The sequence below is a fragment of the Leucobacter sp. genome (assembly GCF_053528595.1).
In genome coordinates, this window is the sequence record NZ_JAIVPF010000025.1 from 1 (window position 1) to 54162 (window position 54162).

A 54162-nucleotide genomic window follows, 5' to 3' on the forward strand; every position below is an offset into this window, starting at 1 on the left:
CGTGCCGAGCGCGCCGGCGCGCGACACCCCGCTCGCGAGCGCCCCGCCGGCCACCCCGCCCAGCGGCGCGCACGCCACCGGCGCCGCGAGCCCCAGTCCGGCGGCCCAGTCCGTCCGTGATCCGTCCATCCTCGTTCCCTCCGTCGTCGTTCCCCGCGCCGCACGCGATCCCGCGATCCCGTCGGCGCCGCACGATCCTCCGCCGCGCGATCCCGGCCCGGGTCAGCCCTGCGCCGCCAGCCGCACCCGCGCCCACCGCACCTCGCGGGGGTCGTTCAACACGAGCATCTCCACCACCTCGCCGCCGTCGCAGCGCAGCAGCTCGACCGTGGCCGCGGCGTCGCCGACGCGTGCGACGCGCACGGCGCCGCCGGACAGCTCCCACCGCTCCACCGCCGCGGGTGGTGCGACCGACGAGCTGTGGCCGGCCCGCGCCGCCTCAGCGCCCTGGTCGGTGGCCGCGGGATCCTCGCTCATGCTCCCACCGTACTCCTGGCCGCGCCGTCCGGGGCTCCCCGGCGACCCGTTCGCGGCCGAGCCGGGTTCAGCGGCGACGGCGCCCGGCCGTCACACTCGCCGGTAGGCGAGATCCCGGATCGCGCGCCCCTTGTCGGCGCCCTTCTTCTCGAAGGCGGTGAGCACGCGCCCCTCGAAGCGCTCGGCCCACTCCCCCGTGAAGTCGCGCTCGAACGCCGGTGCGGCGTCGAGCACCTCACGCATCTGCTCGGCGTAGTCCTCCCAGTCGGTGGCGAGGCGCAGCACGCCGCCGGGACGCAGCGCGAGCGCGGCGATGCGCGCGAAATCGGCGCTGACGAGGCGGCGCTTGTGATGGCGGGCCTTCGCCCACGGGTCGGGGAAGAACACCCAGACCTCGTCGACCGACCCCGCCGGCAGGTACTTCTCGAGCAGCTCGGGGGCGTTCACCTCGGCGAGCCGCAGGTTCTCGAGGCCCGCGAGCTCGGCCCGGATGATGGTGCGCGCGAGCCCGGCGCGGAACACCTCGACACCGAGGAAGTTCGTCTCGGGGTGCATCTCGGCCGCGTGCAGGATCGCGTGCCCCTGCCCGGTGCCCACCTCGACCACGAGCGGGGCGGTGCGGCCGAAGACGCGCTCCGGGTCGCCGACGACGCCGTCGGCGACGCTCGTCGCGGCGCGGCCGTGCGGGATGTCGAGCACGTAGTCGGCGTGATGCGCTTCCCAGGCGCGCTCCTGCGAGGGGGTCATGCGGCCGCTGCGGCGCACGAACGACACCGGCTTGTCGCGGAAGGTGCTGGGGTCGAAGCTCTTGTGCGGGAGGGGCTGCTGCTCGGTCACCCGTCTACGGTAGCCGATCCCGCGTCGCTTCTCCCCGGCCGGGCCCCTCCGTCCCCTCGCCCCGTCATCCTCCGATCGCAACCGCGCCGCGCCGTCCTCCTCCTGCTCCCCTCAACCGGAACCCGCATTCCCGAACGGCTCCTCCGGGAGACGGGAAGCAGCCGTTCGGGACTCCGCGCGATCGGCGCCCAGTAGCATGGGGGTACGGTTTCGACGCGGAGGGAACGCACCATGACCAGACGGATCCTGCTGGTGAACGGCCCCAATCTCAACCTGCTGGGCACGCGCGAACCCGAGATCTACGGCGACGACACGCTCGCCGACGTCGAGGCGCTCGTCGCGCGTGTGGCGGGAGACTTCGGCCTCGACGTGCGCGCCGTGCAGAGCAACCACGAGGGCGCGCTGATCGACGCGATCCACGCCGCGCGCGAGGACTGCGCCGCCATCGTCATCAACCCGGGCGCCTTCACGCACACCTCGATCGCGCTGCGCGACGCGCTCACGGGCGTCGCGCTGCCGGTCGCCGAGGTGCACATCTCCAACGTGCACGCGCGCGAGGCCTTCCGCCACCACTCCTACATCTCGGACATCGCGGACTGCGTGGTCGTGGGCTGCGGCGTGCAGGGCTACGAGTTCGCCGTGCGCCGCCTCGCCGCCATCATCGCGGGGTAGGGGCCGACTCGGCCCCGCCCCGACCTGTCCGCTCGAGCGGAGGCATGGGACGCGCACCGAATCCCGCCGCCCGCGCCCTACGGCACCGTGATGAAGATGTCGAACAAGTGGGGGTTGTGGGCGTGGACCAATACCGCGAACACCACCGCGTCGAACAGCAGGTGCACCGTCACCACGTAGGCCAGCGAGTGGGTGCGCAGGTAGATGTACCCCTGCATCAGGGCGAACGGGATCGTGAGCAGCGGCCCCCAGGAGCGGTAGCCGAGCTCCCACAGGAACGAGACGAACACGATCGTCTGCAGCGCGTTCGCCGCCCAGGGCGGGAAGTGCCGCAGCAGCACGGTGAAGACGGTGCAGATGAAGAAGAGCTCGTCCCAGATCCCGACGGCGCCGACGCCGACGAACAGCCGCGCGATGAGGTCGGGGCTGTCGACGACGGGCCAGTTGCGGTACACCCCCGATGAGATGAAGTACCAGGGCAGGATCAGCCAGCCCAGCACGAGCACCGCGATCAGCCAGCCCCAGTGCAGTCGTCCCCAGCGGCCGGATCCGAACCACGGGAAGGCCGTGGCCCGGTCGCGGTAGAGGAAGCGCGACACGAGGTAGGGCACCGCGACCGCTCCGCCCAGCGCGAGCGTGAAGGCGATCATCGACCAGTTGTCGAGATGGGCGGCGAGCGGGATCGAGCGCACGATCGCCAGGCCGATCGCGATGAGGGACAGGTCGCGCAGCAGCGAGGGGGTGCGGGGGATCTCCCGGCCCCCGCTGTGCTCGGCGCCCCACGCGAGGATGAGGCCCGCGATGAGCAGCTCGAAACCGAGCACCGGCTGCTCGAGCACGAAGAAGGCGGGAGCCGCCAGGCAGACGATCAGCGCCGCGGTCAGGTGCAGCGGCCGCACGTGCCCGGGTTCCTCCCTCATGCCCCCAGCGTAGCGATGGGCGGGCGTCGGACGTGCACGGCGAGGCGCGCGTTTCCGCGCTCGACGTGCACGCCGCGCCGACCTCAGTCGAAGTACTCGGTGGTGGCGGGCCAGTCGCGTCCGATGAAGGGCGCGGCCCGGCGTTCGAATTCGTCGCGCTCCGCGGCGCGCACCGTGGCGATGCCGTAGCCGATCTCGACTCCGGAGATGAGCCAGCCGTATTCCTCGGCCTCGGCGAGCGCATCGGCGTCGAGGCGGGCGTCGGTGACCGAGACGTCGAGGAACTCGCTGCCCCGCAGAAAGGTGCGCCCGGTGATCGTCGCGCTCCCCTCCCACGCGTCCTCGGGCCCGGCCTCGAGCCCCGCGGCCTCGGCGATCTCGGCGACGCGGTCGAGCAGCCCGGGCCAGTCGGATCGCGGGATCGTGGCCTCTCCCCGCCAGACGGGAGAATTGTAGAGCCGGAGCATCGACTCCCCGCCGTAGCCGTTCGCGGTCTCGGGCATCCACTCGTTCGGGTCGCCGGCGGTGCTGCGATGCTCGGCTGCGGGATCCCGGATCTCGACCGTCTCGCCGTCACCCGTCCGCAGCTCCCAGGGGGCCACGCCGTACTCGGCCTCGAGCATGGACCGGATGCTGCCGATGAGTTGCACCTCACGCCGGGGCACGTCCTCGACCACCGGGCCGGCGAGCACCGCCTCGACGTCGGTGAACGCGTAGGCGGGGAACCCGCCCCAGTCGAGGGTCACGTACTCCCCGTCGGCATCGACGTAGGTGGTGCTCGGGGGCTGAGGAGCGCACGCCCCGAGGCCCAGGACGATCCCGGCTGCCAGGCCCGCGGCCGCGCAGCGGCGGGCGCGGGCGGCGAACGGACGCATCATCGGGAGCCCTCCCCGGCGCCGACCCCGCGCCCCGCGCCGCCGACACCCGTATGCTCTGCTCCCTCGCCCGCGGCGTCCGCGCCGCCGGAACCCCCGGCACCGGTCTCGGCGCCCCGGCCTCTCCGAATCGTGCTCGCGGCGATCCCCGTGCTCCCCACGACGAGCAGCATGCCGCCCGCCCACCACGCGGCCAGGAACAGCATGCCCGCGTCGACCAGGGCGAGCACGAGCAAGGCGAGGCCCGCCGCGGCGGTCGCGGAGTAGGCCCAGCGGAGCCCGCATGCGAACAGCACGGCGAGCAGCAGGAACAGCGCGATCGCGGCGGCGGCCGGCCAGCCGAGCGCGACGGAGCCGCTCATGACGCCGGCTACGGCGAGCAGCGCGGGCAGTGCGATGAGCACCCCGGCGAAGATGCGCCACAGCGGGGCGCGCACGAGGTCGAGGCCGTGCTCCACGCGCCAGGGCACCACCGTCGCCGCCCACATCGTCACGACGAGCGGCACGAGGAAGAGCCCGCGGCCCTCCCCCGCCAGCGCCGCCAGCGCCGTCATCACGACCGTGACGGTGACCGCCGCGATGAGCCGCGTGCGCCTCGGCACGAGAAGCGGGAGCAGGCTCAGGATCACGGCCGCGCCGCAGAGCACAGCCGTGCCGGCGACCGCGCCGTCGGCGGGTCCCCCGCTCCACGGATCGGCTACCGGAGCGAGCATCGCGATCGCGTACGAGGTCAGGAGCGCGACGATGACGGAGGTCCACCCCAGCAGCACGAAGGCCCGGTTCGCGCGGGCGCGATCCTGCGCGGCCGGGCCGGTGCGATCCGATGCCGCCGAGCCCGCACGATCCGGCGGGACCGGTGCGACGAGGTCGAGCTCGGTGCGGAACTGCTCCGCCACCTGCTCGACGGGTCCGAGCGCGGCCAGAGCCTCATCGGCGCTCCGGCCCGCCTCGAGCGCGTCGTCGAGGTGCGCGCTGACGTCCTCCAGGATCGCCGTGCGCGGCCCGGCGGGCACCTGCTCCAGCCGGGTCTCGAGCTGCCGCAGGTACGCAGTGATCCGCGTGTCGCGGTGTTCGGTGGTCATCTCTTCTCCTGCTCGTCGGCTGCGGTTTCGATGAGCGCCTCGACCTCGTGGGCGAGGGATCCCCACACCGCGGCGAACCGCTCGAGCTGCGCCCGCCCGTACTCGGTGATCGCGTAGTAGCGGCGGGGCCGCGATCCCCCGGAGTCACCGGCGCCCTCCCAGCGAGTGTCGACGGTGCCGGACTCCCGCATGCGGGCGAGCAGCGGGTAAAGGCTGCCCTCGCTCGCGCTGAGGGCGCGCTCCATGAGTTCGTTCGCGAGTTCGAGGCCGTACATATCGCGCTGGGAGAGCAGCGCGAGCACGCAGTACTCGAGCACCCCCTTGCGGAGGTTGGTCGCGATCTTCTCGCTCTGCGTGTCCACAGGCCCAGGTTATCTTGCGTAGCAAGTATTGTCACGCAAGATCAGAACCTCGGCGGAGCCGGCCGTGGGAGTCAGACGCGTGCTGCGACGCGGGCCTTCCTGCGCTCGACGATCTTGCCGCGCACCGCGAACGCCACGACGAGCAGCAGCAGGGCGTAGAGGGTGATCGGGATCGGCCCCTGCACGAGCACCGAGAAGTCGCCGTTCGCGCTCATCGCGGCGTCGCGCAGGCTCGTCTCCGCGAGCGGGCCGAGCACCATGCCGATGATGAGGGGCGCGAGCGGGTAGTCGACGGCGCGCATCACGAATCCGACGAGCCCGATGGCGAGCAGGAGCAGCAGGTCGAAGGTCTTGCCGGAGGTCGCGTAGATGCCGAGGGCGCAGACCATGGTGATCCCCGCGTACAGATAGGGCCGCGGGATCAGCAGCAGCTTCGCCCACACCATCGCGAAGGGCAGGTTGAGGATGAGCAGCACGATCATCGCGATGAAGAAGCTCGCCAGCAGGGCCCACACGAGGTCGGAGGAGCGCTCGAAGAGCAGCGGTCCGGGCTGCAGGCCGTACTGGCGGAAGGCGGCGAGCATGATCGCGGCGGTGGCCGAGATCGGCAGGCCGAGCGCGAGGAGCGCGCCCATCGCCATGCCCGTGGTCGAGTTGCCCGCGGCCTCGGGCGCGGCCAGGCCGCGGATCGCGCCCCTGCCGAACTGCGGGTGCTTGCGGCGCGCATCGAGCCGCTTCTCGAGGCCGAAGGCCAGGAAGGTCGGGATCTCCGATCCGCCGGCCGGCACGACGCCGAAGGGCATGCCGATCGCGGTGCCGCGCAGCCAGGCCGGCAGCGCCTCGCGGAACTCGCGGCCCGAGAGCCAGGGGCGGCCCTTCGGGCGGATCAGCCTGCCGCCGCCGATGTGCCGGTCGAGGCAGGCCACGTAGATGACCTCGCCGAGTGCGAGGATCGCGACCGTGACGGTGACGAGCGAGACGCCGTCGAAGAGGTTCGGCGAGTCGAGCGTGAACCGGGGTGCGCCCGAGATCCCGTCGACGCCGATGACGGCGATCCCGAGCCCGATGAACAGCGATGCGAGACCCTTCACGGGGTTGTCGGTGACCACCGACGAGGTGGCGACGAAGGCGAAGAGCGCGAGCGCGAAGAACTCCGCCGGCCCGAACTGGGTGGAGAAGTCGGCGAGGGCCGGTGCCATGAAGACCACCACGATCGAGGCGATGAAGCCGCCCGTGAACGCGCCGATGGCCGCGGTGGCGAGCGCCTGGGCGGCGCGGCCGTCGAGCGCCATCTTGTGGCCCTCGAACGTCGATGCGATGGCCGACGCCTGGCCCGGCATGTTCATGAGGATGCTCATCGTGGAGTCGCCGAAGAGGCCTCCGAAGTACACGCCGGAGAACATGATGAACGCGGCCGTGGGCTCGAGCGCGAAGGTGACCGGCAGCAGCAGCGCGACCGCCATCGACGATCCGAGCCCCGGCATCACGCCGACGGCGGTGCCGAGCAGGCACCCGATGACCACCCAGAGCAGGTTCTGCCAGGTGAGCGCTCCCGCGAATCCCTCCGCGAGCAGTTGCAGCGTATCCATGTCAGAACCCCCATCCGAGCACGCCCGACGGCAGCGTCAGGCCGAGCAGCATGTCGAACACGATGTAGGCGATCGAGCTCGCGGTCAGGCCCACGAAGAGGTTGTAGACCACCCGCTTCGACCCGAACGCGCGCGCCACGCACCAGAAGAGCAGCATCGCCGCCACGATCCACCCGAGCACGGGCAGCAGCAGCGCGAAGCCGATGAACGATCCGACGATCCAGGCGAGCGAGCCCCAGTCCACCCCGACGCGCTTGACCGCGCGCACCGGGGCGGCCTCGATCTCCTCGTCGGCGAGAAGTTCGATCTCCTCGGTCGGCTGGCCCGCTCGCGCGCGGGCCTCCGCACGGTCCCGCAGCGCTCGCACGATCAGCAGCACCGCGAACAGCAGGAGCCCGGCGGCGATGACCGCGGGGAAGAACCGTGGCCCCGGGAAGACGACGCCCTCGGGCACGCGCATGGTCGCGATGCCGAGCAGCAGATAGCCGGCGAACGCGACGAGCAGCGCCGGCATGATGAGATGCTTCACGAGTGCGGCGCCGGGGTTCGCCCGGCCGATCTCGAGTTCCTCGCCCACGACCGCCGAGACGGCGGTGGGATTGTTCGACGGCGTCATTGGCCCATCTCCTCGTACAGCTGCGCGATGCGGTCGTGCTCGTCGGCGAGGAAGGCGTCGAGCTCCTCGCCGGTGATCACCTTCTCGGTCCAGTGGTAGCGGCGCATCGCGTCCTCCCACTCGGGGGTGGCGAGCGTCTCGAGCACCAGCTCGACCAGAGCGTCGGCGTCCTCCTCGTCGAGCCCGGAGGGGGCCGAGAGGGAGCGCCAGTTGGTCAGGGTGATGTCGAAGCCCTGCTCCCGGGCCGTCGGGATGTCGATCCCCTCGACCGGCTCGGGTGCGACGAGCGCGAGCGCCCGCAGCCGGCCCGACTCGATCTGGTCGATGTTGTCGGGGTAGCCTCCGGCCGCGGCCGCCACCGTGCCGTTGAGCATCGCCTGGATCGCCTCGCCGCCGCCGTCGGATGGGATGTAGGTGACGTCGACCGGGTCGACGCCCGCGGCGAGCGCGAGGTCGGTGACGACGAGCTGGTCGAAGGATCCGCCTCCCGACCAGGGCAGCGCCTTCGGGTCGGCGCGCCAGGCCTCGACCAGGTCGTCGAGGGTGCCGTAGGGCGAATCCGCGGGGACGACGATGACGTCGTACTCCTCGACGACGGTCGCCAGGGGCGTGACGTCGTCGAGGGTGGCCGCGGAGTCGAACTGGATGGTCGCCGCGAGCAGCCCGGTGCCGCCCACGAGCAGGTTGTTCGGCTGCCCGGAGAGCACCGAGACGTTGCCGAGCGCGATCGTGCCGCCGGCGCCGGGCATGTTGACCACCTGCACGTTGTTGACGATGCCGTTCGCCTTCATGGCCTGCTGCATCTCGCGCGCCACGCCGTCCCAGCCGCCGCCGGCCGCGGCGGGGGCGATGACGGTCATCGAGTTGCGGATGTCGGATCCGAGGGCCGCGGAGCTGACCGAGCCGTACGACGCGATGCCGATCGCGGCCGCGGCCACGAGGCCGCCGATCACGCGCGCCGCCGTTCTCCCGGCCCGGTTGCGGGGAGGAGGCGGCTCCTGAGCGGACTCCACCGATGCTGCCCTCATTGCTCACTCCTCCGTGCGACTCCGTTGTCATCTGAACGCGGTTACTAGAATGACAACAGGGACGGCGAACGGCCCGCTCGCACGCATTTGTGCTCTTTGATGCTCACAGCTCGGCGGCGGGCCCACGAGGAGGTGGATCGGTGTCGATTCGGACCAGGCCGCTCGCGATGCGCCTGGCGATCCTGCTGCTCCCGAGCCTCATCGTGCTCGTCTGCGTCGGGCTCACCGCGGCGATCGCCGTCGCCGTGCAGGAGCGCAGCATCCGCACCGCGACCGGCGAACGGGTGCAGGAGGTCGCGACGACGCTGGCGCGGCTGAGTCAGGTCCGCGAGGCGCTGCAGCGCGCCGAGGACGACGGCACCGGTGCCGGGCGCGAGCGGTCGACGGCCGAGCTGCAGCCGCTCGCAGAGGTCGTCGAGCACGCGGCCGGCGTGGACTTCGTGGTCATCACGGACGCGGCAGGGCTCCGGATCACCCACCCCACGGCGTCGGAGCGCGGGAGGCCGGTGTCCACCGACAACGCGGCGGTGCTGGCCGGGGAGGAGTTCCTCGGCACGGAGATCGGCACGCTCGGCCCGACGCTGCGGGCCAAGGTGCCCGTGCGCGACGCGGACGGCGGGGTGATCGGCACCCTCTCCGTCGGCATCCTCGAGTCGCACATCTCGGCCGAGCACGACGAGGCGCTGGCGCAGCTGCTGCCGTGGGCGCTCGGCGCGCTCCTGCTGGGGACCCTCTCGAGCTCGCTGCTCGCGACCGCCTTCGAGCGGCGCTTCCGCCGGCTCGACGAGGCGTCCCGGGAGCACGAGCGGCTGCGGCGCACCGCCTCGGCGCTGCGCGAGCAGTCGCACGAGTTCAGCACCCGGCTGCACGTGATCCACGGCCTCGTCTCGCACGGCGACACCCGGGAGGCGCTCGCGTACATCGACGGCGTGGCCCCCGTGCTCACCGGCGAGCCGGACGAGACGCTGGAGGGGCAGCCGCTGCTGCGGGCCACGGTGGAGGCGCTGCGGGCCGAGCTCGGCGCCCTCGGCGCGCGACTCGAGACCGTGATCGACGTGACGGACGAGATCGACGAGGAGGTGCTGCTCGTGGTCTCCAATCTCTGCCGCAATGCCGGCGAGGCCGGCTCGGGCCTGGTGCGGTGCGCGCTGCGGCAGGAGGGATCGCGGCTGCGGGGCGCCGTGGAGGACGACGGGCCCGGCATCGATCCGCGGGAGGCCGAGCGGATCTTCGCGTCCGGCTACTCCTCGAAGCCCGATCCGACGGGCACCGGCCGGGGGCTCGGGCTCGATCTCGTGCGCCGCGCGGTGACCGCCCGCGGCGGCACGATCGAGCTCGGGGGATCCGAGCTGGGCGGGGCTCGCTTCGCGTTCGAGATGGCGGTCGCACGGTGAGCGATGAGCCGATCCGCGTGCTCGTCGTCGACGACGACCCGGGGGCCCGCGCGCTCCACGGCCGCTTCGTCTCGGGCGCACCCGGCTTCTCCCTCGTCGGCACGGCCGGTACCGGGGAGGCCGCCGTGCTGCGGGGCCACCGCGGAGGCGTCGACCTGATCCTGCTCGACATGCGGCTCCCCGATATCAGCGGCGTCGAGGTCCTCCACCGCCTGCGCACCCTCGGCGCCCGCTCCCCCGACGTGCTCGTCATCAGCTCCTCCCGGGACCAGGTGACGGTGCGGCAGGCCCTCGCGGCCCACGTCGTGGGATACCTCGTGAAGCCGTTCACGCAGGAGGCGCTGCGCGAGCGCCTCCGCGTCTACCGGGCCGAGCGCCGGGCGCGGGAGCGGAACGAGCGGGATCGCCCCCTCGCCCAGGGCGAGATCGACCGGCTGCTCTCCACGGGCCGGATCCGCATCCCGGGATCCGCCGCGAGCGGACCGTCGCGCCCGGCCGGCGCCGCTCCGGCTCCGGCGACGGCCGCAGCCGCCTCCGCACGGCCTCGCGCGCGGCTGCCGAAGGGCCTCTCCGAGGTGACGCTCGCGCGGGTCGTCGAGGCCCTCGACCCGGTCTCGCCCGTCTCCGCCGCCGAGCTCTCGGAGCGATGCGAGATCTCTCGGGCGACCGCCCGGAGGTATCTCGACTACCTCGTCTCGGAGGGCGCCATCGATCTCGCGCACCGCTACGGCAGGCGGGGCCGGCCGGAGGTGCTCTACCGCCTGGCGCCGTCGCACCTCGGCGGCGGCGATCAGGAATGAGGAAGCCCGGTGTCCGCGGCCCGCGCTACCCTGGCTCCATGACCGACGCACACGCCGCCGACGCCGCCGCACACCCCGCCGACCGTCACGACCGCATCCGGGTGCAGGGCGCCCGCGAGCACAACCTCAAGGACATCAGCGTCGACCTGCCGAAGCGCCGGCTCACCGCGTTCACGGGGGTCTCGGGCTCGGGCAAGAGCTCGCTCGTGTTCAGCACCATCGCCGCGGAGTCGCAGCGCCTCATCAACGAGACCTACAGCGCGTTCGTGCAGGGCTTCATGCCGTCGCAGTCGCGGCCCGACGTCGACGTGCTGGAGGGGCTGACGACCGCCATCATCGTCGACCAGGAGCGCATGGGCGCCAACCCGCGCTCCACCGTGGGCACGGCGACCGACGTCAACGCGATGCTGCGGATCGTCTTCTCCCGGCTCGGGCAGCCGCGCATCGGTTCGCCCAACGCCTTCTCCTTCAACATCGCGTCGATCAGCGGCGCCGGAGCCGTGACGATCGAGAAGGGCGGCAAGCAGGTCAAGGAGCGCCGCAGCTTCGAGATCCTGGGCGGCATGTGCCCGAAGTGCGAGGGCCGCGGCAGCGTGAGCGACTTCGATCTCGGGGAGCTCTACGAAGCCGAGCAGACGCTGAGCGGGGGCGCGCTGAAGGTGCCCGGCTACAGCATGGACGGCTGGTACGGGCGCCTGTTCTCGGCGCTGCTGCCGATGGACACGCCGATCCGGGACTTCACCGAGCAGCAACTCGACGACCTGCTGTACAAGGAACCGACGAAGATCAAGATCGAGGGCACCAACCTCACCTACGAGGGGCTGATCCCGCGCATCCAGAAGTCCATCCTGTCGAAGGATCGCGAGGCCATGCAGCCCCACATCCGCGCCTTCGTGGATCGCGCGATCGTCTTCCACTCCTGCTCCGACTGCGGCGGCACGCGGCTCAACGAGACGGCGCGATCCTCCAAGATCGACGGCCGCTCCATCGCCGACGTCTGCGCCATGCAGATCACCGACCTCGCCGAGTGGGTGCGCGGCATCGAGGATCCGGGCATGGCGCCGCTCATCGGGAAGCTCGTCGACACGCTCGACTCGTTCGTGCAGATCGGCCTCGGCTACCTCTCGCTCGACCGGCCGACTGGCACGCTCTCGGGCGGCGAGTCGCAGCGCACCAAGATGATCCGGCACCTCGGATCCGCCATCACCGACGCGACCTACGTGTTCGACGAGCCCTCGATCGGGCTGCACCCCCACGACATCCAGCGCATGAACCAGCTGCTGCTCCGACTGCGCGACAAGGGCAACACGGTGCTGGTGGTCGAGCACAAGCCCGAGATGATCGCGATCGCCGACCACGTGGTCGACCTCGGGCCGCGAGCGGGCTCGGACGGGGGCGAGATCTGCTTCGAGGGCACCGTGGCGGGGCTGCGCGCCTCGGGCACCCTCACGGGCAGGCACCTCGACGATCGCGCCCGGCTCAAGGACTCCGTGCGCAGCGCCACGGGGGCCATCGAGGTGCGGGGCGCGGATCTGCACAACCTGCGCGGCGTCGACGTCGACGTGCCGCTCGGCGTGCTGTGCGCGATCACCGGCGTGGCGGGCTCGGGCAAGAGCTCGCTGATCCACGGCTACGTCTCGAAGCGCGAGGGCGTCGTCGCGGTGGACCAGGGCGCGATCAAGGGATCGCGCCGATCCAACCCCGCCACCTACACCGGACTGCTCGACCCGGTGCGCACGGCCTTCGCGAAGGCCAACGGCGTGAAGCCCGCGCTGTTCAGCGCGAACTCGGAGGGCGCGTGCCCGGAGTGCAAGGGCGCCGGCATCATCTACACCGACCTGGGCATGATGGCCACCATGGAGAGCGTGTGCCAGGTGTGCGAGGGCAAGCGATTCGACGCCGCCGTGCTCGAGTACACGCTCGGGGGCAGGAGCATCGCCGAGGTGCTCGACCTGTCGATGTCGGAGGCGCTCGAGTTCTTCTCGGCGCCCGAGTCGAAGATCCCGAAGGCGGTGAAGATCCTCGAGCGCCTCGTCGACGTGGGCATCGGCTACATCAAGCTCGGGCAGGCGCTCTCCACGCTCTCGGGCGGCGAGCGCCAGCGTCTCAAGCTGGCCATCCACATGATCGAGGACGCCGACGTCTACGTGCTCGACGAGCCCACGACCGGCCTGCACCTGGCCGACGTGGAGCAGCTGCTCGGGGTGCTCGACCGGCTGGTCGACGCCGGCAGGAGCGTGATCGTGATCGAGCACCACCAGGCCGTGATGGCGCACGCCGACTGGATCATCGACATCGGGCCGGGCGCCGGTGCGCAGGGCGGCACGATCGCCTTCGAGGGCACCCCTCGCGAGCTGGTCGACGCCGGTGCGACGCTCACCGGGCAGCACCTCGCCGAGTACGTCGCGGCGGAGCGCACGACGGCTCGGCCCTGAGCGCGCTCCGGCGAAGGCGCGGTGCGAAGGAGAGCAGGCGATGTCGGATCCACGATTCACGCTGACCCAGCTGCGGTACTTCAGCGAGGCGGCCCGCGCGGGCAGCATGACCGAGGCCGCCCGCCGCCTGCACGTCTCGCAGCCCGCGCTCTCGTCGGCGATCAACCAGCTCGAGCGCGATCTCGACGTGCAGCTCTTCGAGCGCGTGCCGCGCAGGGGGATCCGGCTGACCCCGGCCGGCCGGCAGTTCCACCTCGACGCCGAAGGCCTGCTGTCGCACGCGGAGGGGGTGCTGGAGCGGACGGGGAGCTTCTCGCGCGCGCTCAGCGGCACCCTGCGCGTCGGCATGTACCTTCCGCTGGCTCCGTTCCGCGCTCCGGCGCTGCTCCAGGCCTTCGCCCGGCGCCACCCGAGCATCGCGGTGCAACTGTTCGAGGCCGACCACGACCGGCTCGTCGAACTGCTCGACAACCGGGAGATCGATGTCGCGATCGCGTACGACATGGCTCCGTTCGAGGGGCACCACACCGAAGCCCTCGAGGTCATCCCCCCGCACATGATCGTGGCGCCGGAGCACCCGCTCGCCGGATCGGAGGCCCCGGTCAGCCTCACGAAGTTCGCCGGCGACCCGCTCGTGCTGCTCGACCTGCCGCACACCGCCCACTACTACCTGAATCTCTACCGCTCCCTGGGTCTCACACCCGAGGTGCGCTACCGCATCCAGGGTTTCGAGACCGTCCGCGGCCTCGTCGGCCGCGGATTCGGCGTCGCGCTCCTGAACCAGCGCATGGGCCACGACCTCACCTACGGGGGCGCGCAGGTCCGGTCCGTCGAACTCGAGGAGGACCTGCCGGGCCTCACACTGCCCCTCGTGCGCCGCAGCGAAGAGGAGTCCCAACGGGTCGGGGCGTTCACCGAGGTCTGCCGTCGCCTCTTCTCCAGTTCCGGCCCCACCCCCGAAGCGGGCACCGCAGCAGGGGAAAAAGCTACGCTTTCGCATAACTGATTTCTATGCGAACGAAACACTGCCGCACCGAGAGCAGCCCGGGCAGAGCGCCGAGTTCCGCTCCACGACGGGGATCCTGGCCCATCGAATGCTTGAGAACACCGGGCACGAGTCGCCCTCACGAGGCCGGATCGCGCCCAGCACCCGATCACACCGACCCGAGGCAAGAATTTCTCGCATTGACAGAAACTATGAGAACTCCCTAGATTCTGGGTCCATGACTCCTCGTAGCAATGAAGCTCAGTCTCCGCCCCGACCCGTCGACGCGCTCGATCGTCCCCGTCCCGGTATCACCCCGATGCAGCGCCGCGTCCTCGCCGGCGCGAGCGTCGGCCAGTTCATCGAGTTCTACGACTTCGCCCTCTACGGCGTCTCGGCGGTGGTGCTGGCGCAGCTCTTCTTCCCCTCGGACAACCCGCTCACCGGCCTGCTCGTGCTGTTCGCCACCTTCGGCGTCGCGTTCTTCATCCGCCCGCTGGGCGGGCTCTTCTTCGGCTCGCTCGCCGACCGGGTCGGACGCCGCAACGTGCTCGTCATCACGCTGCTCACCATCGGTGTCGCGACCACCGGCATCGGCCTCCTGCCGACCTTCGAGACCATCGGCGTCGCGGCGCCGATCCTGCTGGTGCTGCTCCGCCTGCTGCAGGGGCTCTCGGCCGGCGGCGAGTCGGCCGGCGCCCCGTCGTTCGTGTTCGAGCACGCGCCCGTCCACCGCCGGGGCCTCTTCGTCAACATCACGCTCGCCGCGACTGCGCTGCCCTCGGTCTGCGCCGCGTTCTTCGTCCTCTTCCTCTCCTCCTCGATGAGCGACGAGGCCTTCATGTCCTGGGGGTGGCGGATCCCGTTCGTCATCGCCCTCCCGCTCGCGCTCATCGGGCTGTGGATCCGCGCGAAGACCGAGGAGTCGCCGGCGTTCAAGGAGATGATGCGCGAGCAGGCGGCGCGCGACGGGGACGCCGAGCGGGGGTCGCACACCACCATCCGCGAGGCCTTCCGGAAGAACTGGCTGCAGATGATCCAGGTCGTGTTCGTGATGGGCCTGACCGCGATGGGCTTCTACTTCCTCTCCGGCTACTTCATCTCCTACGTCTCGACCACCGGGAACCTGAGCCGCGACCAGTCGCTGCTGCTCAACGGCGCGGCGATGCTCGCGTACACCGTCCTGCTGCCGATCGCCGGCGCCATCGGGGACCGGATCGGCCGCAGACCGATGCTCATCGGCGGTGCGCTCGCCATCGCGGTCCTCGCGATCCCCGCGTTCTCGCTCGTGACCAGCGGCAGCGTGGGCCTCGCCCTCGTCGGCCAGCTGATCTTCGTCGTCGCGATCTGCTTCTATGGCGGCGGCTGCTACACCTTCTTCATCGAGGTGTTCGACACCAGGAACCGCTTCACCTCGGCGGCCTTCAGCTACAACCTCGGCTACGCGATCCTCGGCGGCACCGCACCCTTCATCGGCACGGCGCTGGTCGAGGCCACGGCGGTGCCGTACTCCCCGGCCTTCTACGTCATCGGCGTCGCCCTGCTCACGCTCATCGTGATGGCCGTCACCCGGGTGCCCGAGACGCGCGGCTGGACCAAGTAGCCCCGGGCTCCCCGCCGGCGCAGGCCCCCGACCCCACCCGACACCCCACCGGAGAAGACGCAGAACATGAAGGAACAGACCATGCCCATCCATCAGGCCGCCGCAGACGCGTTTCTGCAGGACTTCCACGACGTCGCCGCGATCGGCGCCACCGAACACGGCGGCGTGGAGCGCCAGGCGGCCACGGAGGAGGACCGCAGGACCCGCGACTGGTTCTCGGAGTTCGCCCGCTCACGCGGCTGGTCGGTCGATGTCGACGGCATCGGCAACGTGTTCGCCACGGTGGAGCTCGTGCCCGGCGCTCCGGCGATCCTCAGCGGCTCGCATCTCGACTCCCAGCCGCGCGGAGGCCGCTTCGACGGGGCCTACGGGGTGATCGCATCCCTGCACGCCGCGGCCGAGATCCAGCGCCGCGTCGAGGCCGGCGAGCTCGACCCCGAGTACAACCTCGTCGTGGTCGACTGGTTCAACGAGGAGGGCAGCCGGTTCGCCCCCTCGATCATGGGCAGCTCGGTGTTCTCGGGGCTGATGGACCGGGAGCAGATCCTCGCGGTGCGCGATCTCGACGGCTGCACGGTGCGCGAGGCGCTCGCGGGGATCGGGTACCTCGGCACGTCGCAGGGACCGCGCGAGCTCGCGGGCTACGCGGAGGTGCACATCGAGCAGGGGCGCATCCTCGAGCGGGAGGGGGTCGCGCTCGGGGCGGTCGACTCGAGCTGGTACACGCAGAAGCTCGACATCGAGATCATCGGCGAGCAGTCCCACACCGGAGCCACGGCGATGGCGGATCGTCGAGACGCCCTCGTGGGCGCCGCGCGCGTGACGCTGCTGGTGCGCGACATCTGCGCCGAGTACCCCGACGAGTCGCTCGTCTCCTCCGTGGGCCAGATCACGGTGGAGCCGAACTCCCCGATCGTGGTCAACAGTCACGTGCACCTCGTCGCCGATCTGCGCGCGAACGATCCCGGCATCGTCCGCGGCGCGCGGGACGCGCTCATCGAGCGGTTCCGCCGGGTCGCCGAGGAGGAGCGCCTCGAGATCGTCGCGAAGGACTTCGACATCCGGCCGAATCGGTATTACCCGCAGGAGGGCGTCGAGCTGCAGGAGCGCGTCGCCGACTCCCTGGGTCTCGGCATCCGCCGTATGCAGACGATGGCCGGACACGACTCGGTGGCCCTGAACACGGTCACTCCGTCGGTGATGATGTTCGTACCGTCGGTCGACGGCGTCTCCCACTGCGAGCGCGAGCTCACGCGGGACGAGGACCTGGTGAACGGCCTCGCAGCGATCACCGGCGTGATCGCGGAGATGCTGACCGGGGCGCTCGACGGGGTGGCCTATCCGGGCAGCCCCGCCGTCGCCGAGGCGGTGGGGCGGTGACCGGGCGGCAGCTGCACGCGCTCGGGGCGATCGACGCGCTGCGCGCCTTCCGTTCCGGCGCCCTCTCCCCGGTCGATCTGATCGATGCGGTCGCGGAGCGGATCGAGGCGGTGGATCGCAGCGACCCGGACGGGTCGGGATCCGTCAACGCCGTCGTGCAGACCCTGGACGGGGCGCGCGAGGCCGCCATCCGCGCCGAGCGCCGCTACCGCTCCGGGGTCGACGAGCCGCTCGGCGCCGGCTCGACCGCGCTGCTCGGCCTGCCGATCGCGACGAAGGAGAAGCACGGGATCGCGGGCGAGCCGCTCAGCCAGGGCCTCGTGGCGCTGCGCGACGAGCGCGCCGAGGCCGACCACCCGCTGATCGAGCGGATCACCGCCGCGGGCGGTATCGTGCACGCCCGCACCGCCTCGCCCGAGTTCAGCTGCGCGACGGTCACCCACTCCCGGCTCTGGGGCGTGACGCGGAACCCGTGGAATCGCGCGCTCTCCCCCGGCGGCTCCTCCGGGGGCGCGGGCGCCGCCCTCGCCGCCGGCTACGCGCCGCTGGCGACCGCCTCGGACATCGCGGGCTCCACACGGATCCCCGCGGGCTTCTGCGGGGTGGTCGGCTACAAGGCCCCGTACGGCAGGATCCCGGGGCTGCCCCCGCTGTCGGCCGACTGGTACCGCGGCGACGGCCCGATGGCCCGCTCGGTCGCCGACACGGCGCTCCTGACGAACGTGCTCACGGGGATCCACCCCGTCGATCACGGGACGGTGCCCGGAGAGGGGCGCATCCCGCTCGAGTACCCCGATGCGGCGGAGCGGCTCGCCGGTCGGCGCGTGGCCCTGTCGGTGCGACTCGGGGACTATCCCGTGCACCCGGATGTGCGCGACGCGATCCTGCGCCTGGCGGAGCTCCTCGCCGACGCGGGAGCGATCGTCGAGGAGGTCGAGCTCCCGTGGACGAGCTCGGAGATCCGCGAGATCACCATGGGCCACTTCGGGCACATCCTGGGCCCGGCCATGGCCCGGCTGACGGAGGGGATGCCGAGCCTCGCGGACTACACCGCCCGCTTCATCGCCGACGCCCGCGCGGCGGGCGAGCGGATGAGCCTCGTCGAGACGCTCGCGGGAGAGAGCCGGATGCAGGCGGAGCTCGCCCGTGCCATGGACGGCTTCGACGTGCTGCTCACCCCGGTCAGCGCGGTCGACGGCCTCGTCGCCGACGCCGACTACCTCGACGGGATCGACGTCCCGGATCCGGACGCCTCGGAGAGCGGCGGGGAGCTGCACCTCGAGCACTACTGGCAGGCCCACATGACCGTGCCCTTCAACGTCGGCAACCGCTGCCCGGTGCTCGCGGTGCCCGCCGGGATGGCGGGCAACGGCGTGCCGATCGGCGTGCAGATCGTCGGACACCCCTACGCGGAGGAATCGGTGTTCCGCGTCGGAGCCGCCGTCGAGCAGCTCCAGCCCTGGCCGCTCCTGGCGCCGCTCGCGTGAGAGGCGGAAAACGCGGCCGATTCCCCGAGAACACCCGTGTTTTCCGCCACTCGCCGGCGCCGGGGCCCCCGGGCGCCGGCAGCGCGGCTACGGAGCGCTCGGCAGCTCGTTGATGGCGCGGATCAGGCGGTAGAGGTCGCCCACGGCGCGCTGCCGCGGAGTGAGCACGATCCGCGGCAGCTCGGGGCGGTCCTGCTCGGCGATCTCGGCACGGCGGGTCTCCGCCCGCTCGATGCGGCCGCGGAGGCACAGTCCGGAGAAGCGCTCGTTGAGCTCCGCGATCTCCGCGTCGCTCGGCTCGGCCCGCAGCCGCAGCACGAGCTCCTCGTCGAACCACCGCAGCGAGTCGTAGTTGCGCCAGAAGCCGGCGATCTCGGCGATCGCCTCGTCGACCGAGTCCGTGACGAGCACGCGGTCGAGGTCGTTCACGGCGATGAGACCGGATCCCGCGAGCTCCTCGGTCACGAACCGGGCGAACCCGCGCCAGAAGGTGCCGCCGCGGCGGTCGAGCAGCACGATCGGCATCGGCACCATCTTGCCCGTCTGCTGCAGCGTGAGCAGTTCGAAGGTCTCGTCCATCGTGCCGAAACCGCCGGGCAGGCAGATGAAACCGCTCGACTCCTTCACGAGCATGAGCTTCCTGGTGAAGAAGTACTTCATCGCCACGCGGCGGTCGTCGTCGGCCACGACCGCGTTCGGCCGCTCCTCGAACGGCAGGCGGATCGAGACCCCGAGCGATCGCTCCGGCCCGGCCCCGGTCGCCGCCGCCTCCATGATCCCCGGACCGGCGCCCGTCACGACCATCCAGCCCTGCTCGGCGAGCCCGCGCGCCGCGGCCTCGGCCGCGCGCCACAGCGGATCCCCCGCGCTCGTGCGCGCCGAACCGAAGATCGAGACCTTGGGCGTGTCGACGTACGGCGCGAAGAGCCGGAACGCCGTGCGCATCTCCTCGACGGCCGCCGCCGTGATCTTGAGGTTGAGGCGGCTCGTCCCGTCCATTCCGAGCCCGATCCCGGTCGAGAGGATGCGCCGGATCAGGCCGCGCTGCCCCTTCACGCCGGCCTCGATGACGAGCTCCGCGATCCTCGCGTCGAGTTCCTCGGCCGACAGCGGCTCCTCGGCCGACAACGGCGCCGCGGACGGTTCGCCGGCCGGCGCTTCGAGCAGGTCGGTGTTCGGCTGTTCGGTGTTCGGCAGGGGCTTCACATCCCCCAGTCTAGGCGTGGCGCCCGAGTGTCCCGGGCGCGTCGCGATCGCGGCTCAGCGCTCGAGGTGCGCCGCCAGGTTCTGGAGGGACGATGCGAGCCCGACGGCGTGCTCGGCCGCCGAGATGCCCGACGGAACGTCCTCCGCGCGGATCTCGACCCGGCTCCCGGCGGCACTCGGCGCCACGCTCCACGTCATCCGCATGGTGCCGCGGAACGCCGGGTCGTCCGAGATGAAGTCGACCTCCTGCACCACGCGCTCTCCGGGCACGAGCTCGACGAAGCGGGCCTCCACCACGTCCGAGCCGTCGCCGGACTTCCCGGGCGACGAGACCGGATCGTCGTACCGCAGCACCATCCGGTAGGACCCGCCGGGGCGCGCGTCGAAGCGGTCGAGGTTCGCGCGCATCCCGCTCGGCGGGAGCCAGGCGAGCAGCTGCTCGGCCTCGACGAAGGCGGCGTAGACCCGCTCGGGAGGGGCGGCGATCTCGCGCACGGCGGTGTCGGTTCTCGGCATCCCCGCACGGTAGCACGGCGCCGTCGGGATCGCCGGTGCCGCCCTCCGCGCCACCGGTAGGCTGGGGCCATGCCCGCCAGGCACACGCATCTCTCCCCGCGCTCCGCCCACGGGCAGCTCGCGGCTGCCCTCGCCGCCCTGCGCACGGAGTTCTCCGTTCCCGACGGCTTCGCCGACCCGGTGCTCGCCGAGGCGTCGGAGGCATCGCCCTCGATGCCCGAACGCGATCTGCGCGACATCGGCTTCGTGACGCTCGATCCGCGAGGATCGAGAGATCTCGACCAGGCCTTCCACCTCGAACGCCGGGGCGAGGGCCTGCTCGTGCGCTACGCGATCGCGGACCTGCCCGGATTCGTGGGCCCGGGCGGTGCACTGGACCTCGAGGCGCGCCGCCGCGGCCAGACGCTCTACCTGCCGGACGGCTCGGTGCCCCTGCACCCGCGGCTGCTCAGCGAAGGCCGCGCCTCGCTGCTGGCGGGCGAGGATCGCGCGGCGTTCGTGTGGACCGTGCAGCTCGACGGCTCGGGCGCCGCCGGCGAGGCGCGGGTGGAGCGGGCGCTGGTGCGCTCGCGGGCTCAGCTCGACTACGCCGGCGCGCAGCTGCGCATCGACGGCGGCGAGGCCGACGGCCCGCTCGCGCTGCTGCCCGAGCTCGGCGCCCTGCGTGTCGCCCGGGAACGCGCACGCGGCGGCGCGAGCCTGAACCTCCCGGACGAGGAGATCGTGCGCGAGCCCGACGGATACCGCATCGAGCGCCGCTTCCCCCTGCCCGTGGAGGAGTGGAACTCCCAGCTCTCCCTGCTCGTCGGCATCGCCGCTGGAGAGCTGATGCTCGACGGCGGCATCGGCGTGCTGCGCACGATGCCGGAGCCGACCCACGACGCGCTGCGGGAGTTCCGCCGCCGCGTCGCGGCGCTCGGGCAGCCCTGGCCTGAGGGAGTCGTGTACGGCGAGTACCTGCGCGGGCTCGACCGCTCCGCCGCGCAGACGCCGGCGGTGCTGCAGGCCGCCGCCTCGCTCTTCCGCGGCGCCGACTACGCCGCGTTCGACGGGACCGCCCCCGAGCAGCCCCGGCAGGCGGCGATCGCCGCGCCGTACGCGCACGTCACGGCGCCACTGCGCCGTCTCGTCGACCGCTGGGGACTGGTGGTGTGCGAGGCCCTCTGCGCGGGACGCGCCGTGCCCGAGTGGGTGCGGGAGAGCCTCCCCGAGCTCCCGTCCCTCATGCGCTCCTCGAATCAGCGCGCCGGGCAGCTCACCGCCGCCGCGCTCGACCGGGTCGAGGCGGCACTGCTGCGCGATCGCGTCGGAGAGGTGCTCCCGGCGACGGTGGTCGAGGTGCGTAGCGCGGTCGCCCGCGTGCAGCTGGAGGATCCGCCGGTCACCGCCCAGTGCCCCGCCGACGGCCTCGTGGCGGGAACGGCGGCGCTGCTGCGCGTCGTCGCGGCGGACGTTCCGACGGGCGTCGTCGAGCTGGTCCCCGACGGGGTCCGCGCCGCGGGGGCGCCCGCTACGCCGTGACGACCTCGGGTGCGCCGGTGCCCGCCGACGCCGGCATCTCGGCGGCGATCCGGTTCGCCTCCGCGATGAGCGTGGCAACGATCTCGCTCTCGGGCACCGTCTTGACGACCTCGCCCTTCACGAAGATCTGGCCCTTGCCGTTGCCCGAGGCGACCCCGAGGTCGGCCTCGCGCGCCTCGCCCGGGCCGTTCACCACGCATCCCATCACGGCGACGCGCAGCGGCACGCTCATGCCCTCGAGGCCCGCGGTCACCTGGTCGGCGAGCGTGTAGACGTCGACCTGCGCGCGGCCGCACGAGGGGCACGAGACGATCTCGAGCTTGCGCTCGCGCAGGTTGAGCGACTGCAGGATCTGCAGGCCCACCTTCACCTCCTCGACGGGAGGGGCCGAGAGCGAGACCCGGATCGTGTCGCCGATGCCCTCCGAGAGCAGGATGCCGAACGCGGTCGCGCTCTTGATGGTGCCCTGGAACGCCGGTCCCGCCTCGGTGACGCCGAGGTGCAGCGGCCAGTCGCCGCGCTCGGCCAGCAGGCGGTACGCCTTGACCATGACGATGGGGTCGTTGTGCTTGACCGAGATCTTGAAGTCGTGGAAGCCGTGCTCCTCGAAGAGGGAGGCCTCCCACACCGCGCTCTCGACGAGCGCCTCCGGGGTGGCCTTGCCGTACTTCTCGAGGAGGCGGCGGTCGAGCGATCCCGCGTTCACGCCGATGCGCAGCGAGACGCCCGCAGCCTGCGCGCGCCGGGCGATCTCGCCCACCTGGTCGTCGAACTTGCGGATGTTGCCGGGGTTGACGCGCACCGCGGCGCAGCCGGCGTCGATCGCGGCGAACACGTAGTTCGGCTGGAAGTGGATGTCGGCGATGACCGGGATCTGGCTCTTCATCGCGATGATCGGCAGCGCCTCGGCGTCGTCCCGGCTCGGGCACGCGACACGCACGATGTCGCAGCCGGCGGCGGTGAGCTCGGCGATCTGCTGCAGCGTCGCGTTGATATCGGTGGTGGGCGTGGTGGTCATCGACTGCACCGAGATCGGGGCGCTGCCGCCCACCCGCACCGATCCGACCGAGATCTCGCGGGTCTTGCGCCTCGGGGCGAGCACCTCGGGCACCGTCGGCATTCCTAGATTGACTGCAGCCACGTGCACGAGTCTACCGCCGGTCCGAGATCCGGACCCTCTCGGAGGCCCGCCGGCCCGCGTCCGTGCGTCAGTAGTTGTCACCAAACCTGAGGTTTGGTGACAACTACTGACGCACGTGGAGGCGTTGTCGGACCGGTAGAGCGAGCGGGGCGGGCCGAGCGGGACGCGGGGCGGGCCGAGCGGCGTCAGCCGAAGAGCTGCACGGGCTTCACGATGTCGGCGTACATCAGCAGCGCGCTCATCCCCCCGAGCACCACGATCACGACGAAGGTGACCGGCACCATCCTCGCGGTGTCGATGGGACCGGGATCCGGCTTGCGGCGCAGCCGGGCGATCCCGCGCTTGGCCCCCTCGTAGAGCGCACCGGCGATGTGCCCGCCGTCGAGCGGCATGAGCGGCACGAGGTTGAACACGAAGAGCGCGACGTTGAGGGATCCCAGCAGCCCGAACATCGTCTGCGCGCGAGCGGCGACGGGGGCCTCGTCGAGGCTGACGATCTCGCCCGCGAGCCGGCCGACCCCCACCACGCTGATGGGCCCGTCGGGGTCGCGCTCCTCCGCGCCGAAGGCGGCGTGCCAGATGTCGACCATGCGCTCCGGCAGCCGCACGATCACCCCGGCGACCTGCGCCACGTTCTCCCCCACGAAGGCGGGCACCTCCGTGATCGGCCGCGAGACCGTCTCCGATGCCGGTGTCGCACCGATCATCCCGACCGTCTCGGTGAGCGCCTCGCCGCTCGCATCGGTGACGGCCCGCCCGTCGGCGTCGGCCACCGCGCGCTCGTTCGGGACCGGGGTGAGCCGCAGCGTCTGCGGCGCTCCGTCGCGCTCGATCTCCACGTCCAGGGTGCGGCCGGGCGACTCGCCCACGATTCCGCGGAACTGGTCCCAGGTCTCGATGGCGGTGCCGTCGACCGCGGTCACCCGGTCGCCCGGACGCAGGCCGGCATCGGCGGCCGGTGCCGCGGGATCGTCGCTGCTGCAGGAGGTGGCGGTGCTCGACGCGGGCAGCAGGCACTCGCTCACGCTGCCGATCGTCGTGCTGCTCTGCGGCAGGCCGAAGCCGACCAGCACGATCGCGAAGAACACGAAGGCGAGCACCAGGTTCATGAACGGCCCGCCGAGCATGATGAGGATCTTCTTCCACATCGGCAGCCGGTAGAAGGTGCGGTGGTCCTCGCCCGCCTCGATCGTCTCCGCGCTCGCCTGCCGCGCGTCCTCCACCATCCCGGCGATGCCGCGGCGCGGCTCGTCGATCCCCCCGCTCGCGGAGCCCGCGGCGCCCCCGGCACCGATCTCCGCGTCCGAGGGCGAATCGGGATCGCCGATGCGCTCCAGTTCGGCGACCACGTCGCCGCGGGCGGCCCGCTTGGCGGATCCCGACCCCTCCTCGACCACCGAGTTGAGGAAACCGGTGGTGGATGCGCGCGGGGCCTCCCCCGGCTTGCTCGGCGGGTACATGCCGGTCATCGCCACGTAGCCGCCGAGCGGGATCGCCTTGATGCCGTACTCGGTCTCGCCCTTCTTTCGCGACCACAGCGTTCGGCCGAAGCCGACCATGTACTGCGTCACCTTCACGCCGAAGAGCTTGGCGGGGACGAGATGGCCGATCTCGTGCAGCGCGATGGACAGCGCGAGACCCGCCAGGATGATCACGATCCCCAGCAGATAGAGCAGCACCTCAGTCACGCACTCAGGCTAGTGCGCCGCGCTGTGGAGTTTCGGGGAGCCCGGGACCCGGGACCCGGGATGGATCCTGCGACTGCGCGCAGGATGACGGAGGGGTCTGCGCGCAGGATGAGGGGGGTCTGCGCGCAACCGGCGGAGCGCGCCGCGATCACCGGGCGGAGGGCGCCGCGATCACCCGGCGGAGGGCGCCGCGATCACCGGGCGGAGGGCGCCGCGATCACCGGGCGGAGGGCGCCGCGCCCGACCGACGGGGACGGTGTCAACGTGCGGAGCGCGCGACGATCACCCGCTGCGCCCGCTCCCGCGACCAGCGCTCGGCCTCGGCGAGGGACTCCAGCGTGAGCTTCTCGGGCGCGGAGTGCGCCTCGAGCACCTCGCGCACGATGTCGACGATGTCGAGGAAGCCGATCCGGCCGTCGTGGAACGCCTCGACCGCCTCCTCGTTCACCGCGTTGTACACCGCGGGGTAGGTGCGCCGCGCGCGCCCCACCTCCTTGGCCAGGTCGACCGCGGGGAAGGCGGCGGTGTCGAGCGGCTCGAAATCCCAGCTCGACGCCGTCGTCCAGTCGAGCGGCGCGCCGACGTTCGCGAGCCGATCGGGCCAGTTGAGGCCGAGCGAGATGGGCAGCCGCATATCGGGCGGCGACGCCTGCGCGATCGTCGACCCGTCGACGAACTCGACCATGGAGTGCACGATCGACTGCGGGTGCACCACCACGTCGATGTCGCTGTAGGAGACGCCGAACAGCAGGTGCGCCTCGATGACCTCGAGCCCCTTGTTCACAAGCGTCGCCGAGTTCGTGCTGACCACCCGTCCCATGTTCCAGGTGGGATGGGCGAGCGCCTGCTCGGGCGTGACATCGCGCAGCGATTCCCGGCTGCGGCCGCGGAACGGGCCGCCAGACGCGGTGAGCACGATCCGGCGCACCTCGTCGCCGCTGCCCGAGCGGAGCGCCTGCGCGATCGCCGAGTGCTCGGAGTCGACCGGCACGATCTGCCCCGGCGAGGCCATCCCCGTGACGAGGTCGCCGCCCACGATCAGCGATTCCTTGTTCGCGAGCGCGAGGGTGCGGCCGGCCTCGAGAGCCGCGATCGTCGGGCCGAGCCCGATCGATCCCGTGATGCCGTTCAGCACGACGTCGGCGGGCACCTCCCGGATCAGCCGCGCAGCCGCGTCGGCCCCGAGGGCGGTGTGCTCGACGTTGAACTCGTCGGCCTGCTGCTGCACCCGGTCGGCCTGGGATCCCGCGACGAGGCCGACCACCTGGAACTTCGAGGGGTTCTTGCGGATCACGTCGAGCGCCTGCTCGCCGATCGAGCCGGTGGAACCGAGGATGACGACGCGCTTCATGCCTTCCATTCTGACGGGTCGCCGGAGACGACGCAGCCCCGCCGCTCGGGAGGAGCGGCGGGGCTGGGTGCGGTCGGGCCGCCGATCCCCCGTCGGCGCTGATCGCTACTCCGCGTGCACCGTGCCGAGGATGTCGAGCACGAACACCATCACGTCGTCGGGCTCGTGGCCCTGCTGCTCGAGGCCGGCGGCGCCGTAGCCGCCGTCCTCGGCCGGAACCACCGAGATGATCTGCGAGCCGACCTTCTGGCCCTCGAGCGCCTCCTGGAAGCCCCCAATCACCTGCGTCGTGAGGAAGTCGGTCGGCGCACCGCGGCTCCAGCTGGAGTCGAACTCCTCGCCGGTGCGCCAGATCACACCGCGGTAGTTCACGTACACGCGGTCTCCGGGCTGCACCTCCTCGCCGTCGCCCTCGATGAGCGTGGCGATGGAGAGCTCGGTGGGCGCGTCCACGCCCTCGGGCATCGTGATGGTGGGCGAGCCGTCCTCGGCGAGCTCCACGGTCGGGAAGCCCTCGGGGGCGTCCACCGCGGTGCCCTCCGCCTTCTTCAGCAGCTCGTCCTCGCCGAGGGTGCCGGGCTCCGCGGTCTCCTCGGGCGCGTCGGTGATCTCGCCGATCTGCATGACGATGACGAGGGAGTCCTCCTCCGTCACGTTCGAGAAGCCCATGTCCTCCGCCGTGTAGTCGCCGAAGGCGTCCGCGAAGGAGGTCACGAGCGCCACCTGCTGCCCGGGAACGCCGCAGCGGAGCCCCTCGTAGGCCCAGCCGAACAGGGCGTCCTTCGCGAAGGGCGTCGCGCTCTCGGGGGCCTCCTGCACGGTCTCGCCGCTCGTGCCGTTGAACATGGTCATGGCGACGGAGACCTGCTGGCCCTCGTCGGGCGTCTCCCCCTCGCCCTCCTCGAGCACGGTGCGCTGCAGTTCATCGGCCTGCAGCGGGGTGTCGGAGGTGAGCTCGAGGCCCGCTCCGACCTCGCCCGTCACCTCGACGGCCTTGCTCGCCTCCCCGCCGGCGACGCAGTCGGTTCCGGAGGCGTCCTCGGCGGGCGCCCCGCCGGCCGAGCACGCGGTCATCAGCAGTGCCCCGGCGAGAGCGGCGGGAAGGAGGGTGCGGGAGAGTTTCACGATGGTCTGGGTCCTTACACACGAGGGGGCCGGAGGCCGATGAGGTCGCTCCGAGTATTTCGCATCCGACTGCCCGTCTCCTGGGAGACGGCCCCGGGAACGCTGCGGGTCCGGGACGCCGGCCCGCGGGACCGCGCCCCGCCGACCGCGGCGGCGATCCTCAGCGCTTCGCCGGGAGCAGCGCCCGCGCGGAGGTCACCGCGAGCAGCAGCAGCAGCGCCATCGTGAGGAGATCGCACGCGATGTAGACGTAGTGCCACACCGACTGCCCGGGGTCGGCGCCCTGCAGCACCAGATCGGTGCGCGCGTTGAGCGGCGGCCGCACGGCGGCCACCTTGAACGTGAACACCAGCAGCAGCCCGAACCACAGCCAGAGCCGCCGGCCGCTGATGCGGGTGGCGACCGGCCAGAAGCCGAGGATCGTGTAGGCCAGCAGGATCGCGGCCTCCACGAGGTTCAGCACCGCGAACACCAGCCGCCCGATCCCGAGCCCCAGCGGGATCGTGATGCCGGGGGCCTGGAACTTCAGGGGCGCCTCGATGAAGGAGATCGCGGCGATCATGCCGAACCACAGCACCGGCAGCGCGAAGCGCCAGAGCTCGATGGTGATCCTGCGGCGCTGAGCCGACGTGTGCTCGTTCATCCGTCCTCCTCGAAGTGTTCGCGGCGCATCCCCCGGGCCGGGAAGGGCGCCGGGATCGCCGCAGCGGTCACGACGTGCGCGCGGCCAGCGCGGCGGCGTAGAGCTCCCGGGCGGAGAGCCCCGTCGCCTCCGCGACCGCGCGCGTGGCGTCCTTGAGCCGCTCGCCCTCGGCGACGCGCTGCCGCACCTCGTCGAGCGCGGCCTCGGGAGAGGCCTCCAGCTGCGGCGCTCCGCCGACCACGACCACGATCTCGCCGCGCACGCCCTCGGCCGCCCACGCCGCCAGCTCGCCGAGCGAACCCCGGCGCACCTCCTCGTGCAGCTTGGTGAGCTCCCGGCAGACCGCCGCCGACCGCTCCTCGCCGAACGCGGTGGCGAGATCGCCCAGCGTCGCGGCGAGCCGCGTCGGCGCTTCGAAGAACACGAGGGTGCGGCGCTCCGCCGCCAGCTGCGCGAGGGCGCGGGACCGCTCACCGGCCTTGCGCGGCAGGAAGCCCTCGAAGGCGAAGCGGTCGGTCGGCAGGCCCGCGACCGCGAGTGCCGTGATCACGGCGCTGGGGCCGGGGATCGCGCTCACCTCGACCCCGCGCTCGGCGGCGAGCTGCACCACGCGGAACCCGGGATCCGAGACCGTCGGCATGCCGGCATCGCTCACGAGCACCACGTCCTCGCTCGCCGCGCGCTCCACGAGGGAGGCGGCGCGCTCGTGCTCGTTGTGGTCGTGCAGCGCGACGAGTTCGGGGCGGTTCTCGATGCCGAGCAGCCGCAGCAGCTGTGCCGTGCGGCGCGTGTCCTCGGCGGCGATCACCGTCGCCGCTTCGAGGGTCTCGCGCAGTCGGAGCGACGCATCCCCCAGGTTGCCGATGGGGGTCGCCGCGAGCAGGATCATGCCTCCATGCTACGCCCGGCGCGATCACGCGGCGCCCGGGGACCATCTGGAAGGATGGAGCGCATGAGCGATCCGCAGCCGACCCCGCCCGCGCCGCCCTCCGAGCCGGCACCGCCGCCCCACCCGTACGCGCAGGCCGTGCGGCGACGCGGGCGCGGATGCGCCATCGCCGCGATGGCGCTCGGCCTCGTCGCGGTGCTCACGACGGCGGTGGGCGCCTTCTACTTCAGCGCGTTCGCGATCGCGGGCGCGCTGCTCGGGCTCGCCGCGGTCGTCCTCGGCGTCGTCGCGCTCGCGCTGCGCCAGCAGCAGGCGCCGAGCATCATCGGCCTCGCGGGCGGCGCACTCGCCATCGTCGCGGCCGTCGCGATCGGCGGCATGGCGCTCGGCGCGCTCATCGCCCCGAGCACGACGGGCGGCGCGAGCGACACCGCTGAGACCGCCCCGGACGAGGGCGGGGCCGTCGAGCCCGGCGAGAGCGAGGCGGTGCGGTGGCCCGCCAACATGGCGACCGGCGGGCTCGTCTTCGTCGGCGATGGATCCGGCGGGATCGAGCTCTCCCGCTCGGACGCCCCGCAGGACAGCGCCCTGCCCGAGCCGCAAGACGCCGCCGGCCTCGGCGAGCCGGCGCTCATCCGCGTCTACCTCGACTACCGGTGCCCGTACTGCGCGGAGTTCGAGCGCGCCAGCGCGGACGCGCTGGAGGCCGCGGTGACGAGCGGTTCTGCCGCCGTGGAGCTGCACCCGCTCACGTTCCTCGACCGCATCTCGCCCGACGCCTACTCCTCTCGCGCCGCCGGCACGATGGCGTGCATGGCCGATCAGCAGCCGGACGCGGCGTGGGACGCGCACACGGCGCTGCTCGATCCGTCCTTCCAGCCGTCGGAGAGCGAGCTGGGCAAGGACGATGCGACGATCCTCGCCGAGGTCGACCGCGCGACGGGCGGACTCGACGACGCGGCGCGCTCCTGCGTCGAGGAGCAGCGCTTCGTGCCCTTCGCGCTGGCGCTGAACGACTGGGTCTTCGCCAATCCGGTGCCGTACGCGGCCGATCCGGAGCTCATGGTCACCGGCACTCCGCTCGTCGTGGTGAACGGGGTGCCCTACTCCGGTGCTCCCGCCGACGGCGACGCCTTCCGGGCCTTCCTCGCCGAGCAGGGGGTGGAGGTGCCCGCGGGCTCGTAGCCTCGGGTCGGGCGACGAACTCGCGCGGAGTCGGAACCCGCTTCGGAAGAGTTCGTCGCCCTGCGCGCGGAGGAGCGGATCCGGCGTGCCCGCTCCCTCCGCGCAGGATGCGGGACCGGCGCCGCGAGGACGCCATCCCCCGGCGCTGCTAGACTCGGTCGGCTATGCACTCATCGAGCAGCCCGGACCGTCGCGACACGCTCGTCACGCGTACCGGGGTCCTCTACTTCCCGCTCGCGCTCGTCGCCCGCCTCCCCTTCGCCATGGGGGTGGTCGGCGTGCTCACCCTCCTCGTCTCGGTGCGCGGGTCGGTGGAGATCGCCGGCCTGGGGTCGGCCATGGTCGGCATCGCCTCGGCGATCTTCGGGCCGCTCATCGGCGCCGCGGCCGACCGCTACGGGCAGCGCCCCACGCTCCTCGCGACCGCGTGCGTCAACAGTGCGGCGATGGGACTGCTGGCCTGGATCGCCTACAGCCCGCTCCCCTCGTTCGCGGTCTTCGCCGCGGCGTTCCTCGTCGGCGCGTCGATCCCGCAGACCTCTCCCATGTCGCGGTCGCGGCTGGTCACGATCATCAAGACCGAGCTGCCCGCCGAGCGCCGCCCCCGCACCATCTCGACCGTGCTCGCCTACGAGTCGGCGGCCGACGAGGTCGTCTTCGTGTTCGGCCCCGTCATCGTGGGCCTGCTCGCGACGACCCTGGGCGCCTGGGCCCCGATCGCCGGCGCGGCCGCGCTCACGCTGATCTTCGTCACCGCCTTCGCGCTCCACCGCACGAGCGTCACCGCGAAGTCGCCCGAGGAGCGCGCGGCCACCCTCGCCCCGGCGTCCGAGCTCGCCCGGCCGCCGCTGCTCATCGTCGTGCTCGGCATCTTCGCCGTCGGCATGGTCTTCGGCACCACGCTCACCTCGCTGACCGCGTTCATGCAGGCGCGCGGGGAGGCGGAGTCGGCCGGCCTGTTCTACGGTGTGATGGGCGTGGGATCGGCGATCCTCGCCATCAGCGTCGCGCTCTTCTCGCCGCACTTCACCCTGCGCTACCGGTGGCTCGTCTTCGCGGCGTTCATCGTGGCCGGAGAGGCGATCCTCGCGGCGGCCGGCAGCGCGGACCCCGAGAGCGGAGTCGGGATGGTGGCGCTGGGCCTCGCCGTGACCGGCGTCGGGATCGGGCCCCTGCTGGTGACGCTCTACGGCTTCGGGTCGGCGCGCAGCCCCGAGGGCCGCTCCGCGACCGTGATGACGATGCTGGGCTCGGCCATCATGCTCGGGCAGTCGCTCGCGGCGGCCGCTGCGGGCACCGTGGCCGAGAGCCTCGGCGTGCCGGCGGCCATGATGCTGCCGCTCTGCGCCGGGCTGGTGACGGTGCTCGCGGGCCTCGTCAACTGGCTCCTCACGCCGCCCACCGCGCGCTGAGCCCCCATCCCTCCGTATTTCCGCCCGCCCGCGCGCCCGTCCGCGCGCCCGTCCGCCCGCGCACCGCACCCCGCCCCGGCTCCCGCGCCCTGTCTTCGCGCGTCAGTAGTTGTCAGAAAAACCTCGCTTTGGCAGCAACTACTGACGCGCGAAGGTGTGATCCGTTCTTTCCCCGGCGAGCCCGAGCCCTCCAGCGCCGATACTTCCCTCGGTCTCGAACGCTCGGCTCGGTCTCGAACGCTGGAGTCGGTTTCGCGCAGCGCGCTCGCTCCCGCGCCCGGAATAGCCGCGCCCGACCCGCTGTTGCACGGGGTGGATGCACGACCCGCACACCCGTCGCACGGCGCCGGGTGGAAGAATGGAGACCATGCCTGCTCTCGCGCTCAGTCCCGCGGAGGTCGCCGACCTGCGCGCGGCCTTCCCCTACTTCGCCGCCCACGACGATCTCGCGGTACGCACGGGCGATCCCTCCCCCGCGTACCTCGACGCCGCGGCGACCTCGCAGCGGCCGACCGCGGTGCTGGATGCGGAGCGCCGATTCCTTGAGACGGCGAACGCCGCGGTGCACCGCGGTACCAGTGGAGCCGTCGGAGCCGCCACCGAGGCCTTCGAGGGCGCCCGCGCCGCCGTGGCGCGCTTCGTCGGTGCGGCCGCGCCCGAGCAGATCGTGTGGGCCGAGAACGCCACCGACGCCCTGAACATCGTGGCGCTCGGGATCGCGGAGGCGAACGCCGGGCTCGGGGTCGCGGGCAGCGAGCGCTTCGCCCTCGGCCCGGGTGACGAGATCCTCGTCACCGAGGCCGAGCACCACGCCAACCTCATCCCCTGGCAGCGGCTCGCTGCGAAGACCGGCGCCTCCTTCCGCTACATCCCGGTGCGGGAGGACGGCACCTGGGCGATCGACGATGCGCGCGCAGCGCTGAACGAGCGCACGCGCATATTCGCGTTCGCGCATATCTCCAACGTCACCGGCTACACGGCCCCCGTCGCCGAGCTCGCGGAGCTGGCGAGGAGCGTCGGGGCGATCACGGTGCTCGACGCCTGCCAGTCGGTGCCGCACATCCCCGTCGACTTCGCGGCGCTCGGCGTCGACTTCGCCGCGTTCTCGGGACACAAGATGCTCGGCCCCAACGGCATCGGCGTGCTCTACGGCCGCCCCGAGCTGCTCGCGGCGCTGCCGCCGTCGCGCACGGGCGGCTCGGCGATCACGAAGGTGACCATGGAGTCCGCCGACTACATGCCGCCGCCGATGCGCTTCGAACCCGGAACGCAGCCGGTCTCGCAGGCGGTGGGCCTCGGCGCCGCGGTCTCCTTCCTCGAGTCCGTCGGCATGGACCGCGCGGCCGCCCGCGAGCACGAGCTGGTGGAGCGCCTGGTCGCCGGCATCGCGGCGACCCCCGGCGTGCGCCTGCTCGGGCCCGAGGATCCTTCGCAGCGGGTGGCCCTCGCGGCCGTCTCCGTCGAGGGCCTGCACGCTCACGACGTGGGCCAGTTCCTCGACGAGCAGGGCGTGCTCGTGCGGGTGGGGCACCACTGCGCGCAGCCGCTGCACCGCGCCCTCGGCATCACGTCGAGCACCCGGGCGAGCGTGCACCTGACCACCACCGAGGACGAGGTCGACCGCTTCCTCGACGCGCTCCGCGGCGCCCAGCGGTACTTCGGAGTGGAGGTGGCGGCGTGAGCGCGCTCGACGGGCTGTACCAGGAGCTGATCCTCGATCATTCGAAGCGCCCCGTGGGCAAGGGCGCGTTCGAGGCGCCGGACGGCGCGCTCACGGCGTCGCACCACGAGTTCAACCCGAGCTGCGGCGACGAGATCGACCTGTCGATCGCCGTCGATCCCGGAACCGGCCGCATCGAGCGACTGGCCTGGGAGGGGCAGGGCTGCTCGATCTCGATGGCCTCGGCGTCGATCCTCTCGCAGCTCGTGCGCGATGAGCGCCTCACCGTCGACGAGGCCCGCACCCGCATCGGCGCCTTCCGCGAGATGATCCAGGCGCGCGGCGAGGGTGAGCCCGACGAGGACCTGCTGGGAGACGCGGTGGCGCTGCAGGGCGTCTCGAAGTTCGTGATGCGCGTGAAGTGCGCCATGCTGGGATGGGTGGCGCTCGAGGCGGATCTGACGCAGGTGGCCGCCCAGCGGGCCTGACCGGGCTGCAGAATCGGCAAGGAGGCCGGCATGACCATCGACATCACCCCCGCCAGCAGCGCGGCCGACGTGGTCGCGGCGCTCGAAGCGCTCGAGGATCCGAAGGCCCGCGCGATCAACGAGAAGTACGGCGACGACCACGGCGTCAACCTGACGAAGCTGCGCGCCATCGCCAAGGCCCTGAAGTCGAACCAGGAGCTCGCGCTCGAGCTGTGGGCGACCGGATACACCCCGGCCCGGCTCGTGGCGCTGCTCATCTGCAAGCCCCGCGCCTTCGAGGAGGCGCAGCTCGACGCCATGCTGCGCGAGGCGCACATCCCGAAGGTGCACGACTGGCTCGTGAACTACGTCGTGAAGAAGAGCCCCCACGCCGAGGCGCTGCGGCGCGTGTGGTTCGCCGACCCGGATCCGGTGGTGGCGAGCGCGGGGTGGGCGCTCACGACCGAGCGCGTCGCGAAGACGCCCGACGGCCTCGATCTCGCCGGCCTGCTCGACACGATCGAGGCCGGGATGCGGGATGCTCCGGATCGCCTGCAGTGGGCCATGAACTGGTGTCTCACGCAGATCGGCGTCTGCCACGAGGAGCACCGCGGGCGCGCCCTCGAGATCGGCGAGCGCCTGCGCGTGCTCGAGGACTATCCCACCTCGCCCGGCTGCACCTCGCCCTACGCGCCGATCGCGATCGCGGAGCTCGTGTCCCTCCGGGGCTGACCCCGCCGCCCCGGCACGACCCGCCGCCCGGCGCGACCCGGCACCCCGCGAGACTCGTCACCCTGCGAGCCCCGCCGCCCTGCGCGACGTCGCAGGATCCGCCTCGAGTGCCTCGCACCAGATGCGGCCGCCGTGCTCGCTACGCCCGCTCCACGAGCCGGGCCGTGGCGCTGCCGGGCTCCGTCAGGCGGTCGGCGGTCTCCCGCACGAGCGCCTGCAGCGCCGCGCTCGCGTGCGTCGGCGCCATGTCCGAGCGGCGGGCCACGCTGATCGTGCGGGTCATCGCGTCTCCCGCGAGCGGGGCGGCTCGCAGCTGCGGCCGGTCCACCGCCACCATGGCGGGCACGACCGCGACGCCGATCCCCCGCTCCGCGAAGCTCAGCGCGGCGTCCATCTCGGCGCCCTCGACGGCCACCGTGGGCGCGAGCCCCTTCGCCGCGAAGGCGGTGTCGACCGCGACCCGCAGGTCGTAGTTCTCCGGGAACAGCACCTGCGGCACCTCGGCCAGCTCGCGCAGTTCGATGGCCGGGGATCCCGAGCCCCGCGCCGATCCGGAACCCTCCCGCCCGAACGGATCGGGCATCGCGGCCGACGAGACCACCACGAGCCGCTCGCTCAGGATGGGCTCGCGTTCGAGCACCGCTCGCGCCGCGCCCGACGAGACGCTCGTCACGATGAGCGCCAGGTCGAGGGAGCCCTCCATGAGCTCCGCGATGAGGCTGCGCGACCCCCGTTCGAGGATCTCGATGTCGATTCCCGGATAGCGCGCGCGGAACTCGGCCAGCACCTCGGCCACCAGGCTCGTGCAGAGCGTCGGCGTCGCCCCCAGCCGCACCCTGCCGCGGCGCAGTCCGGCGAGCTCGGCCATCTCACCGCGGGCCGCCTCGGCGTCGGAGAGCATGCGTCGCGCGATCGGCAGCAGGCGCTCGCCCGCCGCGGTCAGGGTGACGTTGCCCCGGGCGCGGTGGAAGAGCTCGACGCCGAGTTCCTGCTCGAGACTCGAGATCTGCCGGCTCAGCGAGGGCTGCGCGAGGTGGAGGCGTTCGGCCGCCCGGGTGAAGTGCCCGGTCTGCGCGATCTCCGCGAACCCCCGGAGCTGTTCGAGATTCATGATCCATAGCCTAATCGCATCGTCATCATCCATACTATTCATTGGAGTAATCGAATGCGGATGCCTAACGTGGTCCGCATGAACACCAACGCAGCAGGCTCCATCACCGCGAGCCACGACACCGCCACCCGCGAGCGCCTCCTCTCCACCTCCGTGCTGGTCATCGGCACGGGCGGCGCCGGCCTCCGCGCCTCGATCGAACTCGCCGAGCGGGGGGTGCAGGTGCTCACGGTCGGCAAGCGACGCAAGCACGACGCCCACACCACGCTCGCCGCGGGCGGCATCAACGCCGCCCTCGGCACGATCGACCCCGAGGACAGCTGGCAGCAGCACGCCGCCGACACCCTGCGCGAGTCGTACTTCCTCGGCGATCCCGCGATCATCGAGGTCGTCACGAAGAACGCCGCCCGCGGCATCGAGGATCTCGAGCGGTGGGGCATGCCCTTCGCCCGCGAGGCGGACGGGCGGATCAGCCAGCGCTTCTTCGGGGCGCACAAGTACCGCCGCACCTGCTACGCCGGCGACTACACCGGGCTCGAGATCCAGCGCACCCTGCTGCGCCGCGCCCGCGAGCTGAACGTGCCCATCGTCGACACCATCTACATCACCCGCCTGCTCGCGGCCGACGGCAGGATCTTCGGCGCCTACGGCTTCGACATCGTCGACGGCACCCCGGTGCTCATCCACGCCGACGCCGTGATCCTCGCGGCCGGCGGCCACAACCGCATCTGGCGCAACACCTCCTCGCGCCGCGACGAGAACACCGGCGACTCGTTCCGCCTGGCCGCGCTCGCGGGCGGCAGGATCCGCGACGCCGAGCTCGTGCAGTTCCACCCGTCGGGCATCCTGGAGCCCGCCGATGCCGCCGGCACGCTCGTATCCGAGGCCGCACGCGGCGAGGGCGGGATCCTTCGCAACGCGCTCGGCGAGCGCTACATGGAGCGCTACGATCCCGAGCGCATGGAGCTCTCGACCCGCGACCGCATCGCCCTCGCGAGCTACACCGAGATCATCGAGGGCCGCGGCACCACCAACGGCGGCGTCTACCTCGACGTGTCGCACCTGCCGCGCGAGACCATCTTCGAGAAGCTCCCGCGCGTGTACCGCACCCTCATCGACCTCCAGATGCTCGACATCACCGAGGAGCCCATCGAGATCGCCCCCACCGCTCACTACTCGATGGGCGGCGTGTGGGTCGACGCCGAGAAGCACAGCACCGGCGTCGACGGCTTCTACGCCATCGGCGAGGCCTCCTCGGGCCTCCACGGCGCCAACCGCCTCGGCGGCAACTCCCTCATCGAGCTGCTCGTGTACGGCCGCATCACGGGCACCGACGCCGCCGAGTACGTGTCGGGGCTCGCGCAGGTGACCCGCTCGGCCGACGCGGTCGGCGAGGCCCGCGCCGAGATGCAGAACCTGCTCTCGGGCAAGGGCACGGAGACGCCGCGCCTGCTGCAGCGCCAGGTGCGCAATCTCATGACCGAGCACGCGGGCGTGGTGCGCAGCGAGGCCGGCCTGCGCGAGGGCATCGAGAAGCTCGCCGCCATCGAGGATCGCGCCGGCAACCTGGGTGTGCACCCCGACATCGCCGGATTCGACGACCTCGCCCACGCCTTCGACCTATACGGCTCGCTGCTCGCCGCGCGAGCCACGCTGGAGTGCGCGGTCGAGCGGCGGGAGACCCGCGGCTGCCACAACCGCTCCGATTTCCCCGAGCAGAACGACGAGCTGCGCGGCAGCTTCGTCTGGACGCCCGAGGGCGGCGTCACCTTCGAGCGCGTGGCCGAGGCGCCCGACTCGTTCCGCGACCTCGCCTACGACGCCATCGACACCTCGGTCGCCGGCAAGCTCGTGGAGTAGGCGGGGCGGCCCGGTTCTCCTCCCTCGCCGCAGTTCGGGGGTCGGGGCGAGCCGGGTGCCCCCGCCCCGGTTCAGGGGGTGGATCGCGGTTCGGGTGGAGGTATTCCGGGAGTACCTCCGCCCGAGCCGCAGTCCCCGGGGCCCCGAGAGGCGGGACCGGGCCCCGCACTCTCGCGGGAGGAGAGCCCTCTGACGCGTGAATCTTCGCTCACAACGAGGCGATATCAGCGCATCGGCACGAAGATTGCTTCCGGCATGTGAGCAACCCCGTCCCGTTCACCACGACGGCGCAGGATCGATGCATGAACGATCCCACCCTCGACCAGCCCGAAGTGATCCGCTGCCGCAGCACCGCAGACTTCCTCGCCGCTCTCCCCCGGCTCGTCGGCTTCACCGCTTCGGACAGCATCTTCGTGGTGTTCTTCTCGAGGAAGCGCGCGGGACGGGCGATGCGAGTCGATCTGCCGCCGTCCGAAAGCCCGAGCGATTCGGTGGCGCTGCTCGATCTGATCTGCGACGCCCTGCACGACCCCGGTTCGGTGCACGGCGTCGTCTCGGCGCCGGCCGTCGTGATCTCGAGCAGCCAGACCTTCGCCGAGGCCGGCGGCCCGCCGTGGCGCAGCCTCGCGAGACGCCTCGAGCGGCGTCTGCGCCGCGAGGGACTCCGCCCGCGAGAGCTGTGCTGCATCGCACCCGACGGCTGGATCAGCTACCTCGACCCCGCGGCCCCGACCGCGGGACGGCCGCTCAGCGAGATCGATGAGAGCCCCATCGCACTCGAGGCCCGCCTCCGCGGCGATACGCCCCCCGCGCTGTCGGAGCTCGGGTCGATCCCCGAGCCGCAGCCGGGGCGATGGGCGGCCGTGACGGCCGCGCTCGAGGACACCACCCCGTTCGATAGGCCGGACCCGACCCCGCAGGCCGGCGGCGACGAACCGGAGGAGCGGATCGCCCGCACGGGATCCCGAGGCGACTTCGTCTCCCGGCTGGCCGATCATCTGGAGCATCCGCCTCCGCCGGAGGCGTACGCCTGGATGGCGGACACCGCCCAGGTGGTGCGTGCTCTCCGAGACGAGGAGCAGCCGCTCGATCCGGCGATGACCGCTCGGCTCATCCGCTGCGCCCAGCATCCGGACCGCTGGCTGCTGCTCGCACTCGGCGTGCTCACGCGACCGGAGTTCCCGGAGGAGCTGGCGCGGGACATGGGACCGGCCCAATTCTCGGGCGTACCGGTCGACCTGGACGGCGGACCGGAGCCGCTCCGGGCGGGGTGGTCGATCCGGCGCATCCTCGTGAGCATCAGCCCCGATTTCACCGACTTCGAGCGCATCCCCGAGATCCGTCGCAGGCTGCTGACCGCGCTCTCCGAGACACCGCAGGATCTGCGCCCGGCTCTCCTCGCGCTCAGCGCCTGGGTGTGGTGGCTCGGGATCAATCATTCATAGATGACGCGGCATCAGACGGCTCCAGGACGACCGGTTCCCCTTGCCATCTGGGCAGCACCTCGATCAGACCATCAGCGCGCAGCGTCACTGTCTCGATGAGTGACCGCGCCACCGCCTGCTTCGCCTCGAGTTGCAACGAATCCCAACGTCGAATCAGCTCCACATTGCCCGTGAGGTACGCAGCGGGGGTCAGGACGGCCCGTGCGCGCGCAGCCTCGAGCGCTTCTGCTTTCTGCGTGGACTCGGCAAGGAGCATGTCCCGTGACCGCACGTAAGAGGCTTCCGGGACGAGGCCGGATGCGAGGTGCACGGTGAGTGCGTCAAGACGCTTCTCGATCGCGACGATCTCCCGCGCGAGGTGCTCAACGTCAACCGTTGGTGTCGGGTCGACGTTGATGTCGGCGGACGCTCCGAGCTCTTTCAGCCATGCCACTACCGCCCCGTCGACGCGCCACGTCGCGAGCGACATGACCGGATGAGTTAGAGGGCACCGGTAGCTCCGGTATCTAGTTTCTCGGTCGCCCCAACGGGAGCGCGCGTTGGTGCCGGAACGTTTGCGCCCGCAGTGGCACACGACGAGCGAGGTGAGTAGATGGTATGCCTGCTGGGGTGGGCGGGCAACGTACCGCCCGGCACGCATTGCGCGGTATCGCTCGTACTCCTCCCGGCTGATAATCGGGTCGTGGGCGCCGTCAGTCGTCTCGCCTTTGTAGGTGACGAGGCCGGCGTGGATTGGCGAGTCGAGGCACGACCGTACGGTTTGCCCTGCCCATGAGCCACCTCGTGGAGCGAGGATGCCTCGCTCGTTCAGCCAGTTCGCGATGTAGACGAAGCCACGACCTTCGAAATAGAACTGGTACATGTGCCGGATGATCGCCGTGTTCTCATCGGTGATGGTGATGCCGGCGTTGGTGGAGGTCCATCCCCAAGGCACCCGCCCAGCGGGTGGGAAGCCGAGGTTGAAGCGTCGTCGGTGTGCTTCTGCCCATTGCTCGCCGATTTGCTCGGACTGGAATGCGGCGTACTCGGTCATCACGCCCCGCGCGAAGCGTCCGCTCGCGGTGGCGGTGTCGATCGGCTCGGTCGCAGATTCGATGCGCCCGCCGGCGACCTCAACGCGGTCCGCAGCAAGGGCCCAGTCCTTCCGCGAGCGGGAGAGGCGCGACCACTTCCAGAGCACGATGACGTCCGCATCGCGTGACTCGATCATGTCCATCACTCGCTGCACCGCTGGCCGCTTCGCCCATGTTCTGCCGGAGATACCCTCGTCGACCTCGACGGCGACGACCTCGTAGCCGTATTGTGCGCAGTAGTCGCGGCCGGCGATTTCCTGCAGCTCGATCGAGATGGAGTCATCGCGCGCTATTGATTGGCGCAGGTAGAGCACCGCACGAGGCGGCGTATCCGGGACCGCGCGAATACGCGAGCTCATCGGCCTGCACCACGGAGAAAGGCGTGCTCGGCTACGGTAGTGTCCATCGGTTCACCTTTCTGGTGGGTCGTGTCCTGGCCCTCGTGGCGCGGTTCTTGCTTGCCGGCGGAACGCGCTGCGGGGGCATTTTGCGTTTGACTACTCGCGGGTCCAGGTACCGCAGCCCTTGATCTCGATGAACTCTCCTGCAGCGAGTGTGATCGTGGCAGGACCAGATTCCACAATGTTGTTGTCCACGATTCCCGCGTCAGAACCGGTGCCGGTCTTCCACGCGTAGTAGCACATTCCGGAACCGACGTTGGTGTTGTAGACGCCGGGCTCGACGGTCTTACCAACTGTATGGAACCCGTCGCGAAGCTCGCGGGCCGCCTTTTGTTCTTCGGCTTCCGAGACTTCTCCTTCGCGTTTGTCGAGTCCCGCCTCGCGCTCGTCCAGCGACTTTGCGCGAGCCTCATTGTCCTTGACACGCTCCTCGACCTTGGCGAAAGCCTGGTCTATCCGCACCCGTGCTTCCTCGGCAGCTTCATCGACCTCGCCACGGAGCTTTGTGTTCTCGCTGCGGGCCTCTGACAGCTGAGGTGAAAGCGAGGCAGTAACTAGCATCGCGCCCACAACCGCCCCGACGAGCAGGGCCCCTACCGCGATGTAGTAGGTCGTAGTGGCCTTTATCATCTTCGGCGACTCTGCCGGCTGCGGCTGATCTTCAGACGTAGTGTTCTCGGACATGATTCTCCTTGGAATGGCTAAATTGCGATCGAACTGAACCCGCAACGAAGCGGACGCTCGGACTTGAGACTGTGGCGGAACTCGCCGTCGTTGTCATAGTCCTCATCATCGAGGACGCCGAAGATGTCGCGCGGCGCTGCGAGCGCCTGCGCGTGGAGATGGTGTTGCTGGTAGAGCTCGACCATCCGACGAGTGGTGTTCAGGCGGTGAGCGATCGCGAGGGGGTGAGGATCCTCCAGCTCCGCGAGCCGATAGGGCTCAAGCTGGATGAGCACCTTTGCTGCGTGGATCCATGCTCGCTCTTCGGCCTCGGGCGAACTGCATCGGTCGCCGTTCTTCCTGTGCCCGAGTTCATGGGCCCCGGACTCGGCGCCCTGGACCGGGTCGAGCCTGTCGCTGATGAGGATGAGGTCTTGGTCATCCAGATACATCGCCCTCATAGGAAGAGGGAGTGCGGCGAACACGATACGCGCTCCTTGGCGCTCTGCCTCCGCGATCACTCTCTGCATGTTGCCTCCTACGGCAGTTCCTGGGATTGCTCTTGTTCTTCTTCGATGCCGTCGCGCTCGTCGGCGGCGAGAGCCACACCGCTCTGCCGGAGCGCCTCAACATCTACTTCTCCAATGTGGGGAATGCCATATTCGGACGAACCACCGACACTCGACGCATCGAAGGCCTCCTGCTCACGAGCGGCGCCTTCGGCGTCGTGGTCATGGTCGGCTGGCATTCCCGCTCTCTCTGCCGGTAGTTGACCATCATCGAGCATTTCCCTAGCGAGGATTTCGGCCTTCGCGAAAACCTCACTCGGGCTAACGTCGAGCAGATCCGCCAGGTGGAAGAGGTCATCGACGTCAATCGCCCGCTGCGCGTTCAGCGTCTTGTGCAGCGTAGAGCGATTGAGTCCAGCAGACTCCGCCAGGCTCTTGGCGCTGCGCTTCTGGCGAGCTAGCTCTGCCCGCAGTTCCTGCGCAACAGCCTCCGTCATCGGGCCGATCTTCCGTGCGTTGGCACCCTTTGCGTTCTGCATGTAAGGAATCCTAGATCATTTTTGCATATCCGCATACTTCAGGTTGACAACGTATGCACATGCGGCCTAGCGTTCTGCACATGAAGAACACGAGCATTCAGAAGAAGCACAGGCCGCGCGCCACGGGCATAGATCCACGGCGCATGCGGGTAGCCAATGAGGTTCGCGCATGCATCGCCCGTATCGGGGCCAGCCGCGCCGCCGTGGAAGACGCGATCGGCATCAGCCAGTCAGCGCTCTCGCGCAAGCTGAGAGGCGAGAGCGCCTTCACAGTCGATGAACTGCTCGGGCTCGCGTCGTTCCTCGATGTCGAAGCCTCTGAGTTCTTCCCGAAGGAGCGGGCACGATGAGCAACGTCGATCTCTTCAAGTTCGAAGGTCAGGAGATCCGCACGGTCGTGATCGATGGTGAGCCCTGGTTCGTCGCTGTCGATGTGGCGACTGTGCTCGGCTACAGCGAGCCGGGGCGCGCGGTGCGGCAGCATTGCAAGGGGGGTGCGAATCACACCCCCCTTGAGACGGCCGGTGGAACGCAGAACGTCCGCATCATCGCGGAGCCGGACGTGATGCGGATGATCGTCTCGTCGAAGCTCCCCGCAGCCGAGCAGTTCGAGCGGTGGGTGTTCGAGGACGTGCTCCCGACGATCCGGAAGACGGGCCGCTACGGGTCCGATGCTTCGATGCTCGCCGAGCTTCCATCTTCGCATCTGCTGCAACTCGCCGCCGAGACTGCGAGACGCGCAGAAGAGGCCGAGGCGAAGATCGCTGCCGACGCATCGAAGGTGATCTTCGCGGATGCGGTCGCCGCCTCCGAGGACACGATCCTGATCGGGCGGCTCGCGACGATCCTTCGGCAGAATGGCGACGACGTCGGCGAAATCCGATTGTTCCGACGCCTCCGAGAGGACGGTTACCTCTGCAGGACCGGCGCCGACCGGAACCGGCCGACGCAGCGCGCGATGGATCTCGGCCTGTTCGAGACGATCGAACGCACTGTGCAGGGTTCGGACGGGACACCTCGGCTCAAGTTCACGCCGAAGGTGACGGGCAAGGGTCAGCAGTACTTCATCGAGAAGTACGCACCGAAGGACCATCTTGCCCTTGAGGCGACACCGTGACCGCGCGCGCCGGTATCCCGTCTCGCGAGGATTGCCTGGCTACCGCTAGCCGTGCGCTCACCGCAGGGATCTTGCAGACCATGTCGATGGATCCCCACGAGGCCGCACTCGGCGCCTACATCCCGAATGTGACTCCCTCGGTCGAGGAACTCGAAGCCCAGATCCGTGGCTTCCACGCGGAGGCTGAGGCTCGCGCGAAGCAGCGCGCCGCCTAGAACGCTCCCGCTCTCCCAGCCCAAATTTTGCGCCCTCACTGGGGAGGGCTTCCATCACTGCACCCAATTTCCCGGAAGGAAACCCCTCATGGACCCCAAGATGACCCCTCGGATCGTGCTCTGCGAGTCCGACGAGTGCTCGCCTCGCGGTGCTGTGCGCCGCCCGCATGAGATCACGGCGGACTGCCGCGCCCCGCGCACGGTCGAGGAGCCGAAGCTGATCGAGGCAGAAGCGTGACCGGCCATGGACTGGACGCTCATCGTGTGGCGGTTCCTGCGCCTGCTCACCATCACCTCAGCACTCGCGGCCGGCACCGGGCTCCTGTCGGTGACTCCCCCGCTCGTGCAGGGGATCGCGGTGATGCCGGGTCTGCTCGTCGTGCTCGTGCTCGTCGTGGCCGCCTGGGCGGACTCGTCGACCGGGTGCGGGCGTGGTGGGGCGACGCTCTCGACGAGTTCGAGGAGATGAACCAGTGAGGTTCGAGCCGCGGGTCGCGTTCACCGTCGGCGGTGAGCCGCTCCCGAAGAGCCGACCGAGGGCGAAGGCCGGGCAGCGGGCGTTCACCCCGAAGCCGACCCGCGATGCGGAGAAGCGAGTTGCTGGGGCGTTCCGGTCCACCCATCCCGGGTTCGCCCCTCTGACTGGGCGGCTCATGTTCGTGGTCACTTTCTACCGCGCGACGCGGCGGCGGGTGGACGTCGACAACCTCGTGAAGCTCTGCACCGACGCCCTCAACGAGGTCGCGTACGTGGACGACGAGCAGATCGAAGAAATCCACGCCAAGCGCATCTACGGCGCCGGCGACACCGCTCGAACGATCATCCGGATCTTCGAGCAGCCAGAACTTCCCGACGACCAGGCCGGGAACACCGAGAAGGAAATGAGAGAGCGATGACTCTGAAGTACACCAGCAAGCGCCCCGACGAGGAGCTCGACGGGCTGCAGGCCCTCGAGGATCACTTCACCGAGGGCAACCCGGATGACGTCGTGGTGGTCGCCGTGATCACGCGGCACGGGATCTCGAAGGTGGATCCGTCGAACGAGTGGCAGGCGACGGTGCGCGTGAAGCACATCGAGCAGGTCACCGGGTCGGATGCCGAGCAGGTGAAGCGTCTGCTGTCGAGCCGATACGAGAAGCGCACCGGGAACGCGACGCTCGCGATCACGGACGACGGCGGTGATTCCGAGTGAGCTCGCGAGTGAAGAAGGAGCGTCGCGCGAGCGGGGTGAAGTTCTCGAAGCCGGCCAAGGTGCCGACCCCGCTCGAGCAGCGTCGCGAGTTCCGGGAGACGGTCCAGCGCCCCCTTGGGATGCGTCTCGGCGGCCAGGCGGTGCCGCGGTCGGAGAAGCAGATCAAGAAGGTCCGTGAGGCCTGGGGTATCGACGGAGGTGACGCAGCGTGACGAAGGACGAACTGATCAAGTCGCTCACCTCGGCCCGCAGCGAGGGCCGCCGTCCCTCCGCGCCGGCGTTCGCGAACCTGTGGGGCGCGGACCTGTGGGGCGCGGACCTGTGGGGCGCGAACCTGTGGGGCGCGAACCTGCGGGACGCGGACCTGCGGGACGCGAACCTGTGGGGCGCGGACCTGCGGGGCGCGGACCTGTGGGGCGCGAACCTGTGGGGCGCGAACCTGCGGGACGCGGACCTGCGGGACGCGAACCTGCGGGACGCGGACCTGCGGGACGCGAACCTGTGGGGCGGATTCCGCGTCGAGGGGCTGCCATCCGGGCAGGTCACCATGGTGCCCACCATCAACGGATGGTTCCTCCGTGTCGGCTGCTGGAAGGGCAGTCGAGAGGAACTGCGCGACCTCATCGCGAAGGACGAAGGGTGGCCGGAGGCAAGCGGGGATGAGATCTCCCGTCGGCGACCGGGCCTCGAAGCGATGCTCGCTCTCGCCGACGCGCACGCAGAACTGCACGCGGACAAACTCGCCCGCGTGATCGAGAAGTGGGGCGACACCGCCCAGAAGCAAGAAGGAGAGGTTGCCTGATGGCCGCCACGAAGAAGGCCGCGTCGGTATCGCGGTTCCGGAAGAGGAAGTACGGCAAGAACCACGCCTACTACCTCGACGACGTGAAGCTCGACGGTGTCACGTCGCTGCTCGGGAATGGGCTGCCGAAGCCAGCGCTCATCAATTGGGCGGCGAACGCGACCGCTGAGGCTGCGGTGGATCGGTGGGACGAACTCGCCGAGATGAAGCCCTCGGATCGACTCAAGACCCTCAAGGGCGCACGTTACGCCGTCACCGATGAGGCGAAGCAGCGCGGCACGGAGGTGCACGATCTCGCCGAGCAGCTCGCGCTCGGCAACGAGGTCGAGGTGCCTGATGCAATCGCAGGGCACGTGTCGTCGGCTCTGCGGTTCCTCGAGGACTTCGAGGTGGAGACGATCCTCACCGAGACGAGTGTCTTCCACGAGAAGGCGCTCTACGGCGGCACGTTCGATCTCCTCCTCCGGTCCAAGCTGCGCGAGCATGCGGGGAAGGTGATCCTCGCGGACTGGAAGACGAACCGAACGGGGATCTACCCGGAGACCGCGCTGCAGCTCACCGCGTACGCGAAGGCCACCCACTTCCTCGACGCCGACGGTGTCGAGCAGTGCATGGCGGATCTCGGGATCACGGACATCTGGGGGATCTGGATCCGCTCCGACGGGTACGAGGTGTACCCGATGGAGCTTTCGGATCGCACCTGGCAGGCGTTCGGGAACGTGGTCGCTGTCGCGCGTGGCGCCGCGAATCGGGACGTGGCGGACGAGTGGAAGGGGCGGGCGCTGCGCGTCGGTGAGGCAGCATGAGCACCGAGATCGCCCAGGTGGAGGCCGAGTCGACCACCACGCAGGAAGTCGTCCTTGAGGAGGAGCACGGGTCGCACGACCTGCTGCAGTTCACGCGCGACCTGCAGCTCTGCTACAACTTCGCCCGTTCCCTCGTCACGACCCCGTTCGTCCCGCAGCAGTACCAGGGCAACCCTGGGCATGCGGCCGCGGCGATCATGACCGCGCGCGGGGTCGGGATCATGGACCCGATGGCGGCGCTCCGGTCGCTCGACGTGATCCAGGGAACGCCCGCGTTCCGAGCGAACACGCTCCGTGCTCTGGCGCAGCGAGACGGTCATGAGATCTGGGTCGAGGAAGCGAACTCGCAGCGGGTCGTCATGAAGGGCCGGCGCCGCGGCGACGACCGGATCCAGGAGTCGATGTGGGACATGGACCGCGCGCGAGCGATGGGGCTGACCAACAAGGACAACTGGAAGAAGCAGCCGCAGGCGATGCTCACCGCCCGCGCGACGTCGGAGCTGGTGCGGTTGATCGCAGCCGACACGGTCGCGGGCCTCTACTCGGTGGAGGAACTGGCGGACGGCGAACAACCGGCCGACACCCCCGCCGTTGAAGCGAAGCCGGTTGCGAAGCGCACGATGCGGCGGAAGCGCGTGGAGCCCAAGCCCGCGGCGGAGGCCCCCGTGCCCGCTGAGCAGCCGGCAGGAGAGCCCGCGGCAGAGCCGGTGGCATCTCCGGACGAGGAGCCCGCAGAGCCCGCTCCCGACGAGCAGGCGTCGGAGCCATCTCCGGAGGTGGCTGAGACGTCGGAGGCGTTCGCGGGCGACCCGATGAAGCCGACTCCGGAGGAGCTCGCGGAGTGGGGCCAGATGCCGGACGGGTTCGGTAGCTGATGACCGAGTTGTCGGCCGAGGTGGTCGAGGGGTGGGTGGCGTCGATGCGGCAGGAAGTCGTGATCGAGGCCCCCACCCCGGGCGGGGTGCGAACCCCCGACCAGATCATCCGCGACCTCGAGAAGGTCGACGAGGTCGCGGCGCAGGCGCTCCGAGTGGTGAAGGAAGCCGACAAGGTGCGGGCTGCTGCTGCGGAGACGCTACTCAAAGCTCGCGCCGCGGCCGAGCAGTCGGCCGTCGGAAGAACGGCAGCAGCGCGGAAGGCCCACGCGGACCTCGCGGTGGCTGAGGAACGGGCGGAGCTGGAGCTCGCACGGATCGCCTACCGGTACGCGCAGGGACTCGCGGACCTGCTCGACAGCAGGCGCTCGAGCCTGCAGACGCAATCGAAGTTAGTGCTCGCCACAGTCCAGATGGCGGGCATCCCGAGGAGGGGTTGAACATCATGACGGTCATCGAGAAGATGCAGCTCGGCGCCGAGCGCCTGGCGAACTACGCGCAGGGGTACGCCGACGGCGTGGACACTGTCACGGCAGCGCTCACGAGCCATGCCGCGCACGCGTTCGAGGATGCGTCGGTCGAGGCGCAGCAGAAGCGGCCCGAGTGGGCAGAGGTCGCCCAGTTCGCGGACATCACCGCGGAACGCGACCGGGCCCGTGAGACGGCGGTGCGGCTCGAGCAGGAGCTCGCGGAGAAGGAACGAGAGCTCGACGAGACGCGGCAGCACATGATCAAGGGCGTGCTGCTCGCGGTGCAACGCGAGGCGATCAACTTCTCGACCTCGGACGCCGCTGCTGTGCAGTGCGCGACCAGCGACGCCGCCGAGAAGTTCGGAGTCGAACTGTGACGCTGCAGGACATCCACGTCGGCGACGTCGTCCGCGTCGACGACGAGACGAAGCCCTACCGGGTGGAGGAGCGCGATTCGAAGACCGGGATGCTCACCCTCGAAGCTCTGCACTCCCTCGACCGGGTCGTCTGGGAAGGCGTGCACGAGTTCAGGGTCACGAAGTCGGGAGTGTTCCAGTGACCGCACCGACGAAGGAGACCCGTCGCGACATGTACGAGCGCGACCTGGACCAGTGCGCAGCGTGCGGCCGGCGCGACCGGCTCTCACACCAGCACCGGCGGGCGGTGGGGATGGGTGGGTCGAAGACTCCCCCATCGATCACGGACTCGCTCACCCTGTGCTTCGAGTGCAACTGGCGGGCCGAGCACGACCTGCAGACCTTCGCCCTCGCATACGGGTGGAAAGTCCGCCGGTGGGTGAAGGATCCCGCCACGGTGCCGGTGTTCTACCCGTACTCGATCGGGTGGGCGCGTCTCACCGACGGCGGGGCAGCACTGCCGATCCATGCGGATGAGGCGGCGGAGATGATGCGCGAGGTCTACGGCGAGGAGTGGGACAAGTGGCGCGAAGAAGTCGGGGTCTTGACCCCAGAGAGGAGGTGATCTAAGTGGCGAAGATCCGGAGCCTGAAGCCTGAGTTCTTCAGCAGCGAGCAAATCGTGAGCGTCTCGATCCCCGCGCGTTATCTCTTCGAGGGCATCTGGGTGTTTGGAGACGACGAGGGACTGATCAAGCATTCCCCGATGTCGCTGAAGATGAAGGTCTTCCCCGGCGACTCGATCGAGGTCGAACCGCTGATCTCCGAGCTTCTCCGCGAGGGCCTCGTAGTCGAGGTCGAGTCTGAGCAGGGCCCCTTGCTCTGGGCTCCGAACGTCCAGGTGCACCAGTCGCCGAAGCGACCGACCCCAACGAAGTTCGCGAGCGTCTCCGCACCGTTCACCCCACGCTATTCCGCACCTCAGAGCCGAAATGTTCCCCCCGCGCAGGGAACACGAGGGGAACCCGGCACCCCCGCGACACCCCCCAATCCCCCGCATGTGGCCCTGGAGAGGAGAGGAGAGGAGGGGAAAGGAGAGGAGAGGAGTACTTCTCTGTCGCCGGATAAATCCGACGACGCCTTCCCCATCCCAGAGGAGTGGCGACCCAACCAGGATCACTGCGATAAGGCAGCGGCTCTCCACCTCGACGTCGTGCACGAGTACAACCGTTTCCGCGAGCACGCGGAGCGCAAGCACCGACGTCTGAAGAACTGGAATGCCGGGTTCACTAACTGGCTCAGAAAGCAAGCCGAGTTCGCGCAGGAGCGGCGGGGATCTCAGCCCGTTCGTCGTGCGCCAGCAGTACAGGACAACCTCGCTCGCCTCGCTCAGCTTGAGGCCGAAGAGCAATCACACCACCAGCAAGGAATTGAGAAATGAAGAAATCTGAGGTCCTGAAGATCCTCACGATCGCATCAGCGTTCGATAGCCGGCGTCCTACCGACGAGCAGATCGAGGCGTGGTTCTCCGTGATCGGAGACCTACCGTTCCGTGAAGCGGAGATCGCCGTCCGAGAGCACTTCCGCACTTCGCGTGAGTACTTCATGCCGGTGCATGTCATCGAGGGCGTCCAGGCCGTGCTCGCCGAGCAGGCGTGGGAGCCACCGGCACTCACCCCCGAAGAACAGCAGTTGTGCGCGGCAGCCGGCGTCCCTGCTGAGGAGTTCGTCGAACGGCGTGACGACTCGGAGTGGATCACGCACCTGCGCTCGAAGTGGATGGGGATCGAATCGTGAATGACTACGACCCCACGACCGAGGATCCCTGGGGCCCTCAACCCTCGGGGCAGGAGCGGACCGCGCCGCACGATCACGTGGCGGAGCAGTCGGTGCTCGGGTCGATGATGCTCTCGGCGCGCGCGCTCGCTGAGGTGTCCGACATGCTCGCCGGCCGGGACTTCTACGAGCCCGCACACGAGACCATCTTCGAAGCCGCCCGGGCGGTCGCCGCGGCGGGTAGCCCGGTGGATCAGATCACGGTGGGCGACGAACTTGCGCGCACCGGCAAGGCCTCCGAGATCCCTCAAGGTGCCGGCTACGTGCACGAGCTGGTGTCGATCGTGCCAACGGCGTCGAACGCGGCGTTCTACGCGGAGATCGTTCGCGAGAAGGCCGTGCATCGGCGCCTGATCGAGTTCGGCGAGAAGACCGCGCGCGCCGGCTACCTCGGTGAAGGTGACCCGAGCGATCAGATCGAGACGCTGCGCGCGGAGATGGAAGGACTGCTCGGTGAGCGGACCGTATCGATCAACCCGATCTCGATGTCGTGGGATTCGTACACGGCGAAGCTCGCGGCACCCCCGACCTATGTGCCGACGCCGTGGCACGAGATCAACGATCTGATCGGCGGCCTGAGTCCGGGCGGCCTGTACATCGTCGGCGCTCGTCCTGGTGGCGGCAAGTCGAACGTCGGCTTACAGCTTGCCGCGGAGCTCGCCGAGCGCGGACCGGTCGCCTATTCGGCGTTGGAGATGAGCTCGGAGCAGATGCTCGAGCGTCTGATCGCGCAGCGCGGGCAGATCCCGATGTCTTCACTAACCAGGCACGACCTCTCCGCGGGGGACGCCGCACAACTCGGTCTCGTGCGTCCCCAGATCGAACGGCTCCCCTTGTTCGTCGACGACCGCTCGGGCGTGACCGTGCAGCAGGTGAAGGCATTCGCCCGTGGCGTCGCTCGGAAGGGGGAGATCGCGGGCGTGGTGATCGACTACCTGCAGTTGATCTCGTCGCACGACAAGCGCATGAAGATCCACGAGGTCGTCGGCGAGATCGCCCGCCAGTTGAAGGTGCTCGCCCGCGAGCTGGACTGCCCGGTGATCGCGCTCGCCCAGCTCAATCGCGATTCCGTGCAGGTGAAGGGCCCGAAGGCGCAGCAGACGCAGCGTCCGCCGACCCTCGCGGATCTGTCGAAGTCGGATGACATCGGTCAGCACGCCGACGTCGTCCTGATGCTGCAGCGGAAGCTCGAGGCCGATGGGGAGCCCGGGGACGTGCTGGAGATGTACGTGGCGAAGAACCGTCACGGCCGTGTTGGACGCCGGCGACTGCGCTGGGAGGGCCGCTTCGCGCGGGTCACCTCTCAGCCGCTCGGCTTGTACTGAGGAAGGAACGAATCATGGCGATTCAGGAAACGATCACGGTCGAGTTGGCCGAGGTCACCGTCGACGACGACTACCGCGTCGAGCTCACGCAGTTGCGCAAGGTGCAGGACTACTCCCCTGAGCAGGCGCGCGATCTCGCGAACGATCTCGTGAACGCGGCGGACAACGCCGAGCGGATGCTCGCCGAGCATGTCGCTGAGCGGCGCGACCGAATGACGTCGGCGGCGCCGCGCACGGTCACCGGGGAGGTCGTGCTGTGAAGGCGTCGGACCGCACCTGCATGCTCAGCTACCGGAACGGCGAAGGCTACTGCGGCCGCACCTCCTCACCGATCGTCACAGCCGGGTCGACGTGCGAGGACTGTCACGCGGCGTTCCGTGCCGACCAGCGGGCGGAGAAGGCAGCTTTGGACGCCCGGTTTGAAGGCGGCACACGATGAGCATCCTCACGCTCGGTTCGCTGTGCTCGGGATACGGGGGTCTCGACATCGCCGCGGAGCAGCTGCTGGACGCGCGCACGATCTGGTGCGCCGAGTTCGAGGACGCCCCCTCACGGGTGCTCGAGGCACGCTTCCCGGACGTGCCGAACGTGCATGACGTGAAGCGCATCCCGTGGTGGATCATGGCTCCGATCGACGTGATGACGGCCGGCTACCCGTGCCAACCGTTCAGCCTCGCCGGTGCTCGCAAGGGCGAGGACGACGAGCGGCACCTGTGGCCGTCGATCGCGGAGGGGATCCGCATCATGCGCCCCCGCCATGTGCTCCTCGAGAACGTCCGCGGTCACCTGAGCCTCGGCTTCGACCAGGTGCTCCACGACCTCAACGCGCTCGGCTACGCGGTGGTGTGGCGGATCCTCGCCGCGTCCGCGGTCGGCGCCTGCCATCGGCGCGAGCGACTCTGGATATACGCGCAGCCGGCCAAGCACGTCAAGCCCGGGGTGTCGCCGGTGCTCGCGGTCGCAGGCCCGGAGGGGTGGCTGGACGCGGAGGAGGATCTCTTCGGCGACCGGCTCCCGTGGTCGGGGAAGCTCCCGCCCGCAGGTGTCATGCACTCGGGCGAGATCCGAGCCATCTCGATGCCGCAACCCGCCGTGGAGGGTCCGCTGTTCCCGACCCCGAATGCTCAGGTCTCGAACGACGGAGAGGGCCCGGAGACCTGGCTTGCTCGCCGCGAGAAGGTGAAGGCGCGGGGCATCAACGGGAACGGGATGGGGATGCCGCTCTCGATCGCCGTGCAGCTGCTCCCGACGACCACCGCAGCAGACGCGCACTCGTCGGGTGGCTCCTGCGAAGCGAACACGACGCTCACGGCTGCGATCGGGCGCACCGATTTCGGAACGAAGCCGAACGAGCGACTGTTGCCGACGCCGAAGACTACGGACAGCCACCATTCGTCTCCCGCTGACGCGAACCGTCGCGCCCCGGGCATGCGCGCGATCGCGGCGCTGCTTCCGACGCCGGATGCCTACCAGGGCAGCCGTGGCGGATCGCAGGATCCCGAGAAGCGGAGAGCGGGCGGGCACACGGTTTCTCTCGCGGACGTGCTTGAGAAAGGTGCGGACCTGTTGCCGACCCCGCGCTCAAGCGATGCATCACATGGAGGCCCGAATCAGCGCGACTCGCGAGGCGGCCTCACCATCAGCAGCGCGGTGCAGCCGGCGCGCTGGGGCAAGTACGCGGCCGCGATCGACCGCCACACCCTGATACTCGGCCGCGACGCTCCTGCCCCAACGCAGCCGAACTCGAAGGGCAACCCGGAACTCGCGGCCCCGTTCGAGGAGTGGATGATGTGCCTCCCCGCCGGCTGGGTCACCGACCCGACCCTCTGGTCGCACCTCACCCCACGGAAGGCGCGTGAGGCGCAGCTGAAGATGCTCGGCAACGGGGTCGTCTGGGTCTGCGCGCTCGCCGCATACCGCAGCCTCGCCACGGTGGCCGCGCCGACACGGGAGGCAGTGGCCGCATGACTCTCACCCCGCTTGAGTTCGAAGCTCTCGCCCGTCTCGGGGTGTCTGCTCGGGCTCTCGAAACCCACGACCAGGCCTATGCGGTGAAGACCGCGACCGAAAGGAAAGACGATGACCACTGAACGAACCGACCACGCCGCCGAGGCGCTGCGCGTATTGCAGCTTCCCACGTCGATCGAAGATGCGACGGAGGCCAACGCCCTGGCTTACGCCCAGGTCCACGCGACGCTCGCTCTCGTGGAACAGCAGCGCATCCAGAACCTCATCGCGCTATGCGGGAGCGAGGTCGAAGTGAATATGCTCGGCCGATCGGTCTCCTTCCTGGCGCTCGGCGTACAGGAGAAGGTGGGGACACCCGAGAACGGGTTCATCCGCCGGCACCTCAACCCCGACATCGGGGCGGCTCTCGGTATCGAGGAGGTGCAGTCGTGACTGTCTCAAGCCACGGTGCGGGTGACGCGCACCACGAGCAATCCCACGGCGACGACCAGTTCGAGGTAGGCGAACACGAGCCCCACGATCCCGGCCCACAGCAGGGATCCGCGACGGCGGGCGGCTCGATGTCCGATCGCGACCGCGATGATCCCTACCCCGATGCAGATGAGGTAGTCGACGGGGCCGCCGGGCAGCGCGAACAGGACCACGTGGGCGAGGACCCCTGCGGCGAGGGCCGCGAGGTGAAGGCCGCGATGGTCGGTTGTGGCGGTCAATGCAGGCGGCCCGACTCTCGCTGCTCCTCAGAGTGCGCGCGAAGAGCCGAGAGGACTGCGGTCCGGATGACGGCGTACAGGAGGAGCCAGAAGAACAGGAATCCGAGGATCGCTGCGGCGATCTGTATGACGAGCAAGAGCTGCATGTTGTCCATGCGCACAGACTACCGAGAGGCGAGACCATGACCCCCACCCCTGATACCCCGAACCCCACCCCGGAGGAGAGGGCTGACGAAGCGATTGCGCGGATCGTCGCCGACGCAATGGACGACTCCTGGCAGGACGACGAGGAGTATGCTCACGCGCCCGACGAGATCGTTCGACGCCTCCGCGAGGCAGGCAAGCTCGTGGCCGCTCCCACCGAGAATGTCCGTGATCCCGAGATGACGGACGATTCGTCCCCGAGTCTGTCTGGGATTCCCACCGAGGAGCAGATCGAACGGGCGCACGCGATCAATGGCGTTCGCGAGATGGAGCGAGCGTTCGTCACGAGCGAGTGGGGCACGGTTGTGCGCAAGCTCGACGTGATCGAGATGCTGCGCGGCCTCCCGGCTACTGGTCTCGCTCTGGGGCGGGTAAGCACACACGATCGCGAGATCTCGAGCAACACAAACAAGTCACGGCGGCCCTCACCGCGTGATTGCGATGAAAGCCGCCGTGATGAACAGGCTAGTTGACGGAGAGAACTTAGCGCTCGAGATGTGCGCCGGGTACGGGGTAGTTGTGCAGGTTGATGCGACCGTGATGAAGACCCGAGCAGAGCTCAGTGAGTACGCCTACCAAGCTGTGGACGGCATCCGCGAGCTCCTTGA

Annotated in this window: 63 protein-coding genes (1 of these 63 only partly in view); 38 read left to right on the forward strand and 25 right to left on the reverse strand. The window is 70.3% G+C overall.

Annotation, left to right across the window (positions count from 1 at the left end; genetic code table 11):
- Nucleotides 1–222: 222 nt before the first annotated feature.
- Both ACWKZU_RS04370 and trmB read right to left on the reverse strand, forming a co-directional pair.
- Nucleotides 223–477, reverse strand: a complete 255-nt coding sequence (locus tag ACWKZU_RS04370; protein WP_449281175.1) for a hypothetical protein — start codon at nt 475–477, stop codon at nt 223–225.
- 90 nt (nt 478–567) lie between these two features.
- Nucleotides 568–1314 carry a tRNA (guanosine(46)-N7)-methyltransferase TrmB gene (trmB, locus tag ACWKZU_RS04375; protein ID WP_449281176.1) on the reverse strand — a complete coding sequence of 249 codons (747 nt, stop codon included), beginning with the start codon at nt 1312–1314 and terminating at the stop codon, nt 568–570.
- 231 nt (nt 1315–1545) lie between these two features.
- Between trmB and aroQ the strand changes: the two genes are divergently transcribed.
- Nucleotides 1546–1986: a type II 3-dehydroquinate dehydratase gene (aroQ, locus tag ACWKZU_RS04380; RefSeq protein WP_449281177.1), complete on the forward strand. Its 441-nt coding sequence runs from the start codon at nt 1546–1548 to the stop codon at nt 1984–1986.
- A gap of 77 nt (nt 1987–2063) precedes the next feature.
- Here aroQ and ACWKZU_RS04385 read toward each other — a convergent pair whose 3' ends face one another.
- The 7 genes from ACWKZU_RS04385 to ACWKZU_RS04415 form a co-directional block, all read right to left on the reverse strand.
- On the reverse strand, nt 2064–2906 hold the full coding sequence (locus tag ACWKZU_RS04385; RefSeq protein WP_449281178.1) for a CPBP family glutamic-type intramembrane protease: 843 nt from the start codon (nt 2904–2906) through the stop codon (nt 2064–2066).
- An 83-nt stretch (nt 2907–2989) separates the two neighbouring features.
- Nucleotides 2990–3784 carry a hypothetical protein gene (locus ACWKZU_RS04390; RefSeq protein ID WP_449281179.1) on the reverse strand — a complete coding sequence of 265 codons (795 nt, stop codon included), beginning with the start codon at nt 3782–3784 and terminating at the stop codon, nt 2990–2992.
- Complete coding sequence (locus ACWKZU_RS04395) at nt 3781–4863, reverse strand: DUF1700 domain-containing protein (protein ID WP_449281180.1); 1083 nt, start codon at nt 4861–4863, stop codon at nt 3781–3783. The genes ACWKZU_RS04390 and ACWKZU_RS04395 overlap by 4 nt, the downstream gene beginning before the upstream one ends.
- Nucleotides 4860–5225: a PadR family transcriptional regulator gene (locus ACWKZU_RS04400; protein WP_449281181.1), complete on the reverse strand. Its 366-nt coding sequence runs from the start codon at nt 5223–5225 to the stop codon at nt 4860–4862. Before ACWKZU_RS04400 ends, ACWKZU_RS04395 begins: the two co-directional genes overlap by 4 nt.
- Nucleotides 5226–5296: 71 nt before the next feature.
- Entirely contained in the window at nt 5297–6814 is a 1518-nt protein-coding gene (locus ACWKZU_RS04405; protein ID WP_449281182.1) for a tripartite tricarboxylate transporter permease, read from the reverse strand.
- A gap of 1 nt (nt 6815) precedes the next feature.
- The gene (locus ACWKZU_RS04410) at nt 6816–7430 is read right to left on the reverse strand and encodes a tripartite tricarboxylate transporter TctB family protein (protein ID WP_449281183.1); all 615 of its coding nucleotides are present in this window, start codon (nt 7428–7430) and stop codon (nt 6816–6818) included.
- Nucleotides 7427–8458, reverse strand: coding sequence for a tripartite tricarboxylate transporter substrate binding protein (locus ACWKZU_RS04415; RefSeq protein ID WP_449281184.1), 1032 nt, complete (start codon nt 8456–8458; stop codon nt 7427–7429). The genes ACWKZU_RS04410 and ACWKZU_RS04415 overlap by 4 nt, the downstream gene beginning before the upstream one ends.
- Nucleotides 8459–8598: 140 nt before the next feature.
- Here ACWKZU_RS04415 and ACWKZU_RS04420 point away from each other — a divergent pair, with 140 nt between their 5' ends.
- The 7 genes from ACWKZU_RS04420 (at nt 8599) to ACWKZU_RS04450 (ending at nt 18542) form a co-directional block, all read left to right on the forward strand.
- Entirely contained in the window at nt 8599–9852 is a 1254-nt protein-coding gene (locus ACWKZU_RS04420; protein WP_449281185.1) for an ATP-binding protein, read from the forward strand.
- Nucleotides 9849–10652, forward strand: a complete 804-nt coding sequence (locus ACWKZU_RS04425; protein WP_449281186.1) for a response regulator transcription factor — start codon at nt 9849–9851, stop codon at nt 10650–10652. The genes ACWKZU_RS04420 and ACWKZU_RS04425 overlap by 4 nt, the downstream gene beginning before the upstream one ends.
- Nucleotides 10653–10690: 38 nt before the next feature.
- Nucleotides 10691–13087 (forward strand): ATP-binding cassette domain-containing protein, encoded by a 2397-nt coding sequence (locus tag ACWKZU_RS04430; protein WP_449281187.1) that lies wholly within the window; start codon nt 10691–10693, stop codon nt 13085–13087.
- A 40-nt stretch (nt 13088–13127) separates the two neighbouring features.
- Entirely contained in the window at nt 13128–14093 is a 966-nt protein-coding gene (locus tag ACWKZU_RS04435; protein ID WP_449281188.1) for a LysR substrate-binding domain-containing protein, read from the forward strand.
- Between the two features lie 298 nt (nt 14094–14391).
- On the forward strand, nt 14392–15675 hold the full coding sequence (locus ACWKZU_RS04440) for an MFS transporter (RefSeq protein WP_449281189.1): 1284 nt from the start codon (nt 14392–14394) through the stop codon (nt 15673–15675).
- A gap of 81 nt (nt 15676–15756) precedes the next feature.
- The gene (locus ACWKZU_RS04445) at nt 15757–17055 is read left to right on the forward strand and encodes a M20 family metallo-hydrolase (protein WP_449281190.1); all 1299 of its coding nucleotides are present in this window, start codon (nt 15757–15759) and stop codon (nt 17053–17055) included.
- Nucleotides 17052–18542 carry an amidase gene (locus tag ACWKZU_RS04450; protein ID WP_449281191.1) on the forward strand — a complete coding sequence of 497 codons (1491 nt, stop codon included), beginning with the start codon at nt 17052–17054 and terminating at the stop codon, nt 18540–18542. The genes ACWKZU_RS04445 and ACWKZU_RS04450 overlap by 4 nt, the downstream gene beginning before the upstream one ends.
- An 87-nt stretch (nt 18543–18629) precedes the next feature.
- Here ACWKZU_RS04450 and ACWKZU_RS04455 read toward each other — a convergent pair whose 3' ends face one another.
- Nucleotides 18630–19670 carry an LOG family protein gene (locus ACWKZU_RS04455; protein WP_449281420.1) on the reverse strand — a complete coding sequence of 347 codons (1041 nt, stop codon included), beginning with the start codon at nt 19668–19670 and terminating at the stop codon, nt 18630–18632.
- A 132-nt stretch (nt 19671–19802) separates the two neighbouring features.
- On the reverse strand, nt 19803–20264 hold the full coding sequence (locus ACWKZU_RS04460) for an SRPBCC domain-containing protein (RefSeq protein WP_449281192.1): 462 nt from the start codon (nt 20262–20264) through the stop codon (nt 19803–19805).
- A gap of 69 nt (nt 20265–20333) precedes the next feature.
- Between ACWKZU_RS04460 and ACWKZU_RS04465 the strand changes: the two genes are divergently transcribed.
- On the forward strand, nt 20334–21785 hold the full coding sequence (locus tag ACWKZU_RS04465; protein WP_449281193.1) for an RNB domain-containing ribonuclease: 1452 nt from the start codon (nt 20334–20336) through the stop codon (nt 21783–21785).
- Here ACWKZU_RS04465 and ispG read toward each other — a convergent pair.
- The 6 genes from ispG to rsmI all read right to left on the reverse strand — a co-directional run bounded on the left by ispG (nt 21775) and on the right by rsmI (nt 28622).
- A complete protein-coding gene (ispG, locus tag ACWKZU_RS04470) occupies nt 21775–22905 on the reverse strand; it encodes a flavodoxin-dependent (E)-4-hydroxy-3-methylbut-2-enyl-diphosphate synthase (RefSeq protein ID WP_449281421.1) in 1131 nt (376 codons plus the stop codon). The genes ACWKZU_RS04465 and ispG overlap by 11 nt on opposite strands.
- Before the next feature lie 206 nt (nt 22906–23111).
- Complete coding sequence (locus ACWKZU_RS04475) at nt 23112–24614, reverse strand: M50 family metallopeptidase (RefSeq protein ID WP_449281194.1); 1503 nt, start codon at nt 24612–24614, stop codon at nt 23112–23114.
- A gap of 259 nt (nt 24615–24873) precedes the next feature.
- Nucleotides 24874–25965 carry a 1-deoxy-D-xylulose-5-phosphate reductoisomerase gene (gene dxr, locus ACWKZU_RS04480; RefSeq protein ID WP_449281195.1) on the reverse strand — a complete coding sequence of 364 codons (1092 nt, stop codon included), beginning with the start codon at nt 25963–25965 and terminating at the stop codon, nt 24874–24876.
- A gap of 105 nt (nt 25966–26070) precedes the next feature.
- Nucleotides 26071–27090 carry an FKBP-type peptidyl-prolyl cis-trans isomerase gene (locus ACWKZU_RS04485; protein ID WP_449281196.1) on the reverse strand — a complete coding sequence of 340 codons (1020 nt, stop codon included), beginning with the start codon at nt 27088–27090 and terminating at the stop codon, nt 26071–26073.
- 160 nt (nt 27091–27250) lie between these two features.
- Entirely contained in the window at nt 27251–27733 is a 483-nt protein-coding gene (locus ACWKZU_RS04490) for a hypothetical protein (protein ID WP_449281197.1), read from the reverse strand.
- A gap of 67 nt (nt 27734–27800) precedes the next feature.
- Entirely contained in the window at nt 27801–28622 is an 822-nt protein-coding gene (gene rsmI, locus ACWKZU_RS04495) for a 16S rRNA (cytidine(1402)-2'-O)-methyltransferase (RefSeq protein ID WP_449281198.1), read from the reverse strand.
- A gap of 63 nt (nt 28623–28685) precedes the next feature.
- Between rsmI and ACWKZU_RS04500 the strand changes: the two genes are divergently transcribed.
- The 5 genes from ACWKZU_RS04500 to ACWKZU_RS04520 all read left to right on the forward strand — a co-directional run bounded on the left by ACWKZU_RS04500 (nt 28686) and on the right by ACWKZU_RS04520 (nt 34078).
- Complete coding sequence (locus ACWKZU_RS04500) at nt 28686–29807, forward strand: DsbA family protein (protein WP_449281199.1); 1122 nt, start codon at nt 28686–28688, stop codon at nt 29805–29807.
- A gap of 164 nt (nt 29808–29971) precedes the next feature.
- Nucleotides 29972–31219 (forward strand): MFS transporter, encoded by a 1248-nt coding sequence (locus ACWKZU_RS04505; protein ID WP_449281200.1) that lies wholly within the window; start codon nt 29972–29974, stop codon nt 31217–31219.
- A gap of 358 nt (nt 31220–31577) precedes the next feature.
- Complete coding sequence (locus ACWKZU_RS04510) at nt 31578–32900, forward strand: aminotransferase class V-fold PLP-dependent enzyme (protein WP_449281201.1); 1323 nt, start codon at nt 31578–31580, stop codon at nt 32898–32900.
- The gene (gene sufU, locus ACWKZU_RS04515) at nt 32897–33367 is read left to right on the forward strand and encodes a Fe-S cluster assembly sulfur transfer protein SufU (protein ID WP_449281202.1); all 471 of its coding nucleotides are present in this window, start codon (nt 32897–32899) and stop codon (nt 33365–33367) included. Before ACWKZU_RS04510 ends, sufU begins: the two co-directional genes overlap by 4 nt.
- A gap of 30 nt (nt 33368–33397) precedes the next feature.
- Entirely contained in the window at nt 33398–34078 is a 681-nt protein-coding gene (locus ACWKZU_RS04520; RefSeq protein WP_449281203.1) for a DNA alkylation repair protein, read from the forward strand.
- Between the two features lie 139 nt (nt 34079–34217).
- Here the strand turns inward: ACWKZU_RS04520 and ACWKZU_RS04525 are convergent, their stop codons facing one another.
- Nucleotides 34218–35189, reverse strand: a complete 972-nt coding sequence (locus ACWKZU_RS04525; protein ID WP_449281204.1) for a LysR family transcriptional regulator — start codon at nt 35187–35189, stop codon at nt 34218–34220.
- Nucleotides 35190–35267: 78 nt separating this feature from the next.
- Between ACWKZU_RS04525 and ACWKZU_RS04530 the strand changes: the two genes are divergently transcribed.
- A complete protein-coding gene (locus ACWKZU_RS04530; protein ID WP_449281205.1) occupies nt 35268–37049 on the forward strand; it encodes an FAD-binding protein in 1782 nt (593 codons plus the stop codon).
- 302 nt (nt 37050–37351) lie between these two features.
- On the forward strand, nt 37352–38494 hold the full coding sequence (locus tag ACWKZU_RS04535) for a DUF4192 family protein (RefSeq protein ID WP_449281206.1): 1143 nt from the start codon (nt 37352–37354) through the stop codon (nt 38492–38494).
- Here the strand turns inward: ACWKZU_RS04535 and ACWKZU_RS04540 are convergent.
- The 4 genes from ACWKZU_RS04540 to ACWKZU_RS04555 all read right to left on the reverse strand — a co-directional run bounded on the left by ACWKZU_RS04540 (nt 38481) and on the right by ACWKZU_RS04555 (nt 41679).
- Nucleotides 38481–39926, reverse strand: coding sequence for a recombinase family protein (locus tag ACWKZU_RS04540; protein WP_449281207.1), 1446 nt, complete (start codon nt 39924–39926; stop codon nt 38481–38483). The genes ACWKZU_RS04535 and ACWKZU_RS04540 overlap by 14 nt on opposite strands.
- A gap of 138 nt (nt 39927–40064) precedes the next feature.
- A complete protein-coding gene (locus ACWKZU_RS04545) occupies nt 40065–40652 on the reverse strand; it encodes a hypothetical protein (protein WP_449281208.1) in 588 nt (195 codons plus the stop codon).
- A 17-nt stretch (nt 40653–40669) separates the two neighbouring features.
- Nucleotides 40670–41161, reverse strand: coding sequence for a hypothetical protein (locus tag ACWKZU_RS04550; RefSeq protein WP_449281209.1), 492 nt, complete (start codon nt 41159–41161; stop codon nt 40670–40672).
- Between the two features lie 8 nt (nt 41162–41169).
- Nucleotides 41170–41679, reverse strand: coding sequence for a helix-turn-helix domain-containing protein (locus ACWKZU_RS04555; RefSeq protein WP_449281210.1), 510 nt, complete (start codon nt 41677–41679; stop codon nt 41170–41172).
- Between the two features lie 80 nt (nt 41680–41759).
- Between ACWKZU_RS04555 and ACWKZU_RS04560 the strand changes: the two genes are divergently transcribed.
- From ACWKZU_RS04560 to ACWKZU_RS04660, 21 genes are all read left to right on the forward strand, one after another.
- Entirely contained in the window at nt 41760–42029 is a 270-nt protein-coding gene (locus ACWKZU_RS04560) for a helix-turn-helix domain-containing protein (protein WP_449281211.1), read from the forward strand.
- On the forward strand, nt 42026–42796 hold the full coding sequence (locus tag ACWKZU_RS04565) for a phage antirepressor (RefSeq protein ID WP_449281212.1): 771 nt from the start codon (nt 42026–42028) through the stop codon (nt 42794–42796). Before ACWKZU_RS04560 ends, ACWKZU_RS04565 begins: the two co-directional genes overlap by 4 nt.
- 80 nt (nt 42797–42876) lie before the next feature.
- Nucleotides 42877–43011: a hypothetical protein gene (locus ACWKZU_RS04570; RefSeq protein ID WP_449281213.1), complete on the forward strand. Its 135-nt coding sequence runs from the start codon at nt 42877–42879 to the stop codon at nt 43009–43011.
- Nucleotides 43012–43099: 88 nt separating this feature from the next.
- Nucleotides 43100–43249, forward strand: coding sequence for a hypothetical protein (locus tag ACWKZU_RS04575; protein ID WP_449281214.1), 150 nt, complete (start codon nt 43100–43102; stop codon nt 43247–43249).
- 6 nt (nt 43250–43255) lie between these two features.
- Nucleotides 43256–43480, forward strand: a complete 225-nt coding sequence (locus ACWKZU_RS04580; RefSeq protein WP_449281215.1) for a hypothetical protein — start codon at nt 43256–43258, stop codon at nt 43478–43480.
- Between the two features lie 4 nt (nt 43481–43484).
- Entirely contained in the window at nt 43485–43907 is a 423-nt protein-coding gene (locus ACWKZU_RS04585; RefSeq protein WP_449281216.1) for a RusA family crossover junction endodeoxyribonuclease, read from the forward strand.
- Entirely contained in the window at nt 43904–44203 is a 300-nt protein-coding gene (locus tag ACWKZU_RS04590; protein WP_449281217.1) for a hypothetical protein, read from the forward strand. Before ACWKZU_RS04585 ends, ACWKZU_RS04590 begins: the two co-directional genes overlap by 4 nt.
- A gap of 8 nt (nt 44204–44211) precedes the next feature.
- Nucleotides 44212–44415, forward strand: coding sequence for a hypothetical protein (locus ACWKZU_RS04595; protein WP_449281218.1), 204 nt, complete (start codon nt 44212–44214; stop codon nt 44413–44415).
- Nucleotides 44412–45005, forward strand: a complete 594-nt coding sequence (locus tag ACWKZU_RS04600) for a pentapeptide repeat-containing protein (RefSeq protein WP_449281219.1) — start codon at nt 44412–44414, stop codon at nt 45003–45005. The genes ACWKZU_RS04595 and ACWKZU_RS04600 overlap by 4 nt, the downstream gene beginning before the upstream one ends.
- Entirely contained in the window at nt 45005–45811 is an 807-nt protein-coding gene (locus ACWKZU_RS04605) for a hypothetical protein (RefSeq protein WP_449281220.1), read from the forward strand. The genes ACWKZU_RS04600 and ACWKZU_RS04605 overlap by 1 nt, the downstream gene beginning before the upstream one ends.
- Nucleotides 45808–46686: a hypothetical protein gene (locus ACWKZU_RS04610; protein WP_449281221.1), complete on the forward strand. Its 879-nt coding sequence runs from the start codon at nt 45808–45810 to the stop codon at nt 46684–46686. Before ACWKZU_RS04605 ends, ACWKZU_RS04610 begins: the two co-directional genes overlap by 4 nt.
- On the forward strand, nt 46686–47126 hold the full coding sequence (locus tag ACWKZU_RS04615; RefSeq protein ID WP_449281222.1) for a hypothetical protein: 441 nt from the start codon (nt 46686–46688) through the stop codon (nt 47124–47126). The genes ACWKZU_RS04610 and ACWKZU_RS04615 overlap by 1 nt, the downstream gene beginning before the upstream one ends.
- A 5-nt stretch (nt 47127–47131) precedes the next feature.
- Nucleotides 47132–47533: a hypothetical protein gene (locus ACWKZU_RS04620; RefSeq protein WP_449281223.1), complete on the forward strand. Its 402-nt coding sequence runs from the start codon at nt 47132–47134 to the stop codon at nt 47531–47533.
- Nucleotides 47530–47715: a hypothetical protein gene (locus tag ACWKZU_RS04625; RefSeq protein WP_449281224.1), complete on the forward strand. Its 186-nt coding sequence runs from the start codon at nt 47530–47532 to the stop codon at nt 47713–47715. Before ACWKZU_RS04620 ends, ACWKZU_RS04625 begins: the two co-directional genes overlap by 4 nt.
- Nucleotides 47712–48137: a hypothetical protein gene (locus ACWKZU_RS04630; protein WP_449281225.1), complete on the forward strand. Its 426-nt coding sequence runs from the start codon at nt 47712–47714 to the stop codon at nt 48135–48137. The genes ACWKZU_RS04625 and ACWKZU_RS04630 overlap by 4 nt, the downstream gene beginning before the upstream one ends.
- Before the next feature lie 5 nt (nt 48138–48142).
- Nucleotides 48143–48952 carry a hypothetical protein gene (locus tag ACWKZU_RS04635; RefSeq protein ID WP_449281226.1) on the forward strand — a complete coding sequence of 270 codons (810 nt, stop codon included), beginning with the start codon at nt 48143–48145 and terminating at the stop codon, nt 48950–48952.
- Nucleotides 48949–49308 (forward strand): hypothetical protein, encoded by a 360-nt coding sequence (locus tag ACWKZU_RS04640; protein ID WP_449281227.1) that lies wholly within the window; start codon nt 48949–48951, stop codon nt 49306–49308. The genes ACWKZU_RS04635 and ACWKZU_RS04640 overlap by 4 nt, the downstream gene beginning before the upstream one ends.
- Entirely contained in the window at nt 49305–50672 is a 1368-nt protein-coding gene (locus ACWKZU_RS04645) for a replicative DNA helicase (RefSeq protein WP_449281228.1), read from the forward strand. The genes ACWKZU_RS04640 and ACWKZU_RS04645 overlap by 4 nt, the downstream gene beginning before the upstream one ends.
- A gap of 14 nt (nt 50673–50686) precedes the next feature.
- The gene (locus tag ACWKZU_RS04650; RefSeq protein ID WP_449281229.1) at nt 50687–50932 is read left to right on the forward strand and encodes a hypothetical protein; all 246 of its coding nucleotides are present in this window, start codon (nt 50687–50689) and stop codon (nt 50930–50932) included.
- A 175-nt stretch (nt 50933–51107) separates the two neighbouring features.
- Nucleotides 51108–52640: a DNA cytosine methyltransferase gene (locus ACWKZU_RS04655; RefSeq protein WP_449281230.1), complete on the forward strand. Its 1533-nt coding sequence runs from the start codon at nt 51108–51110 to the stop codon at nt 52638–52640.
- Nucleotides 52641–52751: 111 nt separating this feature from the next.
- The gene (locus ACWKZU_RS04660) at nt 52752–53072 is read left to right on the forward strand and encodes a hypothetical protein (protein WP_449281231.1); all 321 of its coding nucleotides are present in this window, start codon (nt 52752–52754) and stop codon (nt 53070–53072) included.
- 5 nt (nt 53073–53077) lie between these two features.
- Here ACWKZU_RS04660 and ACWKZU_RS04665 read toward each other — a convergent pair whose 3' ends face one another.
- Together ACWKZU_RS04665 and ACWKZU_RS04670 are read right to left on the reverse strand one after the other, a co-directional pair.
- A complete protein-coding gene (locus ACWKZU_RS04665) occupies nt 53078–53350 on the reverse strand; it encodes a hypothetical protein (protein WP_449281232.1) in 273 nt (90 codons plus the stop codon).
- Nucleotides 53347–53505, reverse strand: coding sequence for a hypothetical protein (locus tag ACWKZU_RS04670; RefSeq protein ID WP_449281233.1), 159 nt, complete (start codon nt 53503–53505; stop codon nt 53347–53349). The genes ACWKZU_RS04665 and ACWKZU_RS04670 overlap by 4 nt, the downstream gene beginning before the upstream one ends.
- Before the next feature lie 27 nt (nt 53506–53532).
- On the opposite strand from ACWKZU_RS04670, the gene ACWKZU_RS04675 reads away from it, so the two are divergent.
- Complete coding sequence (locus tag ACWKZU_RS04675) at nt 53533–54027, forward strand: hypothetical protein (RefSeq protein ID WP_449281234.1); 495 nt, start codon at nt 53533–53535, stop codon at nt 54025–54027.
- A 10-nt stretch (nt 54028–54037) separates the two neighbouring features.
- Here ACWKZU_RS04675 and ACWKZU_RS04680 read toward each other — a convergent pair whose 3' ends face one another.
- Nucleotides 54038–54162: the final stretch of a hypothetical protein gene (locus ACWKZU_RS04680; RefSeq protein ID WP_449281235.1), read on the reverse strand. The gene runs 148 nt beyond the window's last position; 125 of the gene's 273 nt are visible here — the last part of the coding sequence; its start codon lies beyond the right edge, outside the window — the gene reads right to left on this strand; it ends in the stop codon at nt 54038–54040.

Coding starts and splice junctions, on each gene's coding strand:
- ACWKZU_RS04550 (WP_449281209.1), bottom strand. CDS start 41,161: ATGCAGAGAGTGATCGCGGAGGCAGAGCGCCAAGGAGCGCGTATCGTG.
- ACWKZU_RS04520 (WP_449281203.1), top strand. CDS start 33,398: ATGACCATCGACATCACCCCCGCCAGCAGCGCGGCCGACGTGGTCGCG.
- ACWKZU_RS04405 (WP_449281182.1), bottom strand. CDS start 6,814: ATGGATACGCTGCAACTGCTCGCGGAGGGATTCGCGGGAGCGCTCACC.
- ACWKZU_RS04545 (WP_449281208.1), bottom strand. CDS start 40,652: ATGTCCGAGAACACTACGTCTGAAGATCAGCCGCAGCCGGCAGAGTCG.
- ACWKZU_RS04570 (WP_449281213.1), top strand. CDS start 42,877: ATGTCGATGGATCCCCACGAGGCCGCACTCGGCGCCTACATCCCGAAT.
- rsmI (WP_449281198.1), bottom strand. CDS start 28,622: ATGATCCTGCTCGCGGCGACCCCCATCGGCAACCTGGGGGATGCGTCG.
- ACWKZU_RS04610 (WP_449281221.1), top strand. CDS start 45,808: ATGAGCACCGAGATCGCCCAGGTGGAGGCCGAGTCGACCACCACGCAG.
- ACWKZU_RS04575 (WP_449281214.1), top strand. CDS start 43,100: ATGGACCCCAAGATGACCCCTCGGATCGTGCTCTGCGAGTCCGACGAG.
- ACWKZU_RS04415 (WP_449281184.1), bottom strand. CDS start 8,458: ATGAGGGCAGCATCGGTGGAGTCCGCTCAGGAGCCGCCTCCTCCCCGC.
- ACWKZU_RS04655 (WP_449281230.1), top strand. CDS start 51,108: ATGAGCATCCTCACGCTCGGTTCGCTGTGCTCGGGATACGGGGGTCTC.
- ACWKZU_RS04670 (WP_449281233.1), bottom strand. CDS start 53,505: ATGGACAACATGCAGCTCTTGCTCGTCATACAGATCGCCGCAGCGATC.
- ACWKZU_RS04565 (WP_449281212.1), top strand. CDS start 42,026: ATGAGCAACGTCGATCTCTTCAAGTTCGAAGGTCAGGAGATCCGCACG.
- ACWKZU_RS04580 (WP_449281215.1), top strand. CDS start 43,256: ATGGACTGGACGCTCATCGTGTGGCGGTTCCTGCGCCTGCTCACCATC.
- ACWKZU_RS04445 (WP_449281190.1), top strand. CDS start 15,757: ATGCCCATCCATCAGGCCGCCGCAGACGCGTTTCTGCAGGACTTCCAC.
- ACWKZU_RS04525 (WP_449281204.1), bottom strand. CDS start 35,189: ATGAATCTCGAACAGCTCCGGGGGTTCGCGGAGATCGCGCAGACCGGG.
- ACWKZU_RS04440 (WP_449281189.1), top strand. CDS start 14,392: ATGCAGCGCCGCGTCCTCGCCGGCGCGAGCGTCGGCCAGTTCATCGAG.
- ACWKZU_RS04615 (WP_449281222.1), top strand. CDS start 46,686: ATGACCGAGTTGTCGGCCGAGGTGGTCGAGGGGTGGGTGGCGTCGATG.
- ACWKZU_RS04640 (WP_449281227.1), top strand. CDS start 48,949: ATGAAGAAATCTGAGGTCCTGAAGATCCTCACGATCGCATCAGCGTTC.
- ACWKZU_RS04660 (WP_449281231.1), top strand. CDS start 52,752: ATGACCACTGAACGAACCGACCACGCCGCCGAGGCGCTGCGCGTATTG.
- ACWKZU_RS04510 (WP_449281201.1), top strand. CDS start 31,578: ATGGAGACCATGCCTGCTCTCGCGCTCAGTCCCGCGGAGGTCGCCGAC.
- ACWKZU_RS04560 (WP_449281211.1), top strand. CDS start 41,760: ATGAAGAACACGAGCATTCAGAAGAAGCACAGGCCGCGCGCCACGGGC.
- ACWKZU_RS04435 (WP_449281188.1), top strand. CDS start 13,128: ATGTCGGATCCACGATTCACGCTGACCCAGCTGCGGTACTTCAGCGAG.
- ACWKZU_RS04605 (WP_449281220.1), top strand. CDS start 45,005: ATGGCCGCCACGAAGAAGGCCGCGTCGGTATCGCGGTTCCGGAAGAGG.
- ACWKZU_RS04390 (WP_449281179.1), bottom strand. CDS start 3,784: ATGATGCGTCCGTTCGCCGCCCGCGCCCGCCGCTGCGCGGCCGCGGGC.
- ACWKZU_RS04395 (WP_449281180.1), bottom strand. CDS start 4,863: ATGACCACCGAACACCGCGACACGCGGATCACTGCGTACCTGCGGCAG.
- ACWKZU_RS04410 (WP_449281183.1), bottom strand. CDS start 7,430: ATGACGCCGTCGAACAATCCCACCGCCGTCTCGGCGGTCGTGGGCGAG.
- ACWKZU_RS04490 (WP_449281197.1), bottom strand. CDS start 27,733: ATGAACGAGCACACGTCGGCTCAGCGCCGCAGGATCACCATCGAGCTC.
- ACWKZU_RS04620 (WP_449281223.1), top strand. CDS start 47,132: ATGACGGTCATCGAGAAGATGCAGCTCGGCGCCGAGCGCCTGGCGAAC.
- ACWKZU_RS04540 (WP_449281207.1), bottom strand. CDS start 39,926: ATGAGCTCGCGTATTCGCGCGGTCCCGGATACGCCGCCTCGTGCGGTG.
- ACWKZU_RS04555 (WP_449281210.1), bottom strand. CDS start 41,679: ATGCAGAACGCAAAGGGTGCCAACGCACGGAAGATCGGCCCGATGACG.
- ACWKZU_RS04505 (WP_449281200.1), top strand. CDS start 29,972: ATGCACTCATCGAGCAGCCCGGACCGTCGCGACACGCTCGTCACGCGT.
- aroQ (WP_449281177.1), top strand. CDS start 1,546: ATGACCAGACGGATCCTGCTGGTGAACGGCCCCAATCTCAACCTGCTG.
- ACWKZU_RS04590 (WP_449281217.1), top strand. CDS start 43,904: ATGACTCTGAAGTACACCAGCAAGCGCCCCGACGAGGAGCTCGACGGG.
- ACWKZU_RS04370 (WP_449281175.1), bottom strand. CDS start 477: ATGAGCGAGGATCCCGCGGCCACCGACCAGGGCGCTGAGGCGGCGCGG.
- ACWKZU_RS04500 (WP_449281199.1), top strand. CDS start 28,686: ATGAGCGATCCGCAGCCGACCCCGCCCGCGCCGCCCTCCGAGCCGGCA.
- ACWKZU_RS04430 (WP_449281187.1), top strand. CDS start 10,691: ATGACCGACGCACACGCCGCCGACGCCGCCGCACACCCCGCCGACCGT.
- ACWKZU_RS04675 (WP_449281234.1), top strand. CDS start 53,533: ATGACCCCCACCCCTGATACCCCGAACCCCACCCCGGAGGAGAGGGCT.
- ACWKZU_RS04465 (WP_449281193.1), top strand. CDS start 20,334: ATGCCCGCCAGGCACACGCATCTCTCCCCGCGCTCCGCCCACGGGCAG.
- ACWKZU_RS04530 (WP_449281205.1), top strand. CDS start 35,268: ATGAACACCAACGCAGCAGGCTCCATCACCGCGAGCCACGACACCGCC.
- ACWKZU_RS04650 (WP_449281229.1), top strand. CDS start 50,687: ATGGCGATTCAGGAAACGATCACGGTCGAGTTGGCCGAGGTCACCGTC.
- ACWKZU_RS04535 (WP_449281206.1), top strand. CDS start 37,352: ATGAACGATCCCACCCTCGACCAGCCCGAAGTGATCCGCTGCCGCAGC.
- ACWKZU_RS04385 (WP_449281178.1), bottom strand. CDS start 2,906: ATGAGGGAGGAACCCGGGCACGTGCGGCCGCTGCACCTGACCGCGGCG.
- dxr (WP_449281195.1), bottom strand. CDS start 25,965: ATGAAGCGCGTCGTCATCCTCGGTTCCACCGGCTCGATCGGCGAGCAG.
- ispG (WP_449281421.1), bottom strand. CDS start 22,905: ATGCCGACGGTGCCCGAGGTGCTCGCCCCGAGGCGCAAGACCCGCGAG.
- ACWKZU_RS04460 (WP_449281192.1), bottom strand. CDS start 20,264: ATGCCGAGAACCGACACCGCCGTGCGCGAGATCGCCGCCCCTCCCGAG.